This is a genomic window from Agathobacter ruminis (assembly GCF_002735305.1).
GTDB classification, from domain to species: Bacteria; Bacillota; Clostridia; order Lachnospirales; family Lachnospiraceae; genus Roseburia; species Roseburia ruminis.
The window spans coordinates 1-57,671 of record NZ_PDYG01000003.1 but is presented as its reverse complement, the minus strand read 5'-3'; the positions used below and the strand labels follow the sequence as shown (position 1 = coordinate 57,671).

Genomic DNA, 57,671 nt, shown 5'->3' with positions numbered 1-57,671 from the left:
GACGGTAAAGCAACCCAAAAAACGGATGTGTCCGAAATTGTTTTGGACCTGCATCGCATTGATACCTATTATTCCGACAATGATCCAAATGCAAATCGCGATCTGATCATTGCTCAGAATATCAAAATACAGCCGGATGCAAATGGCTATTGGCATTATGTATTCGACAACCTGAATCGTTACTGTTACCACGAAGTGGATGGGGTGCAGAAAGCATTCCCGTGCAAGTATTATGTGGAAGAGCGATCGGTACAGGGGTATGAATGGGTAACCTACGGATTCGACGGAATCAGTCCTGAGACTGCGATTGTGACCGGTAAGATTACGCTGGTCAACAAAGCAATCCAGTACGAACTTCCGGAGACCGGAGGAATGGGAGCGGCAAAATGGCCAATCCCGCTTGGTATTGTTTTTGTTCTGATCGCATCGATCGGAATTGGGTACAAAGTTGGTAACAAAAAAGGATAAAGAAAAGGAGAATCAGACATGAAAAAGTTTACCAAAGTTCTTGCCTTTGCACTTGCAATGGTACTTACGTTGGCAATGACATCTATGGTCTTTGCTGACACCACAACAAACGGTAATTATTCAATTACCATCAAGAATGATGCAGAAGGACACACCTATGAGGCATATCAAATCCTTGCCGGTGATCTTTCGCAGGACGGAACCACACTTTCAAATGTAAAATGGGGAAATGGCGTAGACCAGACAAAAGTAAAAACATTAATCAATTCCGGATCAGCAGATGATTTTGCAAAAGCACTTGGCGAAATTACATCAAAGTCAGCAGAAGCTGATGCAGCTGCAGCTAAAATCGGAAAGATTCTCAATGCATCCAATGCATATAAGTCAGGAGATTACAACAAAGGCACTTATACCATTTCAGGTCTTCCATCAGGATACTATCTTGTAAAAGATATGGACGGAAGTCTCGATCAGAAAGATGGTGATGCATATACTTTATACATCATGGAAGTTGTCGGAAATGTAACTGTGAATGCAAAGTCTGACACTGTTACCGTTGAAAAGAAGATTAAAGATGTCAATGATACTACCGGAGAAACCTCTGACTGGCAGGATTCCGCTGACTATGACATCGGCGACAGTATCCCATTCCAGTTAACAGGAACCTTGCCATCAAATTATGCCAACTTTGATACTTACTACTATGCATTCCACGATACCGAATCAAACGGACTTACCTTCAACAATGATGCAGTGGTATATGCAGTAGAAGGCAAAACCGAAACCGTAATTGATGCAAGCTCTTATACAGTAACAACCAGAAATGACGGATTTGATATTGTATTTGCAGATTTAAAGAAGATTACTTCAGTTAACAAGAATACCAAGATTGTTGTTCGTTACACTTCTACACTGAATGAAAATGCTGTAATCGGCGCACTTGGAAATCCAAACGAAGTATATCTTGAGTACTCAAACAATCCAAATAACGATGGACATGGAAAGACCAACAAAGATGTAGTTATCGCATTTACCTACAAGGTAGTTGTAAACAAGGTTGACCAGGACAATGAGCCACTTGCAGGTGCAGAATTCACATTAAAGAAAATTCTTGCAGACGGCACTGAAAAAGTGATTGATGTAATCACAACAGAAGAAGGTACCGTATTTACATTTAACGGCCTTGATGATGGTCAGTATGTATTGAGCGAGACCGTGACTCCGGACGGATTCAATACCATCGATGATATTACATTTACCGTTACCGCAGATCATGAAATTTTATCAGATGATCCACAGCTCACAGATCTTGCTGCAGTTGCAGACGGTGGAGTTGTAGAATTCACCGTTACCAAGACTGACGGTATGATCGACGGTGGTCTTGTAACAGATATCGTAAACCAGAAGGGTTCTATCCTTCCTTCAACCGGTGGTGCAGGACGCGTTGCAATCTATCTGATTGGTGCAATCCTTGTACTGGGTGTTGGAGTAGTTGCTGTATCAAAGCTTCGTGCTAGACAGTAATTTTTAAAAGTTTTAAAATGATTATTGTGTTCTGCGGTTCATTCCGCAGAACACAATAATAAATACAGCCGTAAGGAGAATTCTATGAAAAAAAACTGGTCCATAATAGTATTAATTGTATTGGGCGTTCTAGGATTGTCCTTATTGCTGTATCCGACTTTCTCTGATTGGTGGAATTCCTTTCATCAATCCAAAGCAATTGCAGCATATACGGATGCGGTCGACGAATTGTCAAATGAAGAAGCCACCCGGATGTATGAAGAGGCAAAAGCATATAATGAAGCTTTGCTTTCCAAGACAGACCGTTGGGAAATGACAGACGAAGAATATCAAAAATATGAATCCATTCTGGATGTGACCGGAACCGGAATCATGGGATATGTTGAAATACCAAGTGTCGACATCTCATTGCCGATTTATCATGGACTGTCGGAAGAGGTCTTGCAGATTGGAGTCGGTCATATCGAAGGCTCCTCCTTTCCGATTGGCGGTCGCAGCACACATTGTGTGCTTTCGAGCCATAGAGGATTGCCATCCGCAAAATTGTTTACCGATATTGATCAGATGGTGGAAGGAGATATCTTTTTCCTCCATACACTCGGGAACACACTGACCTATCAGGTGGATCAGATCAGAATTGTGCTTCCGGAAGAATTGAATGAATTAAAAATCGAATCGGATAAAGACTACTGTACATTGGTTACCTGTACACCATATGGAATCAACTCGCATCGTTTGCTTGTACGGGGACACAGAATCCCGACTTCGAAGGCAAATGCCGTAATCGTTTCGGAAGCAAATCAAATCAATCCGCTTCTTGTATCGGTTTTTGTAGGAGTCATATTATTGATTATTTATAGCGTGATTGCAGTCATTGTAAAGCGCAAGATTATAAATCGTTTTCGATGAATGTTTAGTGAGAAGGGAGCGTTTACATGAAACACTCATGGAATTGCCGAAAGGGGAAAATAGCATCTATCTGCCTGGTGACAATGCTTATCATGTTGTTTGGCTCATCATCTGCCCTGGCAACATATGATTTGTCGCCAAAGAAATTTACTGTAAAATTTGCGGAGTCGGAGGAGAGTAATTATACAGATTTGTATATGGCCGGTGCCGATTACGAAGTTTATCTGATTGCGCAGATGGATGAAGAGGGGGACTATCAGGTAAAGGATGCCTACAAAGACACCGGCGTACAGGACATTGTCGACAAAGCCAATCAGTCTGCTGATGTGACAGCCGATGAACTACTTGCGGTATCGGACGAGATAGAGGCTTTGATTGCCGATGAACAACCGGATGAAACCGGAACGGTCGGTGAAAGTGTCTACATCGTTCCGGGACTGTATTTCATCCATCTTGATGAAGTCAGGACGGGATATCATACCTATCAATTCCTTCCTTCTATGGCATTTGTCCCGAACCAGGATTCGGTAAGCGTCAAAGTGGAACAAAAGCCTTTGACGGCTGAACTTACAATTACAAAGACTTTGAGTGCTTATGACAATCTGACGGGTGCCCCGATGTTTGTATTTGATATCACAGCGGTGGATGACCAAAACAAGGTGGTTTATTCGGATGTGGTAGGCATGCGCTTCGAAAAAGCCGGCACACAGAGCATTACCATCAAAGATATTCCTGCAGGAAGTACAGTGACCGTCAAAGAACTGGATGCAGCCGCTTCCTACAGTATTTCGTCATCGGCTGAAATTGTATTAAACAAGATTACGGAAAAAGAGAGTAATATTGCAGAGTTTGTAAATGATTACAACCACAGACTGGTATATGGTACCGGAGTGGTAAATCATTATACGATACATGAAGATCAACAGGCAAACGGTGATACAATTTACAGTTGGGAGTGGACGCAAGAATGAGAAAATTTAGAGCAAAAATGATTCTGCCTTGTCTGCTTTTATTATTGGCGACAGGATTTGCTGCAGAAAGGATATATGCATATTTTACAACTTATGTCACAGCAAAAGGTACCGTTCCGATTCGATTGGGTCATGAGACTGAATTGCATGAGGAATATCGTGACTGGAAAAAGACCATCTCTGTTGAAAACGTGGGAGAAGTTCCGGTATTTGTGCGTGTCAAGGTGATCTGCGGCAGCCAGTTCCAAGTAAAAGTCACAGGTGATAAGTGGACGGAAAAAGACGGCTATTATTACTACAAGGATGTCGTTGCGGTTGGCGAGACAACGGATTCCATTGTCGCTGCAATCGAAAAATCCAAGGATGTAATCAGCGATTTTAATATTATCGTCATCCAGGAATGTGTTCCTGCGATGTGCGATGAAGACGGCAATATGTATGTGCCGGAATATGCTGACTGGTCGATGCAGGCCGAATATACAGTAGATGAGGAGGCAGACCATGAATAAGAAGAAGCTTCCAAAATGGCTAGTAATCAGCGGTATGATTATGCTGGGCGCTTCATTGTCCGGTACAGCAGCCGCAGCATTGAATTATTACAGCCAGAATTATATCGCCCAGATGGATGTCAAATCGATTGGTGTGACATTAAATGAAAATGATAAAGCAATCAGCTGGCGTGATTATACACACAGCAATGATACATGGAAAGAGCATAACGGAGATCTTTTGACCAGTATGCTTTCCGATGCGGGCGATGATCAATTGATTTTGAACAAGCATTACAAAGAAGAATTGTCCGTGACAAACAGCGGCACAATCGATGAATATGTTCGAGTTCAGCTGTATCATTACTGGGTTACCCCGACCGAAGACGGGGAGCTGCAAAAGCGCACAGACCTGGATCCGCAGGATATTCTGATTGGCTATACCGGCAACGAAGAGTGGGTTGAGGATACCGATTCCCGTACTTCGGAAAAGAGCGATTGGTATTATACAAAGATACTCACACCGGGGAAGACAACCTCATTATTGTGTGACTATATTGCAATCAACGGTAAGATTGCATATAAAGTACATGAAACCTCGACAACGGAAGAGTCGACAGATGAAAACGGTGTGACACATAAATATACCAATATCATTTCCACCTATGATTATGATGGAACATCTTTTGTTCTCAGAGCGGATGTCGATGCAGTGCAGACTCATAATGCGAAAGATGCGATTCTTTCTGCATGGGGTGTGAATATGGATGTCAAAGCAGATGGCACTCTTTATCTGTTGAATAAGTAAGGAGCAGTGAAGTGATGAAAAAAATCAAATACTATTTTTTGACGATGTTGCTCCTGCTTCATATGGGAAGCGTGGCAATATATGCAAATGATACGACCACAGAGGCCGGTGATTGTGAGTTCACAGGCAAAGAAATGAAAAGTACGTTTGACTCGACTACCGTAGCTGCATCAGTGGCTGAGATGGAGCCGGGTGATACGGTGGCATTTGCAATCAATATTCATAATAACAGTGATGTTGCAACAGACTGGTACATGTCCAATTCCGTACTTCAGTCACTCGAAGATGCACAGGCAGTGGCTGAAAATGGTGGATATACTTACATCCTTACTTTCGAGCCGAAAAACGGAAAAGTTGAAACCTTGTACAGTAGTGATACTGTTGGCGGAGATTCCAACTCATGGTTCTCAAAGACAAACGGTGGCCTGTACGAAGCGACAAACTCATTGGACCATTTCTTTTTCATTACATCATTAAAAGAAAACGAGAGCGGAGTTGTAAAGCTTCAGGTTGGTCTCGACGGAGAGAGCCAGGGCAATATCTATCAGGATACCCTCGCAAAATTGATGATGAATTTTGCTGTTGAGACACCGACCAAGACGGTTTTGCCAAAGCATCCGCATCCGGTGAAGACAGGAGATATTTTCTTCCTTGGTGCGATTGCATTGATGGCAGCCGGTATGATTCTGATTTTGCTTGGTTTTATCAAGCAACGTAAACAAAAGAAAAATCAGACTGCAGTGACGGCCATTCTGTTGATTGCAATGATTGGCATTTCCGGTCTGCTTCGTCCGATGATATTATTTGCAAAGAATTCCAATTATACCTATACCGTTTCTATTTCGGCAGGTAATCATGGAACTTTTGCAGATGGAACCTGCGTATATGTCAACAAAGCAGCCGGCAATCATGCTTCGGTTCATTCCAAACGCGTGAAAGCCGGTAACAGACTTGTCATCACGGGACTGGAGTATGGCGATGTGTTAAGCTGTACCGCGCAGACTGTGGTGACCGTTGATACCAAGAAATATTATGTGCGCGGAATCCGTCTGGCGGGAAGAGACAACAATACCGTATCCAAATCATCTTTTACCGTGGAAGAGGATCAGGATTATGTTGTTGCATATGGAATCCCGGCGGATTTGACAGAATATACGGTTCGATATGTAGATGAAAATAATGTCGAAATTGCAGAAAGCCAGACATTTTACGGTAACATCGGAGATGAGCCTGTAATCGCATATCGTTATATTGAAGGATATGTTCCTCGCGATTACAATCTCTCATTTGTTCTTTCCGCTGATCCGGCAGAGAATCATTTTGATTTTGTATACCGTGCCGTTACAGGGGAGAATCCAGAGAATCCGGAAAATCCGGAGAATCCAAACAATCCGGAGAATCCAAACAATCCGGAGAACCCAAACAATCCGGAGAACCCACAGAATCCGGAAAATCCGGATAACGGAGATGATGTTGTGGTCATCCCTAATGATGATGTACCGAGAGATGACGGACCGGAAGATCCGGGACCGAATGAAAAAACAAATATTGAAGATGAAGATGCTCCGAAATCCGCCAATGATAATGTGGTTACATATTTGAGCGAAAGGGGCCTGCTTTTTCCGTTTATGTTTGGTTTGGTAGTGCTGGTAGCATTGATTACGGTGACCATCGTGGTAGTCAGAAATCAAAAAAAGCAGCAAAAGATTGAAAATCAAGAAAAACAAGAGTGATTTTAGTTGAAAAAATTGCGAACTATGCTATTATATTCTATGTGCGACTTTTTTTATTGAAGTTGTACCTGAAATCTAAATATCAATATTATTTTTAGGAGGAATTGCAAAATGGCAAACAAGTGGGTTTATACCTTCCAAGAAGGTAACATGACCATGCGCAACTTACTTGGTGGTAAGGGTGCTAACCTTGCAGAGATGACTGAAATCGGTCTTCCTGTACCGCAGGGATTTACCATTACTACTGAAGCATGTACTCAGTACTATGAGGACGGACGCAAGATTAACGATGAAATCATGGGCCAGGCTATGGAAGGTGTAGCTTGGATGGAGAAAGTTAACGGAAAGAAGTTTGGAGATCTTAAGAATCCTCTTCTTGTATCTGTTCGTTCAGGAGCTCGTGCTTCAATGCCAGGTATGATGGATACCATCCTTAACCTTGGATTAAATGATGAAGTAGTAGCAGCTATGATCGCTGGTAACCCAGATCCGGCTTTCGAGCGTTTCGTATATGACTCATATCGTCGTTTCATCCAGATGTTCTCTGACGTCGTAATGGAAGTTGGTAAGAAGTACTTCGAGCAGCTCATCGATGAGATGAAAGAGAAGAAGGGCGTTAAGTTTGACGTAGATCTTACCGCTGCTGATTTAAAGGAACTTGCTTCTCAGTTTAAGGCTGAATACAAGAAGCAGTTGGGAGAAGACTTCCCTTCTGATCCTGTAGTACAGTTGAAGCTCGCTATTGAAGCTGTATTTAAGTCATGGGATAACCCACGTGCTAACGTATATCGTCGTGACAACGACATCCCTTATTCATGGGGAACCGCTGTAAACGTAATGCCAATGGTATTCGGTAACTTAAACAACGAGTCCGGTACAGGTGTTGCATTTACTCGTGATCCTGCAACAGGTGAGAACAAGCTTATGGGTGAGTTCCTCATCAATGCACAGGGTGAAGACGTAGTAGCTGGTGTTCGTACTCCAATGCCAATCGCTGAGATGGAGAAGGAATTCCCAGAAGCATATGCTGAATTTATCAAGGTTTGTGAGACTCTTGAGAACCACTACCATGATATGCAGGATATGGAATTCACAGTAGAAAACAAGAAGTTATACATGCTTCAGTGCCGTAACGGTAAGAGAACTGCTCCTGCAGCTCTTAAGATTGCATGTGACCTTGTTGATGAAGGACATAAGACACCTGAAGAAGCAGTAGCAATGATCGATCCTCGTAACCTTGATACACTTCTTCATCCACAGTTCGATGCTGCTTCACTTAAGGCTGCAACTCCACTTGGAAAGGGTCTTGGAGCATCTCCGGGAGCTGCTTGTGGTAAGGTTGTATTTACAGCTGATGATGCAGAAGCATGGGCTGCAAGAGGAGAGAAGGTCGTACTTGTACGTCTTGAGACTTCTCCGGAAGATATCACCGGTATGAAGGCTGCTCAGGGTATCCTGACTGTTCGTGGTGGTATGACTTCACATGCTGCTGTAGTTGCTCGTGGTATGGGAACTTGCTGCGTATCCGGATGTGGCGACATCGCTATGGACGAGGAGAACAAGAAGTTCACTCTTGCCGGAACTACATTTACTGAAGGTTCTGAGATTTCTATCGACGGAACAACAGGTAACATCTACGCTGGATTGATTCCTACCGTTGACGCTAAGATCGCTGGTGAGTTCGGCCGTGTAATGGCTTGGGCTGACGAGTTCAGAAAATTAAAGGTTCGTACCAATGCAGATACTCCTGCAGATGCTAAGAAGGCTCGCGAGCTTGGAGCAGAAGGTATCGGACTTTGCCGTACAGAGCATATGTTCTTCGAGCCGGAAAGAATTGCTGCTTTCCGTGAGATGATCTGCTCTGATACAGAAGAAGAAAGAGAAGAAGCTCTTGAGAAGATTCTTCCTTATCAGCAGGGAGACTTCAAGGCTCTTTATGAAGCTCTTGAAGGATGCCCAGTTACCATCCGTTTCTTGGATCCACCTCTTCATGAGTTCGTTCCTACAGAAGCTGCTGATATCGAGAAGCTTGCAAAGGCTAAGAATAAGTCTGTAGAAGAAATCAAGAACATCATTGATTCACTTCACGAGTTCAACCCAATGATGGGACACAGAGGATGCCGTCTTGCTGTAACTTATCCTTCAATTGCTAAGATGCAGACAAAGGCTGTTATCCGTGCAGCTATCGAAGTACAGAAGGCTCATCCGGATTGGAATGTTAAGCCTGAAATCATGATCCCACTTGTATGTGAGGTTAAGGAACTTAAGTACGTTAAGAATGTAGTAGTTGAGACTGCTGATGCAGAAATCAAGGCTGCTGGCGTAAACCTTGAGTACGAAGTAGGTACCATGATCGAGATTCCTCGTGCAGCTCTTACAGCTGACGAAATCGCTAAGGAAGCTGACTTCTTCTGCTTCGGTACCAACGACTTAACTCAGATGACATTCGGATTCTCTCGTGATGACGCTGGTAAGTTCTTAAATGCTTACTATGATACAAAGATCTTCGAGAACGATCCATTCGCTAAGTTGGATCAGAACGGTGTTGGTAAATTAATGGAGACCGCTATCAAGCTTGGTAAGCCGGTTAATCCTAACCTTCACATCGGAATCTGTGGAGAGCACGGTGGAGATCCTTCATCTGTTGAATTCTGCCACAAGATTGGTCTTGATTATGTATCATGTTCACCATTCCGTGTTCCGATTGCACGTCTTGCAGCGGCACAGGCAGCTATCGCCGAGAAACACTAATTGAAAATGCGTTATTTTTGGGAACATTTGAGATTCCAAAATCTTACATACAGAAAGCTGCAAAGCTCTACTATGGAGAGCACCGCAGATTTCGGTTCCCGGAAAAGCTTGAATTTAAGCTGTTTCTTGTATAGGGAGTCATTTTGACTCCCTATATTTTTACCTAAAAATGAAAAAAGTTTTGGGTATAAGCTTATAGGCAAAAAAATTTTATACAAGATATATTTGATGCGTTCTGGGAATTAGTATAAGGTAATTCCAAGGACGCATTTTTGTATTTGAAAATGAATAGTGCAACATGTTGCACTTTGAGGAGGGTTTGAAAATGAGCGATTTTACAGCAAAAAAGCTAAAAGAAGCAAGGAATGCAGCAAATTTATCTCAGGAACAAGTGGCAAAAGCATTAGGAATAAGTAAAAGAAAAATTATTTCTTTAGAGGCAAATGAGCATCCACTTACTACAGATGATTTACTTGAGTTTGCAAAACTCTATAAGGTAGATGTTCGAGAATTATTATTAGAATCTTACGCCGAGGAAAGTGAAGAGCAGATTCTTTGTAATCGATACATTTCTTTATGTAGGTTATACGACCAGCTTTCTATTAAGGATAAAGAAGATATTTTCTGGGTAATCAAGCAAAGAATTGCAGGATTAATCTAGATTCTGTGTCTCAAGTTAGGTTTTGATTTGATATAATTTAAAACGAAGGAGGCTTAATTTTGGAAAATGGACTTGAAATGTATAAAGCATTTATTGATGGTTTAGTAGAGAGAAAAGATAGTGTACGAGGAAAATGGATTCTTGGCAATGGATATCCCAATACAGATGAAAATAGAGATATAAATGAATTTTTATCAATGTTATCAAATGAACAAAAGAGAATTATAGTTCAGATGGTAATAGAAGCTAGAGAAAGCGGAATCCATGATACTTTGCAATATATGAATGAAATGATGGATTGTAGGGATTTGGTATTAAGTCAAAAAGGAGAGCCATATCCATACGACCATTTTGATAGTATGTATTATGATTTTATTGCTAGATGTGCAGGAGACGAGTGGCCCGAATAAATAATTGAATATTGAACGTTACATAGCAGTTATCTCAAATCGAGATAGCTGCTTTTTTTGCGCTCATTTTGCGCAGTAACTATTCACTATTCAAAGGAGGTAGACAATGGACTACGAGAAATTCAAACAGGACATGGAGCAGGATGTACGAAAGAATCTTGCAAACAGGGGAATCGAAGCAGAGACAGCTGTTCAGCACATTGATAAGTTGAACGATGGGTACGATGCTTTGACTGTGAAAGCACCGGGAAGTGTGATTGGTGTAAATATCAATCTCAGCAGTGCTTTTGAAGCGTACGAGGATGGAAGAGATTATATCGATATCGTGGAGAGAGCTTCTGATCAGGCTGCCAAGGGAATCACAGAATCGAAGAGCTTTGATATCGATAAGGTCAATGATTATGACCAGATGAAACAGACGCTTTCCATGGAAGTGGTTTCAGCAGAGAGAAATGCTGACATGCTTGAGAAGGTACCACACAAGAACATCGAAGACATGGCAGTGGTATATCGCTTTGTTTTGGATGCTTCAGATGAGGGCAGAGCCAGCATTCTGGTGACAAATCAGCTTCTTGATTCCTATGGCATCACAGCAGATCAGCTTCATGAAGATGCTATGACGATTGCTCCGGAACTTCGCCCGGCAGTGATTAAGACTATGTCTGAGACATTGCAGGAAATGATGGGCGATGAGGCCTTTATGATGATGGGCATGCCGATTGCACCACCAGAGAATGAGCCACTTTTTGTAGCCACAGTTCCAGATAAGGTGCAGGGCGCCAGCGTACTTGCTTACCAGGATTTCATGGAGCAGGCGGCTGAGAGAGTTGGCGGTGATTTCTATGTATTGCCTTCATCGATCCATGAAATTCTCTTGGTAAGAGATGATGGAAGTATGAATCGTGCTGATTTGGAAGACATGGTTCGTACGGTAAATGCTACCGAGGTTCAGCCGGAAGATATCCTTACAGATAGTGTTTATCACTATGATTCTAAGGATAAAGTCTTCGAGCTGGCTGAGAAGTTCGAGGAGCGTACCGCCGCAAAGCAGCGTGAATCAGCTCTTGATAAGCTTGCTGATAAGAAGCGTGAAGCTCCAATTCATGAAAGTGTCACTCGTCCTCATGACCGTGGTGGCGAGGCGTTGTAATGAATAAAAAGACAGGCAAGAAGCCCTCTGCCTGTAGAGGATGTCCTTACGGGAAGCATCAGCCATGCATCGGCTGGTGCACCCGTAAAATCCTAGAAGAGATGAGATTGTTAAAGGAGAAGAAAAAATGACGTTTGATTATTTCTATGGCCGCGAAAGCGACCTTTTTTCATTTGTACGAATTCCAAAGCTTCTGTTCAAGGAAGAACGTCTAAAGCGTCTGTCGTCGGACTCCAAGATTCTCTATGGTCTTCTCCTGGACCGTATGAGCTTATCCGCAAAAAACGGTTGGCAGGATGATGATGGCAGAGTGTATATCATCTACACCATCGATGAAGTGCAGGATGAACTAGGATGTGCCAATAAGAAGGCTGTAAATATCCTTGCAGAGCTTGAAGATATCGGGCTTATCGAAAAGAAACGTCAGGGCTTAACCAAGCCAAATCTCATCTATGTAAAGAACTTTTCATCTGAAGTGTTAAAGGAACATTTCCAGAAATGTCAAAATGACACTTCAGGAAATGTGGAATTGACAGGTCAAGAAGTGTCAAAAGGACGAACAAATAATACTGATAATAACAATACTGATTTTAGTAATACTGATTCTATTCCATTCCATTCTGACAGAATACGGCTCTATCGTGAGTCGCCACAGGAAAATGGAATGGAAGGGAATGGAAATGATGCATTACAGATTCGTAAAAAATATCAGGATTATGTGGCTGAGAACATCAGCCTTGAGATTTTAAAAGAGCGATATCCATATCAACGAGAGCTGATATATCAATTAGCAGAGCTGATGGTGGATGTCCTTTGTTCGACCAAGGATCACATCTGTGTTGGAAAAGAGGACAAACCGGCACCGATTGTGAAGGCACAGTTTATGAAGATTAATTCCATGCATATTGAGTACGTGTTAGAAGGGCTTCAGAAGAACACGACTCTGGTTCGTAATACAAGGCAGTATCTGATCACGACGCTTTATAATGCGCCGCTGACGATAGATGCCCATTACGACACGCTTTTTAACCATGACAGAGCAAATGGATTGATTTAGGAGGAGAAAATGAGTAAGTCACAGGTGATTGCACTTGTTAATCAAAAAGGAGGTACCGGGAAGACCCAGAGCACAGAAAACTTAGGTGTTGGGCTAGCTTCTAAAGGGAAAAAGGTTTTGCTTGTGGATATGGATCCGCAGGGTTCACTTACCATCAGCCTTGGACATCCAAAAGCAGATGAGCTTCCTGTTACCGTGGCGGACATTATGGCGAAGGTTCTTCGGGAAGAGCCAATCGCACCGGGGGAAGGGATTCTTCATCATCCGGAAGGTGTGGATTTGATGCCAGCCAACATTTCTTTATCAGGAATGGAGGTATCCCTGGTAAATGTCATGAGCCGCGAACAAGTGCTAAAGGAATATATTGATTCCGTAAAAGGCAATTACGATTATGTGCTGATTGACTGCATGCCATCTCTTGGGATGCTTACCGTAAATGCGTTAGCTGCTGCGGACAGATTAGTGATTCCGGTTCAGGCTCAGTACCTTTCAGCCAAAGGTTTGGAGCAGTTGCTTCAGACAGTAAACAAGGTTAGGCGACAGATAAATCCGAAGCTAAAGATTGATGGCATCCTGTTAACCATGGTGGATGGCAGAACAAATTATGCGAAGGATATCAGCAACCTGATTCGTGATACCTACGGTAGCAAGCTGAAGGTTTATAAGACAGAGATTCCACATTCTGTTAGAGCTGCAGAAATCAGTGCAGAAGGGAAAAGTATCTTTGCGCATGATCCAAAAGGGAAGGTGGCAGAAGCCTATCAGAATTTAACAAAGGAGGTGCTGAAGAATGAAGAAAGAGCGCTCAAACATTCAGCTGAGCAGTTACGATGATATTTTTGGAAATGATGCATCGGCTGATAAGGCAGGTGCCGTGAATGGTGATACGGTGGTAGACATTCCACTGGATGAATTGCATCCCTTTCGGAACCATCCCTTTAAGGTTCGTGATGATGCTGATATGGAAAAAACAGTGGAGTCCATTCAAGAGTTTGGTGTATTGCAACCAGCTATTGTTCGACCAGACCGCGATGGAGGCTATGAAATCCTGTCAGGACATCGAAGACATCATGCCTGCCAAATAGCAGGGATTGAGGCACTTCCTTGTATTGTAAGAGATTTGGATGATGATGCAGCTACGATTTTGATGGTGGATTCGAATCTGCAAAGGGAAGAGATACTGCCAAGTGAGAGAGCATGGGCTTTTAAGATGAAGTTGGATGCGATGAAAAGGCAGGCAGGAAGACCTTCAAAAGAAAATTGTGGTCAAGTTGACCACAATTTAAATGGTGTGAGATCAAGGGATATTTTAGCTGAGCAAGTAGGAGATAGTGCCAAGCAAATTCAGCGCTATATCCGCCTCACCAACCTAGATCCAGAGCTTCTTCAATTAGTAGATGATAAGCAAATGGGCTTTAATCCAGCCTACGAGCTTTCATTCTTAAATCCAGAACAGCAGAAAGACCTTCTTTCAGCTATTGATTATGCCCAGGCGATTCCTTCTTTATCTCAGGCACAGCGAATTAAGAAGCTGGCGTTGAATGGTGAGATTACCCAGGAAGGAATGAACATCATTCTTTCTGAAGAGAAGAAACAGGACTTGGATCGAGTCACTTTGAAGCATGACACTTTAAAGAAGTACTTCCCAAAGTCTTATACGCCAAAGCAGATGGAAGATACTATTATCAAGCTACTTGACCAGTGGCAGAAGAAACGTAATAGAGATATGGAACGTTAGGAGGTGATTCTATGCAGGAAGAGATTGAAGAGAAAACTGTCCGACTTGTGATTACTACCACAAAGCTTTCTGTTAGTTCATTCATTGCTGGAGTGAAAGCTTACTTGAGACATCGGCAGAAAAAGCAGCTGGCAGCTATTGATGAGCATATCCAGGGCAAGCAATCCATCGATGAACTGATTAAGCAGAATCAAGGAGTAACCAGCATGGTAGTCGGCGATGAAGGGCTTCGTACTTTTGAGCGTATTGCAAAGAAGTACGGTGTAGACTTCGCTGTTATGAAGGACACTTCTGAGAAGCCACCGGTGTTTACGGCTTTTTTCAAAGCCAGAGATACCGATGCCATGGAAGCTGTGGTGAACGAATACAGCAAGAAGATGGTAAAGAAGCAGGAGCGACCAAGTGTGCTTGCGAAGCTTCATAAGTTTATTGAGATTGCAAAGAAACAACCAAACAAGGCAAAGAACAGAACACAGGAGATGACGCGATGACCAAAAAGCAGAAACGACTGATCCTGTTAAATATTCCTTATGTGCTTATTGGATTATTTGCGACAAATCTGGGAGAGGCTTGGAGAATATCGCAGACGATAGATGCGGTAAATGAAGTGGGAGCTCTAGCGCAGGCATTTCCAATAGCGCTTCAGAATTTCCTTCCAAGCCTGCATACCTTTGATTTGATGGTCGGTATTGCTTTTGGTATTGGAATGAAGGTTGTTGTTTATGTAAGAGGTAAAAATGCTAAGAAATACCGTCATGGTGCAGAATATGGAACGGCACGATGGAGTGCATAATTTTAAGTGTAAAGGAAGCCTATATGGACGCACAGGAGGTTATGCACATGACTGATTATAGTAAAATTACAGCCCTTTACTCCCGCCTTTCCGTGGGCGACGAGGACAGGGACGGCGGTGAGAGTAACTCGATACAGAACCAAAAAATCTTTTTGGAGAACTACGCCAGAGGGCAGCACTTAACCAATATCCGGCACTACATTGACGATGACGAAAGCGGCAGATTTTTTGACCGTTCTGCCTACTCCCGCATGATGGACGATGTAGAGAACGGGAAAATCGGTGTCTGCATTATGAAAGACCTGACACGCTGGGGGCGTGACTATCTCCAAGTCGGCAATGCGATGGAGATATTCAGACGGAACAATGTGCGCTTTATCGCAGTCAACAACGGGATAGACAGCGAAAAGCCCGATACATTGGAGTTTGCGCCCTTTATCAACATCATGTCGGAGTGGTACGCAAAGGACATCAGCAAGAAAGTAAAGACCGGCATTAAGACGAAGGGCATGAGTGGAAAGCCGATTGCCACCGAAGCCCCCTATGGCTATGTCAAATCCCCGGACAACAAGGATTTTTGGATTATCGACGAGGAAGCCGCCGGAGTTGTTCGTTTGATTTTTCGCCTGTTTCTGGACGGAAAAAACCGAAACCAAATTGCCGTATATCTCACGCAGGCGCAAATCCCAACGCCCACATTCTACATGAAAGAGCGCGGGCGGGGAACCTGTAAAAACAGGGCGCTCAATGAGGCCAACCGCTATAAGTGGAACAAAGCCACCCTGACCCATATCCTCACACGGCAGGAGTATTGCGGTGATGTTGTCAACTTCAAGACCACAAAGCACTTCCGCGACAAGCGGAACCACTATGTAGACCGGAGCCAATGGCAGATAACCGAAAATGTGCATGAGCCGATTATTGACCGCACCGACTTTGAAACCGTACAGCGGATTTTGGAAAATGCGCCCGTCAAACGCCCCAACGGGGACGGGGAAATCCACCCTTTGTCGGGCTTGCTTTTCTGTAAGGATTGCGGTGCGAAAATGCACATTCGCATAGATTATCGGAATGGCGGCAAGCGTCATGTTGCCTATTGCAGCGAGTACCACAAGGGAAAAGCCAAAAACCCCAAATGCAATTCCCCGCACATCATTGACGCGGATTTGCTCATGCAGACCATCGCGGAAGTGCTGAAGAAAATCGAGGACTATTCTATCAGCAACTGGGCGGAATTTGAAGCCTTAGTGAAAAAGAACCTTGCCATGCAGCAGACCGACAAGACCAAGAAACAGCAGAAGCGTATCCCGCAAATCACGACGCGCCTTGAACAGATTGACAAGGTGCTGAACAAGCTCTATGAGGACAACGCCCTCGGCACGATCCCGCAAGACCGCTATGAGCAAATGTCGCAGAAGTATTCAGAAGAATACTATGCGCTGAAAGCGGAGCTTGCCGAGCTGCAAGAGCAGCTATCCGCTTTTGAGAACGCGGGCGGACGGGCGCAGAAGTTTTTGAAGCTGACGGAACGCTACGCTGCCTTTACCGACCTGACCCCCGCCATTCTCAACGAGTTTATCAGCCGGATTGAAGTGCATGAGCGCGACAAGAAAAGGGCAAAACAAGCCATTCAGCACATCGGGATATATTTCAACTATATCGGCAAATTTGAGAACGAAGTGACACAGCTTACAGAGCCAACGGAGCAGGAAATCCGGCAAATGCGGGAGAAAATCGAGGAAGCCCAAAAGGAAAAGAGCCGCGCCTACCACCGGCAGTATTCAAGGGAGTACCGGGCGCGTAACCTTGAAAAGCGACGGGAGTATGACCGCATGAAAGCACGGGAATACCGGGCAAAGAAAAAGGCACAGGAAGCCGCCGCAGCACCCGCACAGTAAAACCGAATACTGACAACCAAGAGGGATTTTCCGGGCTACGGGAAATCCCTCTTTTGCACCCAGAGAAAGGAGCCGCCTATGGCAGAACAGAACGGGACACCTCAATCCCCCGACAGTGTTATCACGACACAGAGGGACGGACAGACCATCGTTGCGGAGTTGTTTTTCAACCACAGCGGCACAGAAACATTCCGCGACAAGCTGCTCAAAGTGATACTTGCCGACAGCTTGCAGGACGGTCAAGAGCCGGAAAAAACGAAAATCACGCGATAGGAACCGCCCGGACGAAGAATGGTTCGCCGGGGCGGTTTCTATTTGAAAATCCCCATTTTCCCCAAGTCAAGAGCCGGGAAAATTCCCTCAAAAATGCCCCTCTCTCCAAACGAGGGCGCAGAAAGGAGAGTTTATGCGAACAGGGCTTCCCAAGCAAAAAAAGATCACAGACATCTGGTTTGATGAGAAAGACCCGTTGATCCATATCCGTACCCACAACACCGACTTGAAGAAGCGGCTTGCCGCCTATGCCGAGCAGCACCCCGATGTGTGCCGCCAGACCGACGCAGACCCGGAAACGGGCTGCATGGAGTTTGACATTGAGAAAGGCCGCTTCTCTTTCCGTCTGACCGCCCCATACAGCGAGGAACGGCGGGAAGCGGCGCGGCGGTATGCCAGAGAGAGCAACGTCGCCGACAGGCTGAAATAGAGTTGAAATGTTCATAAGGTCAGTTTACAAGGAACTACACGCAGACCGTGAAACGGGCTGCTGACAACAAACGGCGCTATGCTCCCGGCTGGGTGCATAGCACCTGTTTGTTGCGGGGGTTTCCAAAGGGGGCAGCGCCCCATTTGGCACACGACTTTGCGGAGCAAAGTGTAGTGTGTTATACGCTCTGTCGGCGTTGCCCTGAAAATACCGTTGCCGCCGGGGAGGGCAAGGGCATTTGACGCGGCAGGAAAGCAGGGCTTTGTTTGGGGCTGGTAAGCCGGAAACAAAGGGCTGATTTCAGCAGCAGACAGGGCGTATTATGAAAGCCCCCGTCCCTCGTCCTCCGCCCCCGGCCTATGGGACAAAAAGTCCCAAAGCTCTGGACACCGTGACCAGATGTGTGGCCACACTCCGGGAAAAGTAGCAGGACGGCAGGAAACCGTCAAGGCTGAAATGAATGGGCTGACGCCCGGCCTTGACCGTTCCCCGCCGCCCCGCTGGATGGGTGGACAAGGTGGCCAATCCCTAAAAGTGTTTGGCCGCACTCGTTCATTTTGGGGCCTTTCTTCTCCCAAAATTGAAATGGGCGGGAAAGCCCTAAAATGGCTTTCCCGCCTTGATTACCCATTAGCAAAGACGGGCGAGACTGTCAACGGCGGCGCTGAAAGCGCCGTTCATCTTGACCGTTGACTGGCTCGCCTGGCTTTGCTACTGCCCGTAAGAGATGGAAAAACAAGATGGAAAACAAGGTTAAAAATGGTTGACAAGTCTATCGGATGTGTGTTATACTGTGCGACAGTTTGAGATTGGAAGGAGGCTTACGTGTGTTAATTTGTGTACGCTAATAAGCAATAAAAAGTAGAAGTACCTTTCCACATGATGGTGGGCTTTTTTTGCGTGCGTATGCAAAGGAACACGTAGGTTTGACACGAGCAGTCTTTGAACTGTATCGTGGTGTTTTTTCGTGCTTTGTTGTTATGCAGGCGTCTGCCCTCTCTGTGGGACAACGCCTGCTTTTTATTGCAGAAACAAAGGAACAATGCAATAAAAAAGGAGGTTCGCATTATGACCCAAAACAACAATTCATGGAGAAAAACTTATTTTACACTTCTTGCCGGACAAGCAATATCCTTTATTAGCAGCGGTATTTTGCAAATGGCCATTATCTTTTATTTGGTTGCGAAAACTAATTCTGCAATCATATTGACGGCGGCAACACTGATTGGATTTTTGCCGCAAGCCTGTTTAGGCCCGTTTGCAGGTGCTTTTGTTGACCGGCACAGCCGTAAAAGCGTAATGATTGGTGCGGATTTGATAATTGCCGCCGCTGGCGGTATTCTGGCGCTGGTGGCGTTTTACATGGAATTGCCCGTATGGTCTATTATGGTTGTCCTGTTAATCCGAAGTGCGGGAACTGCTTTTCATTCTCCAGCATTCAGCGCAGCAACACCTATGATTGTGCCAAAAGAGGAACTTACAAAATGCGCTGGTTACACGCAGACCATGCAAGCAGTAAGTGCGATTATCAGTCCAGCTGCCGCAGCGTTTTTATATGCTGTTTGGCCTCTTAATGCAATTATATTGTTAGATATTGTGGGTGCAATCCTTGCCTGTGTGACTGTTGCGATTTCGTCCATACCAACGCCTGAACTATGTCCAGAAACGAAAAGACAACAGTTTTTACAGGATATGAAAGAGGGGTATGTGGTATTAAAGCAAAACAGGGGCCTCTTTGCTCTGCTCTGGATTGGTGTAATTTATATGTTCTTTTATATGCCAATCAGTACGCTTTTTCCTCTCATCTGTATGTCATACTTCAAAGGAACACCGGCCCATGCCTCTGCCGCTGAAATTGCTTTTGCGGTTGGTATGCTGCTTGGCGGAGTCATTCTGAGCATTTGGGGCGGTTTTAAGAAACGGCGGTACACCATCGGTCTTTCCGTTCTCCTGATGGGCGTTAGCAATATGCTCTCCGGGCTTTTGCCGCCAGACGCATTTCTTGTCTTTGTTGTGTGCTGTACTGTTATGGGAATTTCCGCTCCATTTTACGGTGTGCAAAATGCGATTTTTCAAGAAACGGTCAAACCAGAATATCTGGGGAGAGTTTTTTCTCTACTGACAAGCGCCGCTTCCCTCGCCATGCCGTTTGGCCTTGTCATTTCCGGGCCTCTGGCGGAGCGGCTGGGAGTTGAGAAATGGTTTGTCATTTGCGGAATTGGCATTATCATCGTTGCGCTTGCCGTATTTTTACTACCCGGTTTGAGAGAGATTGACAATACGCAATAATCAACTGCACCTTGTTTTGTGCTATACTTTTTCTAAAAGCAGAGTAATACTGCGGAATTGATTGGAGGACAACACAATGGTTACATTTATGAGATTAAGATAAAACCGCGAGTTATGTTGCGGTTATCCGTATTGCATAACTCGCTTATTGAAGCAGAGATGTAATTACGGAGGAAAAACAAATGAATAATAATTTATCACGCTTTGCAGACAGCAAGGTTTATTTTCAATGCCCAATTTGCACAAAATCAATGGATATACAAGGCAATAGCCTAATTTGTAGACATGGACATTGCTTTGATATTTCAAGATATGGGTATGTAAATTTGTTGTTAAAATCATCGCCCAAAACCAACTACAGCAAGCGGTCTTTTGACAACCGGCACCAAATTTTGGAGTATGGCATGTATGATGTTGTGTTGGAGAAAATCATACAGTTTATTTCTGATACGCCATCTATAAGAAACATTTTAGATGTTGGTTGCGGCGAGGGTTTCTATGCAAGGCAGATACAGCAAAGAACAGAACGAAACATCTTTGCCTTTGACTTGTCAAGGGAGGCAATACAGATTGCATCAAAAAAAGACAAGCGCAAAGCAGTGAAGTGGTTTGTTACTGACTTATCAAAAATCCCTTTGAAAGACGGAAGTATGGATTGTATTTTAGACATATTTTCGCCTGCACACTACAAAGAATTTCAGCGATTGCTATCTCCTAACGGATATGTTGTGAAAGTAATTCCTACGAAAAATCATTTGAGGGAAATCAGGACTAAAGTGCAAGCACACTTGAAAAATCCAGATTATTCAAATGAGTCTGTCGTTGAATATTTTGAGAAATATCTTAAAACCATTTCAAGAGAAACGGTTTCAGCCACCGTACAGTTGTCATCAGAACAAAGAATGTCGTTTATTGAAATGACGCCGCTTCTCTTTTGCGTTGAAAAAGATTGCGTTGATTGGCGTACTCTCACACATTTGACAATCGAAGCTGATGTTTTAATAGGAATGTATTAAAGGGCGTATTGATATTTAATATTCCCATTTATTGAGCAGAACGGAGTAAACCAAACACCCTAATCAAAAGGACAGCCGAGGAAATCGACTGTCCTTTTTCTATGCCGACAGGTAGAAAGGAGTGACCACCCATGACGAAACCGAGAGAAAAAAAACGCGAGGAATTGCAAGCCGAGATTGAGGACGGGAAGAAGAAAATCCGGCAGCTTGAAAATCGGGAAAAGGTGTTGCGGCAAAAGTTATCCCAAGAGGAACGCAGGACGCGCAGCCATCGGCTGATCGTCCGGGGTGCGGTCTTTGAGAGCATTGTGCCAGAAGCAAAGACCATGACCGACGAAGAAGCCGCCGCCTTTCTCCGGCTTGCCCTGACGAGCGAGGAAGCGCGGGGCTATCTGAAAAAACGCACCGAGGGCGGGAAAAGCGAATAATCCCTTTGGTACAAAGGGCGCACTTATACACCCTTACGGGTGCGTGCGCTCTGCCGAGGGCTTGTCGGCACAGAGAGAAAGCCGCTTGCTTCCCTCTCTGACCGACATTGGCGGCTTTGCCGCAACAAGGGGCTGCACCCCTTGCGCCGCTTACGCGGCTATCCCTGCACACCCACAAAAACAGTATACCAGCCTTTGGCGTCTGTACCATTTTTGCGGGTTTTCATTTTATCCGGGAGGTGATACCCATAGCCATCTATCATTGTAATATCAGCATTGTCAGCCGGGGCAAGGGCAAATCAGCCGTTGCCGCAGCCGCCTACCGAAGCGGCGAAAAGCTGACAAATGAGTGGGACGGAATGACACACGACTACACCCGCAAAGGCGGTGTTGTCCATACGGAAATTATGCTGCCACCCCACGCCCCGCCCTCTTTCTCTGACCGTTCAACCTTGTGGAACAGCGTGGAGCTTTACGAGAAAGCCGGGAACGCCCAGCTTGCCAGAGAGATTGACGCGGCGCTCCCCATAGAGTTATCCAGAGAGGAACAAATCCGGCTTGTCCGGGAATACTGTTCCTCTCAATTTGTTTCCAGAGGAATGTGCGTTGATTATGCCATTCACGACACCGGCAAGGGCAATCCCCATTGTCACATCATGCTTACCATGCGCCCCCTTGACGAGCGCGGCGCATGGGCGGCAAAGTCCCAAAAGGAATATGACCTTGATGAAAACGGCGAGCGTATCCGCTTGCCAAGCGGCAGATACAAGACGCACAAAGTTGACCTGACCGGCTGGAACGACAAGGGCAACGCCCTCTTGTGGCGTAAGGCATGGGCGGATATTTCAAACGCCTACCTTGAACGAGCCGGAAGCCCGGAGCGTATCGACCACCGCAGCAACGCCGAGCGCGGCATTGGCGAGATACCCACCGTCCACATGGGCGTGGCGGCTTGCCAGATGGAGAAGAAAGGTATTGCCACCGAGAAAGGCGAACTGAACCGGAATATCCAAAAGGCAAACCGCCTTATACGGGAAATCCGAGCGCAGATTGGAAAGCTCAAAGAATGGATTGCCGACCTGTTCAAAGCGTGGGAAACCGCCCCGGAACAGCCGCAACAATCCCCCGGCCTTGCAAATCTGCTGATGAAGTATTTGAGCGTTCAGAGAGAAAAGAGCCGGAAGTATTCGCAGCGTTGGCAACAACAGCACACAGCCGATGAACTGAAAACCATAGCGGCAGCGGTCAACTATCTGACCGAGCATGGTATCTCTACCCTTGATGAGCTGGACGCAGCCCTTTCCTCTGTCAGCGAACAGGCCGACACTATCCGGGCAGGAATGAAAACCGCCGAGGAACGCATGAAGAAGCTGCAAAAGCTGATTGAATACGGGAAGAACTACACCGAGTACAAGCCCGTTCACGATGAGCTGAAAAAGCTGCAAAACGGCTGGACAAACAAGCGCGACAAGTACGAGGAAGCCCACCGCGCCGAGTTGACCCTATGGAACGCAGCAAGCCGCTATCTCCATGCAAATCTGCCGAAAGGAACAAAGACCTTGCCTATTGCGGAATGGGAACAGGAATATGCCGACCTCAAAACACAGAGGGACAGCGATTATGCCAAACTGAAAGATACCCGCGCCGATGTTTCCGAACTTCAAAAAATCCGCAAATGCGTGGATATTGCACTCCGCGCCGACCAGCCGGAGCAGACACAGACCCGCACAAAGCGGCACGACATAGACCGATGAAAGGAGTGAGTTTTTTGTACTACACCCAAGAACAGATAGACCGGGCGAACCAAGCCGACCTTGTTTTGTTCCTGCAATCGCAGGGGGAACCGCTGGAACGCGCCGGACAGGAATACCGATGGAAACGGCACGACAGCTTGACCGTCCGGGGCAACAAGTGGTATCGCCACAGCCAGAGCAAGGGCGGCGGCCCCATTGATTTTGTCATGGAGTTTTTTGGCAAGAGTTTTACCGAAGCCGTTGAACTTCTCACAGGAGAAAAGGGAGCCGCACCGCCGCCGGATAGACCAAGCTCCGCGCCCCTCTCCGACTTCCGGCTACCGCCCCGCAGCCCCGACAACCGAACAGCGAGGAACTACCTCACAGCCGCCCGCCGCATTGATGAAGATGTGACGGGCTTTTTCTTTGCCAGCGGCGATATTTACGAGGACGCAGCCCACCACAACGCCGTATTTGTGGGGCGGGACGAGGACGGAATACCGCGCTACGCCCACAGCAAGGGAACGGCGGGAAACTTCCGCCTTGATGTGAAAGGCAGCGACAAAGCCTTTAACTTCTGCTACCGGGGCGAGGGCGAAAGAGTGTTTGTCTTTGAAGCCCCCGTTGACCTGCTTTCTTTCCTCTGCCTGTTCAAAAAGGATTGGCAGAAGCAAAGCTACCTGTCATTGGGCGGCGTGGGAGAAAAAGCCCTGCTCCGCTTTCTCTCTGACCGTCCGAACATCAAGACCGTTTATCTCTGCCTTGACAGCGACGAAGCCGGAAACGACGCTTGCAGCCGCCTTGTGAAGCTCATGCCGGAGGGCTACACCGTCCACCGGCTTATCCCTCTTTTCAAGGATTGGAACGAGGTATTGCAGCACCGGGCAGAAATCACAGACGGGAAGTATTTGCGAGAAGCGGTCTACGGCTTGAAAGGGCCGCCGCAGGAAGAAACCGTTGAGATTATCCGCATGAGCGAGGTGGACACGCAGACCGTCGAATGGTTATGGGAGCCGTATATCCCCTTTGGGAAAGTAACCATTGTGCAGGGCAACCCCGGCGAGGGCAAGACCACCTTTGCCCTACGCCTTGCCGCCGCTTGTACCAACCGCAAGCCGTTCCCCCACATGGCAGTGCATGAGCCGTTCAATGTGATTTACCAGACTGCCGAGGACGGTTTGGGCGACACCATCAAGCCCCGCCTTATGGAAGCCGAAGCAGACCTTGACCGCATTCTTGTCATTGACGAGAGCAAGCAGGGGCTTTCCCTGTCCGATGAGCGCATAGAGAGAGCTATCCGACAGACCGGGGCGCGGCTGATTATCCTTGACCCCATACAGGCGTATGTGGGCGAGAAAACCGACATGAACAAGGCCAACGAGATACGCCCCATGTTCCGCCGCCTTGCCGAGATTGCCGAGCGTACCGGGTGCGCCGTTATCCTAATCGGACACCTCAACAAAGCCGCCGGAGGACAGAGCGCCTACCGGGGTTTAGGCTCCATCGACTTCCGCGCCGCAGCAAGGAGCGTCCTGCTGATCGGGCGCGTGAAACGGGAACCGAATGTGCGCGTTATCGTCCATGACAAATCTTCTCTTGCGGCGGAGGGTAAGCCCATAGCCTTTTGCCTTGACCCGGAAACGGGCTTTTCGTGGATAGGCGAGTATGACATTACCGCCGACGAGCTGCTGTCCGGCGCGGGCGGCAACACCGCCACCAAGACCGAACAGGCGGAACGGCTGATACTTGACCTGCTTGCAGACGGGAAAGAGCTTGCCAGCGAGGACCTTGTAAAGGCCGCAGCCGAAGCCGGAATATCCGAGAGGACGGTACAGAACGCCAAGCGCAACATGGGCGGTGTTTTGGGCGCAAGGCGCGTCGGCGGTCAATGGTACAACTTCATCAAGAAGAAGCAGCCGCCCGAACCCGCAAGCTGAAAACGCAAAGTGCAGACCCTTTGCGCTTTGCACTTTCGCGCTTTCGCCTTGATTGTGCGTCAATAACTCCAAATAACACTTGACAAAACGCTTCATGGGGTACAGCGCAGGATATCGAGCCGTATATGGCTCCAAACTTTAAGGATAATATCATCCTTACCCAAACCGAGCGACTAATGATGAATAGCCGCCCGAAGAAACCAAAATATGCAAGAAATAAGAATGTACTTGTAACTGGTGGTTCTGGATCAGGTAAGACCAGGTTTTTCCTGCTTCCGAATCTGTTGCAGATGCATTCAAGTTATGTTGTCACAGATCCAAAAGGTGATGTGGTGATTAAAGCTGGTAAGACTCTTTTGAAGCATGGCTACAAGTTGAAAATCTTTAATACCATCAACTTCAAAAAGAGTATGCACTACAACCCATTTGCCTACATTCACTCAGAAAAGGACATCCTAAAACTGGTGAATACCCTTATCGCAAATACGAAAGGGGATGGCAAAGCCGGAGACGAGTTTTGGACGAAGGCCGAGACTCTTCTTTATTGTGCGCTGTTTGGATATATCCATTATGAGGCGCCAGAGGAAGAGCAGAACTTTAATACGCTACTAGAATTTCTGAATGCTTCAGAGGTTCGCGAGGATGATGAGGATTATGAAAATCCAGTAGATATGATGTTTCATGATCTGGAAAAGAAGAGTCCAAATCACTTTGCAGTAAGGCAATATAAGAAGTACAAGCTGGCGGCGGGCAAGACAGCAAAATCGATTCTTGTGAGCTGCGGTGCAAGACTAGCTCCATTTGATATTGCAGAACTTAGAGAAATCACAAGCTATGATGAATTGGAACTGGACACCTTGGGAGATAGAAAAACAGCATTATTTCTCATTATGAGTGATACAGATGCTACCTTTAATTTCTTGATTTCCATGGTCTACAGTCAGCTTTTCAATCTGCTATGTGAGAAGGCTGATGATGTGTATGGCGGCAGACTTCCAGTGCACGTCAGATGCCTAATTGATGAGACAGCCAATATCGGACAGATTCCGAACCTGGAGAAGCTGGTAGCAACCATCCGAAGTCGTGAGATTAGTGCATGCCTGTTCCTACAGGCAAAGTCACAGCTGAAAGCCATCTATAAGGACAACACAGATACCATCATTGGAAATATGGATTCTCAGTTATTCCTTGGTGGCACTGAGCCAACCACGCTGAAGGATTTATCCCAATTCCTTGGAAAAGAGACCATCGACATGTATAACACCGGTGAAAGCAGAGGAAACAATCCTTCCTACTCCATGAACTATCAGAAGAGTGGCAAGGACCTCATGACTGTGGATGAAATCGCAGTCATGGATGGTGACAAGTGCATCCTGCAGCTTCGAGGTGTACGTCCATTTTTGTCGGACAAATATGATGTCACTCAGCATCCACTGTATAAAGAGACCGGTGAGTATGATGAGAGAAATAAGTTGGATATACAACGGTTTCTTCATCAAGGGATTAAAGTGAAAAGTGGGGAAATGTTTGATGTGGTGAGGGCTTGATTAATTTAGTCACCTCATGCATTCGCAAATACGTTATAATAAAATGCGTCGTGTGAGGTGACAATTACATATGATTATACTTACGGGGGCATATAAGATGAAGCACGAAAAGTATAATGCAATATGATTTAAAATTTCAATTCTGGTGAAAGAAGTATCTACATGATTTTGAAACTATTATCGTGTGCAATAGTTTATAAGCCTAGTGGTAGAGAATACATAAAAAACAATTATAATGACTGGATTCTCGATATAGGAGATAATGAATAAGGAGTAGAGGGTAAAATGGGAGATAACAGAAATAAGAAGCATAAGGAAAATAAAGCTAAAGGAGAGTTAAATCTATTTAATAATAAGGCTGCATATGTTGCAGCATGGTTGATGGGCATTTCAATGATTAAAGATATTATTGAAATATTCTATGACTTGTCTAAGATTTGGATGGCAATAATTGTAATCATTGGCCTGCTTTTATATGCTGCTATTATGTGTTCTAAAAAGTTTGATACTTTAGTGAGCGATAAAAATCATCAAAATTTTGCAAATGTGATGACTATATTTTCGATAATTACATTTATTTTTGAAAACACACTTTTAAAATATAGAGCGCTATTAGGAGTTATTGAAATTGTAGTAGTCATAATAGTGTATTTTATAGTTCTAGTTGGATCATTGTATTTACTTTGGAGTAAGTATTAAAAATAGGGCTCTAAGCAAAGAATTCTCTGTAACTCGTAAAGAAATATACATTGACATCTACGAATACTATGCTAAAATTATTTTTAATAAAACACATTTTAATAAAATCGGTTTTAGTAAAGAATATTATTAGCGGGAGAAATAACTATGTTTATAGGTAGAGAACATGAAATGAGTGTGCTGGAGGAAACATATAATCAGCCAGGTTTCCAAATGACTGTTATTTATGGTCGCAGACGTATAGGTAAATCTACCCTTATCACAGAATTTATTAAGGATAAGAGAGCATCATATTATATAGCAGCAAAATCTAGCTTAGAAGATAATGTTAAAAAGTGGAGTGCACAATTCATTTCTGATATCGTACCGGAGATGGAAGGTGTAGAGTTTTCGGATTTGGAAGGCTTCTTTAAGTTTGTAGGTAATAGTTGTAAGGATGAAAAAACTGTAATTGCTTTGGATGAAATACCATATATTGCCGAAGTGGACGAGTCTTTTCTATCAAGATTTCAAGGTGCGATTGATTCAATTCTTAGTAAGAAAAATATATATCTTATTATTAGTGGTTCTGCAATTAGTTTTATGGAAAAAAAGATCTTGAGTGAAAAGAGCCCACTGTTTGGCAGACGTGATAATCAAATTTTTTTAAAACCATTTGATTATCTAGATTCTGCTAAATTCGTGCCTAAATACAATAATGAGGAAAAGGCTGTTGTATTTGGTGTAACTGGAGGAGTCGCAAAATACTTATCACTTTTTGATGACTCTGTTTCGTTAGATGATAATCTAATTAATAATTTTTTTAAACCATCTGGTTACCTCTATGAAGAACCATACAATTTGCTTATGCAAGAGTTTCGAACGGTTAACACATATAATACAGTGATTGAGGCATGCTCAGGTGGAGCAAATAAAGTAAATGAAATTGCTGACAAAGTACATGAGTCGACCGCTGCGGTTTCATATACTATAAAGAATCTTACTACAGTTGGAGTTTTGGCAAAAGTTTCCGCCATAACAGATGAAAAGAACAAAAAGAAGGTTAACTATAAAATCGTTGATGGCATGTATCGGTTTTGGTATAAATTCATACCTAAGGGGCGTGCGGCCATCGAGATGAATCGCGGAGAAGTTTACTATAATACGTACGTGAAGAACAATTTGCATGATTTCATGGGTGAGATTTTTGAAGATATGTGTAGATATTACGTTCTTTCACACGGGCTAGATGGAAAGCTGAAATGCATGACTACAAATGTAGGAAAATGGTGGGGTATGGGACATGATCGTATTCCAACGGATATTGATGTTGTTGGAATTGATGAAATTGGAAAGAAGGCAATTCTTGGAGAGTGCAAGTTCAAAAATGAACAGATAGATAAGCCAGTTTATGAAAACCTGATGAACAGAAAGGGGCTCATTGATAGAAAATACGAGGAAGTTCAGTATATTTATTTTTCGTTGTCAGGCTTTTCTAAGTGGGTTGTTGAGAATGCTGATGCAGAGAAGGTATCATTGCTAACATTAGATGATTTGTATAGCTGAATGCGAAAAACCCAATAGGTGATAGAGCCTTTTAAGGAATTGCAAAAAGTGTCGTAGGATAGCACACCAGCACAGGCAGCTATCGCCAACAAATAATTTGTGATTATTTGTAGAACTAACATAATTTTATTTTTTAATCCAGGTTTTCCGGTATAGGAAGACCTGGATTTTTTTGTAGGGCTGCATTACAGCTGAAAAACTGCTTCTAGCGCTGCTTGAAAAGATGCTGTGTGGAGGTTTTTGAATCCTGGATAGTATATACTGTAAGATAGAAAAATTGCAACAGGGCTGCTTAAATATCAGGAATACTGATTTGGTATTCCATGATAATTCAGGATTCTGTATAATTGTAGATAGTGAATTATAACAATCGAGATTTGAGGATACAACTATGAAAATCGAAATGGAACCAATTGGTTATGTTAGAAATAAAGTAAAGGACAGAAAAGATGTTTCTTGGGGAGAAGACACTTCTTCTATAATATTGGATGAAGAGTATAACTTTGGGTTGAAAGGACTTGAAGATTTTTCTCATGTGATTATCATTTATCATCTTGATAAAGCAAAGTATGAAAAGGAAAAGCATCTTCAAAGAAGGCCCCAGAATAGGGATGACATGCCACTGGTTGGCATTTTTTCACAACGTGGAAAAGATAGACCTAACCGTATCGGAATGACATCTGTTAAAGTGGTTTCTGTTTCTGAAGACAAGATTGTTGTTGAAGGACTTGATGCAGTAGATGGAACTCCTGTTTTAGATATAAAGCCATATTATCCTGTATATGATAGGAAAGATGCATTGGTTCCGGAATGGGTTGATCGTTTAATGGAGCATTATTTTTGATAAACAAATCGCAGTTTGTAGGGAAAACAAAATTCCGATTTTCTATATAATCTCAAGATGAAATAAAACTAGACAAACGTGTCTACCAAGATGTATACGGCATTTTCTCACTTTATGTCCTGTTGTTAGTTGGTAGATTGATATATTCTTCAAGTGGAAGGAGAAAACGACATGGACCAGAAAAAAATAGGTTTGTTTCTTAAAATGTTAAGAAACGAAAAAGGATTGACACAGGAACAGCTTGCAGAAAAGCTGAACGTATCTAATCGTTCTGTTTCACGCTGGGAAACAGGAAGTACATTGCCGGATATTAGTCTGATAATAGAACTGGCGGATTACTATGAAGTAGACATTAAGGAATTAGTCGAAGGTGAAAGGAAAAGTGAGATTATGAATAAAGAATTAACAGAAACATTTGACAAGATTGCAGAGTATTCAATAGAAAGAAAGAAATCACAATTACAAAAAGATGGGATTTTTACAGAGATATTAATTGTTATAGGCATTATTATTTCATTTACCCTTGCTAAATTTGTTGCAGATAATACTGCTCAACTTATCGTGACTTTAATATGCGGATGGTTTGTATGGGGATATGGTATAGTGCTTAGAGTTAAAATAAGAAAAGAGTTAAACGAACTAACCAAGAGATAGAATTTTGAAACAGCTAAACGGCGAGTGACTTCAAATTCAAGTTTGCTGAGCTCTTAATTAAATATCGAACCGATTAACCTTACAGAGGACAGTTATTTCGAAAGAGATAGCTGTCCTTTTTGGTAATTATTTTGAATTGTATATTCCTTACTGGATGAGGATTCTGTATAATTGAAGACAGTGAAATTAACAATTCGCAGTTTGTTGAGCGGTGACTGCATTCGCATTCCGCTACGCTTCATGCTCATGTCGCGCTGTCGCACTATAAGTCTGCACACGAATATGCCTGTCCGTGAGCAAGCTCCCGACAGCCAATTCGGTACATCCTTGCACCGCTCGTAGAAACGCGCAAATTCAGATTTGTAGGGGAGTTTAAAGTTAAATGAACAACATTAATATTAGAATTACAAATGATGGAAATGAACAAGATATAAACGATACTATTTCACAAAAGAGTTGTAAGGATGGATAAACATGACACGATTAGAAGAGAGAAATCAGAAAATTATAGATGCAATAGTAAAAAAAGCGAAAAGGGTATGCCCGGAATCATTGGCATTGATAGGCATTTATGGTTCATTTTTGACCGGAGACATATATTCTAAGTCTGACCTGGATTTGCTTATTTTGATTAATGATGATAGTGGTTGGCAATTAGGTTGTACATTTATTCAAGAAGATGAAATGGTGGGACACGATCTTTATTGTACCACTTGGGATAATTTAAAGGATGATGCACAATATAATCATCCGAATATCTCTAAGTTAATGGATTCAAAAATCGTTTATTGTGCTGATAAAAAATATCTCGAAAAGTTGGAAAAATTAAGAAATACAGTTAAGGATAAGCTGGCTGTTCCACTTACAACACAAGATTATGATAAGTCGTTAAATTACTTGGAAGAGGCATATCGTTATATAAACATTGCAAAGCACTCCGCAAACAAAACTAAGATGTTAGAAGGTATAGGTGCGGCCATATACTATTTGGAGAATGCTGTTGCAATGCTGAATAAGAGATATTTTCGATTGGGAGTAAAACGAGCATATGATGAATTGAACGGTATGGAAAAGAAGCCGGATATGTTTTGTGAATTGATAGAAAAAGTGATTTCTGCACCTACTGTTGCTGAAGCGAAAGAAAATCTGATGTATCTTATAAAAGAGACTACAGAGATATTTGTTAAAGAAGGCTTAAGTCTTGGAAAAACGATTTGTGTACAAGATATATTGGAAGAGAAGAACGAAACGATTTTTGAGGATAATGAATCTCAAAATGACAGTAATAGAAAGGCTGTAACTGCTCATGCACTTGAAAAAACTTATGAGGAAATGTTTTCTAATTGGCGCAACAAAATGTACTTTGCGGCTGAAACAGAAAATAGACATTTAGCGTTTATGAGTTTGCTTTCTTTTAACGCTATGTTATCCGAGATTAGCAGTGAATGGCGTATCGGAGATTACAATCCACTATCAGGTTATAATCCGGCAGATTTATACGCTACAGCACAGGCTTTTGACAGTACTTTAAAGGAATACCTTGAAGAATATAAAAAAATAGGTTTAGAGATAAATCGCTATGCAAATATCGATGATTTTGTATGTGATTATCTGTATAGTTAAATCGCAATTTGTCGTACTCTTGTGAAGATAAATGAGGAGATATGGAAATGGATATCTTCTCACTGTGGACGGAAAACCTCATTGCATTGCATATTGGGATGCAGCAAGAGACTCCGAACTTGTCGGGAAAGCAGAACTTATTTGTATTCACAGTTTATCTGACAATTGGCGTAAGGGCTATGGTAGTCAGATGATGGATAGAGTTTTGATGTGTAGTATTGAGACCATGATTGAAATATAAGAAAGGTGGAAATTATGCCTCATGTTGAAATCAAATGTTTTGAAGGAAGAACTGACAAACAAAAAACAGAATGCGCTGAGAGGATTACGCAGGTAATAGCAGAGACATTAGGCTGTAAGACCTCAAGCGTTTCTGTTGCTATTAAAGATATACCGGAGAAAGACTGGAAAACAGAAGTCTGGGATAAAAACATTGCTCCGGATGAAAAATATTTATATAAACGTCCTGGCTATTCGTGCGATGGGGAAATGTGATGAAATTGGATATTAATGGAGGATATGAAAAATGGCAAAACAGAATATTTTTGATAATGAGACCTTCTTTGAGGGGTATAAGTCTATAAGGGACAGGGAAGGCAATGCAAATGATCTCTTTGAGATACCTGCTCTTTTTTCATTACTTCCTAATCTCAAGGGGAGGAGCGTATTAGACCTTGGATGTGGCTTTGGTGAGCACTGCGTGGAGTTTGTAAACAAAGGTGCCTCTAAGGTTGTTGGTATAGATATATCTGAGAAGATGCTAGAGGTTGCTAAGAAGGAGCACTCCAATCCAGCGATTACTTATATGCTTCTTCCAATTGAAGACATTGAAGAGGTGGAAGGTAAGTTTGATGTGGTAATAAGCTCGCTCGCATTTCATTATGTTGAGGATTTTGAGGGAGTGGTTAAAAAAATTTATGACAAGCTCAATATGGGTGGGAGCTTTATCTTTTCACAGGAAAATCCCATCAATACTACCTATAGCGGTGAAATCCCACGTTGGACCAGGGATGAGAATGGAAAGAAAATCAATGTTAATCTAGCCAATTATGCTAGGGAGGGAGAACGTGAGTCTGAGTGGTTTGTTGAAGGAATAAAGAAATATCATCGCATGTTCTCAACCATCATCAATACCCTAACTGAAAATGGGTTCATTATAGAAAAAATGATAGAGCCTATCCCTACTGACGAGATATTAGAGAGATTTCCTGACCAGGAAGATCTTTTTCATAAGCCAGATTTCCTTTTGATTAAGGCGAAAAAGTGGATTTCGGGATAATAAAATTATTTCGGATTTGTTGGTATATGTCGATAATGAGTTATATCGGAAAAAGGAGATTATTAATGATTACAGGAATTCATCACATTTCATTAAAATGCAAAACTGCTGCAGAGTATGAGCAAACAAAGCATTTCTATACAGAATTACTTGGGCTTTCGGTTGCGAGAGAATGGGCAGAAGGCATCATGATAGACGCCGGAAATGCTCTTATCGAAATATTCAATAATGGTGAAGGAGTGAAATCTGTAGGAGCCATTCGTCATATGGCTTTTGCAACAGATAATGTAGACGAAATTGTTTCTATTGTTAAGTCTGCCGGTTATGAGATTTTTAAAGAGCCACAAAATATCGTGATTCCATCTACGCCTGAATATCCGGCGAGAATGGCTTTCTGCTATGGCCCGCTTGGAGAAGAAATAGAATTTTTTCAAGAAAGATAACAGCATTTTAGAGAGGACAAAATAGCATGGATCATTTTTATTTTATTAGACATGGAGAAACCGTGTGGAATGTTGAGAATAAGATTTGTGGAGCAACCGATATTGAGCTTACGCAAAGAGGACATGAGCAGGCAAAAGAGGCCGGAGAAAAGATTATACAGCAGAAGATTACAGCGGATGTTATTTTGACATCGCCCCTTATCAGAGCGAAGGAAACAGCGAGACACATCTCCGAAATTACTGGGATTCCAATGAAAGTGGAGCCGAGACTGAAAGAGCAGAACTTTGGACGATTTGAGTCTACCAAAAGAAATGGGGATGAGTTCCATGAAGCGAAAAAGGAAATGGCAAGCAGATACGGTAGTGGCGAATCGATGCTTCACCTTGCGCAGAGAATCTATAATCTTTTGGATGATATAAAGGCAGGAGACCAAGAAGTGATTCTGGTGGCGCATAACGGAATCGCCAGAATGGTGGAAACATACTTCAGAGAGATGGATAACGAAGCGTTTTCTTCTTGTGGAGTAAAGAACTGCGAAATTATAAAATACAATTTTGATTCGTAAATCATAAACAAAAACCGGAGAAATTAATATGAAATATTTGGTTAAGCAAATCCAGGAAGCTGATTTCGGTTGTGAAGAAAGGCCCGAAGACTATCAGCCGCAGGTACTCTTGCGGCTTTGCGATGAAGCGGGAGAGGAAAGTATATTTGAAATTGCCGATGCGGTGTTGCGGGAGAAGAATATCGATGAAGGCGATTGGGTAGTATTTGATAGTTTGGGGGAAATTATTGCTAATAACTAATTGGTTAATGAGATAAATCGCATGAATGAAGTGAATAAAACACTGTATATTCCGTTATATGGTAAATCAAAGGTGAGCCAACAGGGGATTATCCTGAACGATCCATCGGCTGAAAAAATATGGAAAGAAGAAGCCTTCCCAATTCGAGGCAAGTCCAGATCAAAATGGCTTGCTTACAATATGGCTATGAGAACCCGTGTGTTCGATGACTGGACAGACAGTATGCTGCAACGATGCCGCGATGCGTTGGTACTTCATATTGGGTGCGGACTTGACAGTAGGCATATGAGGGTAAAAACTCCCTGTACTGAATGGGTGGACTGCGATCTTCCGGATGTCATAGAGATTCGTAAGAAGTATTTTCAGGAAAATGAAACGTACCATATGACGGTATTGGATGCGTCCAGACCTGAACAGATTGGAACGCTACCGGATTGTAATACGGCCATCGTTATCCTTGAGGGACTGAGCATGTATCTGACCAACAGCCAGGTACGGGGGGTATTGCAAGCGCTTGATAAAAAGTATCGGGAAATTCATATTCTGATGGATGTTTATACCGAATTTGGTGTCAAAGCGTCGAAATATAAAAACCCTGTCAACGATGTTGGCGTAACTAAGCTGTATGGGATAGATGCGATCGGGAACATCATCGATGGCCTTCGAATCAGATTTGTAAAAGAGCACAGCTTTACTCCCGCTGCGCTGGTCAAAGAGCTTACACCAATCGAAAGAATGTTCTTCAAGCTGCTATTTACAGGCAAGCTGTACCGAAAGATATATCGTATGTACGAACTTAAGGCATAAATTCAAATATATTGGAGAAATACTTATGTTTATTCTTTTCGAGTTATTTATCACCTTTGCTAAGATAGGAATGTTCACCTTTGGCGGAGGATATGCAATGATTTCTCTTATCGAGAATACATGCGTAGAAAATAAAAAATGGATTACTCACGATGAAATGATGACAATTACAGTTATAGCTGAGTCTACGCCGGGACCAATCGCAATCAATTGTGCAACATATGTTGGGTATAAGAGAGGGAAACTTCTGGGAGCAATTGCTGCGACAATTGGAATGGTGGTTCCTTCATTTTTTATAATCTTTTTTATATCAAGGATTTTTGATCATTTTCTTGAAAACATCTATGTTGTGAATGCATTAAAGGGAATTAAGATTGCTGTGGGAATCCTCATTGTAGATGCTGCAATCAAAATGATTCAGAAAATGAAAAAGACAGCATTGCAGATTGGCATGGTTTCACTTGCGGTTATTTCTATGATTCTAATCAAATATTTTGCATTTAATATTTCATCTATGGTATTATTGATGGTGTTTGCAATCATTGGATTATCGGTCTTTGCAATCGAAAATAGAATTTATGGAGAGGATACAAAGGAATGATTTATTTGAATCTCTTTATAGGTTTTATGGAAGTGGGCTTATTGTCATTTGGAGGAGCATATGCTGCCATTCCCTTGATTAAGGAAGTGGTCATGGCCTATGGTTGGATGGATGATGAAATGTTAGCCTACATGATTGCAATCAGCGAAAGCACACCCGGACCAATTATGGTAAATATGCCCACCTATGTTGGAAGCGAAAAAGCAGGAATGTTAGGGGCTCTTATCGCCACTGCTGCAGTCGTGTTACCGGCTTTTATAATTATCTTGTTAATCATGGTAGTCTTGAACAAGTTTATACAAAATCGATTCGTCAAAGCAGCACTAGGTGGACTAAAGGCCTGTATCATTGGAATTATTCTTGTGACTGGTTTGTCTATGATGATTAAAAACTGCGGACTGGCATTTAATGATAGACCGGATATTATTTCATTGGGACTGACATGTGTTTTTTCACTTGTATATTTCGGCTCTCGAATCATCGTGAAAAAAAGAATGCATCCAATTTTGCTGATTTGTCTATCAGCTTTTGCAGGAATTGTCGTTTATAGTTTATAGATAGTCTTATAATTCAAAACAAAGCTGACAGGGGAGGAATACGATATGAAAAAAGCAGCGAAAATCGTAGGAATCATTTTGGCAATATTGGTGGCAATACCACTCACATTTCTTGTGGATATGCGGTCATCGAGATGTTCTCTGCGTGGAATGGCGAAAATGTGACTGAAGATAGTCTCTTCGATGAATATGGAAAGGTTGTGACTTCCACCGGCAGGGATTTTTGTAAAGAAATGAATAAGCAATTCCCGGAATATACCACAACGATGCACAAATATCTGAAGAATACTGAGTTTATCGATATCATGTATGATACCTTAGCTTCCGGCAAGCCGGTTCCGTTTGAGTGGGCCGCATTACATGAGGATGAATGGACCCTGCATTATTCGATGATTGTGGGCGCCGACATTGCGAATGATCAGATTACGGTTGCCAATCCGTACGGATATTACGAGGTGGTGACGTTGGAGGAACTGTTGGAGCGCACCAGCTTTCGGGCGTATGAGCATATGCCATTATTCATGCGAATGGGATTCGCAATCGGTCTGTTTGAGAAAAACACACTCTATTCGGTGGAATAGTTGCCGGGAAATTTAGTTAAGCCAATCTGAGGAGATTACATCATGTCTCAAAGTTCAAAAATGAATGCAGCATTAAAAAAGTATGTGTTTCAGCCGCTTTTGGATAATGGATTCACAGGAAAATATCCTCATTATCGTAAAGTTTATGACAACAGAATTGAGCTTCTTGCAGTGCAAAAAAATAAATATGGGAACTCATTTACGATAGAGATATCAACGATTTTTCCGCAGCAAAAAGACAGGAAAAAGAACTATAATGATCATGGAAAATGTCTTGATGATATAAATGTCTGGGACACAAATTTGCGTTACAGACTTCCTGGTACAATAGACGGATGGTTTTATTATACAGATGTTTACACCTGTACATTTAAAATTAAAGGGCGTAAATTTGTTGATTATTTGGCGGTGAGCGAAGAGAAAAAAAAGAATTTTCAACCACCGGAGTCTTATAAACAAATACAGATGGCTGATGAATCGATTTATGAAAAGGTTTGCGTTGATGTAAACAGTCAAATGCAAAAGGCATTTGTCTGGTGGGAAAAAATGAACAAAAAATATTCATGAGCCAAAGAAGCTTGATGGTTTGTAGAAAGCAAGGCAACACATTTATGAAATATGTAATAGATTTTATTAAAAAAGAAACAATTTTGACAAGCGCATGGGTATTGGCTTTGATATCCATGTTTTTTGTGCATCCGAATGCGTCCTATATCGACTATATTGATCTGCGTACGCTTGGAATTTTGTGGTCACTGATGGTGATTATGGAGGGATTGAATCGTGAAGGGCTGTTTGAAGCACTGGGAAGTCGTATGATCGAAAAGACGGGAAATGTTCTGCAGCTGTCACTGGCGCTCGTATTTCTTTGCTTTTTCTCGGCAATGTTTATCACAAATGATGTTGCATTGCTTACGTTTGTACCATTTTCCATATTTATTCTTGAAGCATGCGGACGGGACGAATTGCTGATTCCTGTTATTGCATTTCAAACGATCGCAGCAAATATGGGGAGCATGCTGACACCAGTCGGTAATCCGCAGAATATCTATCTGTATTCGTTATCCGGTATGGGAATCGCAGACTTTTTGCTTTTGATGTTGCCTTATACAGCGATGACCGGACTGCTGCTTTTGATCTGCATTTTATTTTTGCCGGGCAAAAAGGATCACGTCGAGATGAAGCGACATCGTCTGAAAGGAAGTAAGAAGCGATGCGCGGTTTATGGAATCCTTTTTATTCTTTCGCTGTTTACCGTCTCAAAAATCCTGCCGTATTATATTCTTTTTGCAATCGTTTTGCTTACCTGTTTTGTGATGGACAAGTTTGCAATTGTGCAGATTGATTACGCATTGTTGTTTACTTTTGTAGGATTCTTTATATTCACGGGAAATCTGGGCGCACTTGATTCTGTGCGAAATGCATTATATGGCATTGTCAGTGGGCATGAACTGTCAACCGGTATTCTTGCTTCCCAGTTTATTTCGAATGTTCCGGCAGCGCTTTTGCTATCGGATTTTGCATCAGATCTGAAAGGTCTGTTGGTAGGTGTCAATATAGGAGGCCTCGGAACGCTGATTGCATCGATGGCCAGTCTGATTTCCTTTAAGCTTCTTGCACATCACAGAAATGAGCTAAAAGCGAAATATTTTTTCGTATTCACTGCATTGAATATCATATATCTGGCGATATTGAGCGGACTCTATATCGTGATATCATAATAAAAACCATTATGTACAAGATGTTGGGAAATATAAAAGATGAATTAATAGAGGTTATTGCATGAGAATATATGTTGATTTTGATGATTGTCTGTGCGAGACTGCACAGGCGTTTACAAAGATAGCTTTTCGACTCTTTGGAAAGCGTGTTCCATATGAAGAGGTTCGCTTCTTTAATCTCAAAGAATCATTTGATTTGAATGAAGAAGAGTATGAACAAATGATGGAGGAGGGGCATAAGCCTGAAATCCTTCTTTCTTATCGGGAGACGCCGGGCGCGTCGGAAGTAATAAATGCATTGTTGGATGAGGGACATGAGGTTTGCATTATCACAGGACGTCCGGTGATGACCTATGAACCATCCCGAAAATGGCTGGACGAACACGGGCTGAATCGTGTAGAACTGTTTTTCCTGGATAAATATGGAAGAGATACATTTTATCAAAAGGGCAGCTATAATCTGGAACTGGAAGATTTTTACGGGATGCATTTCGATTATGCGGTGGAAGATTCGCCGCTGGCGTTCCAATATCTGGATCATTTTCCGGATATGAAGGTGATGGTTTTTGACAGACCATGGAATCGGGAATGTCAGCTGGCAGACCGGTATCTTCGCTGTGCGGACTGGAATGCGATTCGCCGGGCAATCAAGTAACTTTTCTAAATTAAAAGTATAAGCAGGTGTTGTGCAACACCTGCTTTTTTTTAAAATGCATATTCGAGTTCGTATGAAATCATCAGATGAAGTCTGGTTGGGTAATCAGACAAATCCACATTGGTTAATTGCTGTATCTGTGCCAGCTTGCGAAGCAATGTGCTGCGATGCATATGCAGACTGTTTGCCGTCTCGGTCTGGTTACATTGATTTTGCAGGAAAACATACAGGATATGCATATAATCTGTTTTGTGCTTTTCATCATATTCCTGTAACTGTAGCAATGCAGGATGGGTTAGACTCATGCGTGCGTGCGTCTTCAACAGGTGAAATGTATATGGCAGGATATGTTCCTGACACGGGGAAACCACACCGATGTTGACGGAATCAGACCAAAAAGGAAGCATCGCTTGAAGCAGGAAATGCGGCGCTTCGGACAGATTGGTAAAGATATTGCTGCTGCCTCCGTAATATCCGCTGTTGATGATGATTGGGCGAATATTATGTAATTGCTGTTCCAATGGGAGACGGTCAATATTGCAAAGCAAAACCAGTTTGTCCTGATATTCGTTTGCATAGAGATAATCCCATTTGTTGTTAAGCAATTTTGCAATATGGGCATTCATGTTCAGATGGTTAGATACGCAGCCAAGCACAATAATCTGTTTGTTACAATTTTCTTTCCAGCCAAAAGTTGACAGAATTCCTTTGAAATAATTCAGATTGTCAAAATTACCGGACATGACTTCTTCAAATACGGAACTTCGCATCAGCAAATCATTTTGGCCGATATGGAGCTGAATCCAGTTGCTGACACATTCCCATGCGATATAATACCAGCCGCGATGTGCTTCCGTAAGAGAATCATTTAGCAAAATCAAAGACAAAAATCCCATGAAGTCCCCATTGACATAGATATTTCGGTTATAGCTCGGATAGGGGAACGGATTTGCAGGAACATAATAAAAGTCCTTGGTATAGATGGAATCTTTGTAAAGCTCGTTATACAAAGAGATGCTTTCGAATCCCAAACTGCCGGTTTCAATCATTTGATCCCAGTTTTGATCGATAGTTCCTTTGCCGTAATTTTCGGATATGGCAAGCGCTGTCTGGCTGACATCCAGTACCATAAGCGGAAAGGGCAATTTGTCCTTGAATTCGGACAAAACGTCAGATAGCAGACAGTTGTTGGCAATCATGATGTTGATTCGGTTGATCCAGTTCTGCGTTTCATTGATATGACAGATAATCGTGTTAAATACTTCATTTACATTCGATGATTCGATAATAAAATAATTTGATTTATGCTTGCAGTAAACTCTGGGATCATCATTGTTTAACATAACAGATCCCTGTTCTACATATAATGTATTTCCATCATCTGCAAATGACTGATCATAGAGGCGCACATTCTTAAGGTCTTGTGTTGCCTGTTCTTTTAAGACCATTTCACATTCGTAATGATTCGATAATGCTTCGTATAGCATCCAAATATGATAATCCATATCGACCTCCTAAAAAACTATTACTATAATAGCACAAAGTGTATCAGATTGCATTTAAATTTGTGCCAAAACAACACAAAGTGTACCTTGTATACAAGACAGTTCTACTCTAAAATATGAAACATAGATATTTTCTTAACAATATGTTGAACGAGAAGGAGAGAGACATGGGTTTTAAAGTTATGGGCGTTACAGCCGGACGCAAGGACAGCAACTGTGAAATTTTGCTGAAAGAGGCGCTTGTTGCATGCCAGGAACAGGGTGCAGAAGTAACAATGATTAATTTGAAGGACTATGAAATTATTGATTGTAACGGATGTACTTCCTGCACAATTGGAATGTCAATGGGTAAGCATACCGGATGTTCTTTGGATGACAAGGATGACAAAAAGAAGATTATGGAAGTGATGTTGGATCAGGACGCTGTTATTTTCTCGGCTCCGACCTATGATTTGATGCCATCCTCATTATTCCTGAAATTCATGCATCGCAATTTGGCGTATGAATCTGCATTTTTGACCAAGATCGGTGCAATCGCTCCGCGTGATCGTGTTGGTGCTTTGATTGCAGTTGGCGGTTCTACCAGATCATGGCAGTCAATGGCATTGGAGTGCATGCAGGCAACAACATTTACCAATAGCTTTAAGATTGTTGATATGTTTATGGCAACACAGGTTCCGGCTCCGGCACAGGTATTATTGTATGATGAAAAGATTGCCCGTGCGAGAGAAATCGGACAGAATATTATGAAAGCATTAAATACTCCTGTTGCAGAACGCAAATGGCTTGGAAATCCGGAAGCAGGCTGGTGTCCAAACTGCCACAGCAATGCATTATGTCTCGGAGAACCACAGTGGAAAGGTTTACAGTATCCAATCGAATGTGTTGTATGCGGCGCCGGCGGAGATTTGGTTAAGACAGACGATGGCAAATGGAAATTTGTTATTGCCGAAAACGGTCTTGAGCGCGATCGTACCACAGAAGAAGGACGTGGAATCCATTGCGATGAGATTGCGGAAACACAGGGGGGATTCTTTATGGATCCTAAGAAACGCGAGGAAGTGGCACAGAAATTGCCAAAGTATAAGGCAATTACTTTCCCTGGTGTATAACAATGAGTGAAAAAATGATTTTCAATGGCGGACAGCGCCGGATTTATAAAGAGGGAGAAATCCCCCCGGTATATGAGAGATTACCATATGACCGGTGTGAAGTATTGACAGATATTGCTCCGCTGGAGTTTCATCAGAAATTTAAAGAGGCCGATTTGGTTACGACGGTTGATGTGACCGAACTGGTTTTGGGAGTAAATGCCGAGATGATAGACTGGTGGTGGGGAAACCTTGAAAAAGGCTATCATCTGTGGGCGCCGGGTGAACATTATGGGTTTGAATGGATTGTTCCTCCGTGTGAAGTGGGGTACGAAGGATCAGTTGAAGCATCCTATGAGTTTGATCCGGTTCATCCGATGGTAATTACCAGAGTGGGCATGGAGAAATATCCTTATACGACTTGCTATGAACATTGTTGGATTGCACAAGGGCACCTAGGACCGGCGCAAACAACACTGGTACACATGTATGAGGACACAGAGGGCGGAATCTTATGGCGAACGGTTCAGATTATGGAGGAAAAAGATTTACGTACTCTGAAGGAACAAAATATCTGTATGCCGGATACCACGTCGCATTTGCAATATGAGTCCGGCAGGCTTCGGTATTTCCTTCCACAATTATACGAATTGTGGAAGGACCATCCGGATCCTTATCAGAATGTACACTTTGATTTAAGAGTGACCAAAACAGAAGATGGAACATTTCGACATATCTCAGATAATATTATAAAAAATCATTAGGAGGTTAGGATTATGACGAATTTGACAACAGATGTAGTAGTTGTTGCTGCAGGCCTTTCCGGCTTGGCAGCATGCGTTGCTGCAGCAGAAGAAGGAAAGGAAGTAATTGCTGTTGAGAAGAGCAATATTACAGGTGGAGCTGCCAATATGGGTATGTCACCACTTGCAATCGGTACCAAGTATCAGAGAGCAGCAAACTTCAATATGACTCCTGCAGAAGCATGGAGAAAGCATATGAACTTCATCCACTGGAACGGTGATGCACGCCTGATCAAAAAGTATTATGAGAAGACTGCTTCTACCATTGAATGGCTGGAAGATATGGGCGTAGAGTTTTGCGGACTGATTACAGCATATGCGGTAAATGAGAATGAGCGTGCATATGCAACTGCATATCCGACTGCACATTGTGTAAAACCTGAGGGTGGCGGAGCTCCGGGACCACGCTGTGCCGGTGCAATGATCAAGAAATTGACAGAACGCGCGAACGAATTGGGCGTAAAATTCATGTTTGAAACAGCCGGCGAGTCCATTATTATGGAAGACGGAAAAGCTGTCGGTGTACGCGCAAAAGGCAAGGATGATGAATATGAAATCCGTGCAAAGGCTGTCATCATTGCAACAGGTGGATTCGGAGACAACCCTGAACTGATCAAGGAGCGCTTCGGATATGAATGGGGCAAGGATTTATTCTCATTCCGTATCCCTGGTATGAAGGGTGATGGTATCCGCATGGCATGGGAAGCAGGTGCAGGTCATTCAAAGATGATGATGGAACTTATGTATCAGTGTCCTGATAATATGTCCGTATTCTCGTTGGATGGTGCATTCCGTCAGCCTGGTCTTTGGGTCAATAAAAGCGGTGAGCGTTTCATGAACGAAGATATGGCACCAAACTCAACCTTTACCGGTAATGCAATTGTAAGTCAGCCTCAGAATGTTGGTATTTCTATTATGGATACCAAGATGATTAAGAAATACAAGAAGAACGGCCCTGATCTTTTGGACCATGTACATGGAGACCGTGTATTTGAAGACTGGGATGAAGTGACTGAGGAAGCACTTGCAAGAGGATATCAGTATCTGCACAAGGCTGATACCCTGGAAGAACTTGCAGAGAGCATTGGTGTTCCGGTAGACAAATTCCTTGACACCGTTGAAGAATACAATGATATGTGTGAAGCCGGCTGGGATGATTTGTTTGAAAAGGATCGTCGCTTCCTGTATCCGATTGCAAAAGGACCGTTCTATGCATTGGAATTCTATGCAGGTGCTTACGGTACTTTAGGTGGTATCAAGATCAATCATATGTGTGAAGTTGTTACACAGGAATCTGAGACCATTCCGGGATTATATGCAGTTGGTACTGATGCATGTGCAATTTATGGAGATTGCTATCCATTTACATTTGCAGGTAATACAATGGGATTCTGCCTGAACTCAGGAAGAATGGCCGGAGAGAATGCATCGGAATATATTGATAGCTTATAATTGCTAGCTGACTAATTTCCATATACAAAGAAAGGAGATGCCGTTTGAGGCGTCTCTTTTCTTTTGTGTGGGTTTTCTATTTATGCAAAAGATAAAATATGATATCATATAAAAGAGTTTGGTAAGGAGAAAGGGTATATGATGTTTTTTATGAATGTAAAATTACAGATTTCCTGTCTTGTAATTATCTTATATATCATTTTAAATTATTTCCTGACAAAGCGGGTGAAATCATATGTTCATCGCATTTTTTCGGCAACAATCATCACTGCATTGATCTATCTTTTGTTTGATTTGATTACCGTATATACAGTCAATCATCGTGAAATGATTTCTCCGATTTTGAATCGTATTTTGCATAATATTTATCTGACCAGTATGACATTTTTCTTACTGCTTATTTTTGTATACTCGTATAGCGTTGTAATAGATATGAAACCTTCGGCACACAGGGTGCGCTTTCTTTGGGGAATTCCATGGATTGCGATGGCAATCGCTATTTGGTGTCTGCCTCTTCATTATGTGCATGGAGAGCATACGGACTATTCCATGGGCGCGGCGGCTTATGTGGCATATGTCTGCGTGGTATTTTATTTCCTCTGCGCTTTATTTGTATTATTGAGAAACCGAAAAAAGGTGAATGTTCAGGTAAAGCGATTGCTGTTTATTGCTTATGGAACACAATTTATCATTTTGATTATTCAGGCATTGTATCCGGAGACACTGGTCTCAAGTATGGCCATTGCCATCAATTCGATTGCTATCTACATGACTTTGGAAAGCCCGGATATTCATTTGATCGAGCAGTTGAAGATTGAAAAACAGTCTGCAATCAGTGCAAACAAGGCAAAATCGGAATTCCTTGCCAAGATGAGTCACGAGATTCGTACTCCAATCAATGGAGTGATGGGACTTTCCGAACTGATTATGCGCGAATCCAGCCAGGATGAAGTATGTCAATATGGTCAGGATATCAAAGAATCGGCAGAACTGCTTTTGAATATTATCAATGAAATCCTGGATGCGTCTAAGATTGAATCGGGCAAATTGCAAATCGTTCCGGCGGTTTATGAGATGAATCATATGATTCGTGAACTGCATTCGATCATCGTTGAAGAAGCGCGCAAAAAAGAACTTCGTATTTCTTTTCAGATGGATTCCGATATTCCGGGCAGATTATACGGCGATGATTTGCGCATCAAGCAGGTGTTGTTGAATCTGTTGAACAATGCTGTGAAATATACCTTAGAGGGAGAAGTCTCGCTCAAGATTGAATGTGTAAAGAAAAGCAAAGATGAAGTGGAATTACATTTTGCAGTTTCGGATACCGGTATTGGAATTAAACCGGAGCATATCTCAAAATTATTTGACAGCTTTGAACGAATTGAAGATGAACAGACACGTTATGAACCCGGAACCGGTCTCGGTTTGACGATTGCCTCTTCATATTTGAAACTGATGAATAGTGAATTGAAAGTGAAGAGCACCTATGGTGTCGGCTCCACATTTTCGTTTACTTTGAAACAGCAGATTGTCAATGATCAATATCAGCAGGAAAAGCCGGAGACGTATGATTACAAGAAATGGTATAAAGCTGTTTCAGCGAGAATTCTGGTGGTAGATGACAATCACCTGAATTTAAAAGTGTTTACAGGATTGCTGAAGCAGGCACAAATGAATGTGACTGCAGTTGATAATGCAAAAGAAGGTTTGGACTATTTCAAAAAAGAATCGTTTGATTTAATTTTCCTGGATCATATGATGCCGGACATGAATGGAATTGAAATGTTGCATGAGATGAAACGATACGGACCGGGGCCGAATGAGTCCACTCCGGTGATTATGCTTTCCGCAAATGCGGTCAATGGTGCAAAAGAAAAATATCTGGAAGAGGGCTTTACGGATTATTTGTCAAAACCGATTTTGCCGGATAAGCTTGATGAAATGATATTAAAACATTTGCCAAAGGATTTGATTGAATATCAGGAATGATAAGGGGAGACAAATATGGGTTTTCACATTAGCAAAATTAATGGTTTGATTTCCGCAAATGCAACAAGACAGTCGATTGTGGCTCAGATCGCAAATGATTTGCGATTTAAAGAACTGGGGATTTATTATCTGCCTGAAACGGCAGATGATGATAACGAATTGAGCCATCGCATTGATGGAATTATTGCATCGCTTTCTGCGGATGACACAATCGTATTGCAATATCCGACCAGCAACGGAAAACGTTTTGAAGAAATGTTGATGAATAAGATGCAGGCGTATCGCAATCTTCGTGTGATTATTATGGTGAATCAAATGCAGCCGAATCAATTGGAGGAATCGGTTCGTTTTTTGAATCGCGCGAGTGCTATCATATTGCCATCAAAAGAAATGCATCATTCTCTGGTAGAATATGGTTTGATTGTAAATCGTGTTGTCATACGGACAATTGAGGATTATCCGACGGACAGCCTTGTCACAGATCATGTAAATACAAAAGAGATTCATTCGATTGACTGTTCAAAAAAGCCATCCCATTTGATTACCGCTTTATCATTGGGTGGGTTCGGGAAAGTCTGGTCGGATGATACCATGAATCAGCCCCTTGAACTTGGTATATGCATTTCGGCAGGAATTCCTGTTGTTGTAAAAGAACATATGTGTATTGCCAAATTTGTAAAGGAAAACGGAATCGGAATTGTTGCTTCTGATTGGGAAGATGCACAAAGACAGGTGCAGGAGACCGATGACGAGAAGTATCGCAAATATTGCCAGAATGTGCGGGATTTACAACCGGTTTGCGCCGGTGGATGTTTTACCAAACAGGATTTGCTGCGGGCACTGACGATTTCCAGACAAAAGCAGTCTGCGGTAGATTTTGAAGTGAAAGACATCGATGATTCGCTGGATTATATTTTGAAACATCACTGTTCTGTTGCACGTTTTGGAGACGGTGAGATGGATTTGATTCGCGGACGCTCGATCACTTATCAGGATTATTCTGTGCAGCTGGGAGATGATTTAAAGCATATTCTTCAGCAAAAGAGCAATGAAAACTGTCTGATTTGTGTGTCGGATGTATTTAACAATCGAGAACGATATAACAGCAACTGTCGCCATTTCTGGGAATTGAATCTGCAAAAAGATCTAAATTTTTATCGCGAAATCTGCACAGCACCGTGGTATGGTTCAACATTTATTTCACGGCCGTATATTGATTTGGAAGATAAATCCAAATCAGCAGGCTATTTCGCGAAACTGAAACAAATTTGGGAAGGACGAGATATCCTGATTGTGGAGGGGGCAACATCTCGTTCCGGCTGCGGCAATGATCTGTTTGCCAATGCGAAATCCATTGCACGCATCATCGGGCCATCAAGAAATGCGTATGATATGAAAGACCGTATCATGGAAGCAATCACTCAGTATGGTAAGGAAAAACTGATTCTTTTGATGCTTGGACCGGCTGCAAAAGTGCTGGCTTATCAATTGAGCCAAAAAGGTTATTGGGCGATTGATCTCGGACATATTGATTCCGAGTATGAATGGTTTAAGATGGGCGCATATGAGAAAGTGAAACTTTCCAATAAGCATACCGCAGAACATAATACGGACGAAAATATAGAATTTGTATCTGATCCGGAATATGAAAATCAGATTCTTGTCAAATTGTAATTCGGATAGTATAATATTTTCACAGACCACGGAAGGTAATGCAGTGCATGCCTTCCTTTTTTTGTAAAATAATGGGTGATGGATATGACGATTGATGAGGCTTATTTGATTCTTGGAATTGAAAATCGAAATATTAGTATGGATGAGCTTCGGCGTATCTATTATCAGGCTGCGCATCTTTCACATCCTGATAACAATCCGCAGAATCATTATGCACAATCAAAATTCGCAATGATTCAGGAGGCTTATCTGATTTTAAAAGGTGAGATCAAAGCCGGAAAAATTATAAAAGAAGAATACAGACAACAGACAAACAAACAACAGACAAACAAACAATCAACAGGGAAGAAAGACCGCTGGGATTATTATAATGATGCAGATCGTAAATATCGCCAGATGCGCAATGAAGAATCTAAACGAAATCTTCATGAGGCTTTTGAAGCGCATCGCAGAGCGGCACAGACTGTGCATCCAAAACAAAAAGAACCGGCAGCAACAACTGCGTCACAGCTTCAATCATTTGACTCGGTGGCCACGAATGTCTCTAATTACTGGCGATTGTTTCTGGGTACAAATGTAATTTTTGATTGTATGCTGATTTGTTCGGTGGCAATGCTTTTGATGACGGAATTGTTTGCGTCTCAATTTGGAATGCGGGGGATGGTCCGCGTATTATTCGTGTCAATGATTTGGATTTTTTCTGTTCTTTCCTCCCGCAAACTTGCCGCATTTGTCAATCGCTTCGTGAATATGCCTTTGTGGACGGTTGTGATATTTCTGACAGGAATCGAAATACAGGTTGAATTGTTTAAATTATTTTTGTTATAGTCAGATATTGTGTTTTAGATGTAAAATCGCTATAATAAAACTATGATAACTAGTTTCATTCAAACAAGTAATCAAATAAACGAAGACTTAAATAAAAGGGTAAATTTTGCCTTGTAAACCTGATGCGTTTATGCATCAGGCTTTTTTATTTAAGCAGGAGGGTTCTTATGAAGAAAATCTATGTACTTGACACAAACATCTTAATGCAATCTCCAAAAGCATTGTTCGGTTTTGACGACAATATTGTTGCAATTACAGGAACAACACTGCAGGAGCTTGACAAGCATAAGAACGATCCCGGTGAACGAGGATATAATACGAGAGAAACGGTGCGCATGATTGACGATTTGCGTACGAAAGGAAATTTGAGAGAAGGAGTTGAATTACCAAACAAAGGAAGATTACTGATTGTCAGTGATTTGGACTGTGACAAAATGCCAAAAGAATATTCCAATAATATCCCGGATAACCGCATCATCAGTACCGTGCTCGAGCTTGGGGAAAAGAAAGACGTACCTGTGGCATTGATCACAAATGACTTGTCAATGCGTGTGAATGCAACTTTGTGCGGTGTGGAAGTGCAAAGTTATATGAATGAATCCATTGAGGAAAAGGTGCAGACTTATACCGGCAAGAGTGAGCGATTCGTTTCATCTGAAATCATTGATGAGTTATACAGCAAAAGAACAGTGGATTCCCCGTTTGAGGATATCGTTGAGAACGAATATACGATTTTAAAAGCGGAAGATGATTCACAAAAATCCGCATTGGCAATTTATCAAAACGGTTGTCTGCATCTGATCAAAGATAAAGATTTGCGGGGATTCAACAATGTGCGAGGAAGAAATTTATCTCAAAAACTGTTGATGCATGCTCTGCTTGCTCCGGCCGAAGAAATTCCGCTGGTAATTGCAAAAGGACCTGCAGGCACAGGAAAGACAATGTTGGCGATTGCCTGTGGTCTGACGGATACCTATTGTGGTTATGATGAACGTCGTTATGATCAGGTACTGATCACCAGAACAAATGTATTATCTGATAATGATCTGGGATTTTTGCCGGGAACATTAGAAGAGAAGATGGATCCACTTGTTGCACCATTTATGGACAATTTGCAACAAATCTTTGCCGGACAGGGAAAAGACCGAGACCTCGAAGTGGCAAAGCAGCAGATGGATTATGTATTGCAAAAAGAAATTGTTCAGATTGCATCTGTGGGATATATGAGAGGCAGATCCATTGCAAACAGTTATTTGATTGTCGACGAAGCACAGAATATGACCGTACAACAGGCTCTTGAAATCGTTTCCCGCGCAGGAATGGGAACCAAGGTGGTATTGCTTGGAGATCCGGACCAGATTGATGCGAGATATCTGGACAAGCGCAATAACGGTTTGGTATTTACGGCAGACCGCATGAAAGACAGTCCGTTATGTGCGCAGATTACATTCGATCAGGAAGAATCTGTCAGAAGTCCATTGGCGATGGAAGCAGCAAAAAAGATGACTATTTAAAGTATATTGAACGAATCAAAAAACGCCGGAGCTTTTGCTCCGGCGTTGATCTTATAAGTTGGCAAGTACCTGCTCAGCGATGCCTTCTGCATCGAGTTTGTATTTATGAAGCAAATCAACGGCCGGGCCGGATTCACCAAATACATCATTTACACCAATCTTGGTAAGCTTGGTTGGGCATTTCTCTGAGAGAACGGAAGCAACCGCATCACCGAGACCGCCGATTACGGAATGTTCTTCAACCGTAAATACGCGTCCGGTCTTTGTTGCTGCTTTTACAATCAAATCTTCATCGATTGGTTTGATGGTATGGATATTGATAATCTGTGCATCAATCCCTTTTGCTTTTAATAAATCATAAGCTTTTAATGACTCGGATACACATAAACCGGTTGCAATGATGGTGCAATCCTTACCGTCTTTCAATTCGATACCTTTACCGATTTCAAATTTATAGGTGTTCTCATCGTTGAATACAGGAACAGCCAGACGGCCAAAACGCAAATAGCATGGTCCTTCATATTCGAATGCGGCATGAACTGCTGCACGTGCTTCTACATCGTCGGCTGGATTGATGACTACCATTCCCGGGATTGCTCGCATCAAAGCGATATCTTCATTGCATTGATGGGTTGCACCGTCTTCACCGACTGAAATTCCGGCATGTGTGGCACCAATCTTAACATTTAAATGAGGATATCCGATGGAGTTGCGAACCTGTTCAAAGGAACGACCGGCTGCAAACATCGCAAATGTTGACATGAATGGGACAAATCCACAGGTTGACATTCCGGCTGCGATACCGGTCATATTTGCTTCCGCAATACCGCAATCGATATGACGATCCGGGAATTCTTTCTTAAATACACCAGTCTGGGTAGCAGCAGCAAGGTCTGCGTCCAAAACGATTAATTTATCACTTTGTTTGCCGATTTCTACCAGGGCAGCGCCGTAGCTGGCTCTGGTTGCAATTTTCTTTACTTCTGACACAGTGCCTCACCTGCCTTTCTTAAATCTTCGATTGCGATTGCATATTCCTCGTCATTTGGAGCTTTTCCATGCCAGCCAACCTGATTCTCCATGAAGGATACGCCTTTTCCTTTTGTAGTATGCGCGATAATTGCAGTAGGCTGATCCTTTGTAGCTTTTGCCTCGTCAAATGCTGCACGCAATTCATCAAAATCATTTCCGTTTACATTGATTACATGGAAATTGAATGCTTCAAATTTTTTGTCAATTGGATAAGGAGAGCAGACATCTTCGATGGTTCCGTCAATCTGAAGGTTGTTATTGTCGACAATGACACAAAGATTATCCAGATTTCTTGATCCGGCAAACATAGCTGCTTCCCAAATCTGACCTTCCTGAATTTCTCCGTCACCGGTTAAACAGTAGGTACGATAATCTGCATTCTTTAATTTTGCGGACAAAGCCATACCTACAGCGGCAGATAATCCCTGTCCCAATGATCCGGAACTCATATCAACACCCGGGATATGTTTCATATCCGGATGACCCTGCAGATAAGATCCGATATGACGAAGGGTAAGCAAATCCTCAACAGGGAAATAACCCTTATGAGCAAGTGCTGAATATAAACCAGGAGCGGTATGTCCCTTGGAGAGAACAAAGCGATCGCGATTAGGATCCTTTGGATTCTTTGGGTCTATATTCATTTCTTCAAAATATAGATAAGTAAAGATGTCGGCTGCGGAAAGAGATCCACCCGGATGTCCTGCTTTGGCAGAATGTACTCCGTCGATAATCCCTTTGCGAACTTCAACAGCCATTTTTTGAAGTTCTAAAGTGTTCATTTGCTTTCTCCTTTTATATATGTTTTATGCTAATTATTTGCCAAATACGGCAATATAATCCTTTTGGAATTTTTCGATTCCCTGATCGGTGAGTGGATGATGTGTCATTTGCTCGATTACCTTATAAGGAATGGTTGCAATGTGAGCACCTGCCAATGCACAGTCAGTTACATGAATCGGATTACGGACAGAAGCTGCAATGATTTCGCAATTATATCCGTAGATGTCAAAGATTTCAGCGATGGTACGAATCAATTCGATTCCGGCCTGAGAAATGTCATCAAGTCTGCCGAGGAACGGAGATACATAAGTTGCACCGGCGTTTGCGGCAAGGATAGCCTGATTTGCGGTAAAAATCAAGGTGACATTTGTCTTGATTCCTTCTGATGAAAGTACTTTTACAGCCTTTAAGCCTTCTGCGGTCATTGGAATTTTGACAACCATGTTTGGATGAAGAGCGGCAATTTCACGGCCTTCTTTAATCATGCCTTCGGCATCAACCGTAGTAGCTTTTACCTCTCCGGAAATCGGACCGTCAACAATGGATGCGATTTCTTTTAAGATTTCTTCCTGAGGACGACCGCCTTCTTTGGCAATCAGAGATGGATTTGTGGTAACACCACAGATGACACCCATATCGTTTGCCTTTTTGATTTCCTCAATTTTTCCTGTGTCTACAAAAATTTTCATATTGTTTTCCCCCTTATATGAAAAAATATTTATTTGAGCTTATCGCTCTGTGACGCATATTATTATAGCGCAAAAGGCGAAAATATACGATAGGAAAATGGACTTTTTTCATTGTTTGATAATAACCGGAATGATATAATAATTATTGGTTGGTATTTTTCTAAAAGGAGTGGTGAATTTTATATTATGTCAAATTATATCAAAGCCCAGATGTTCGGCAATTTTAGTATGCTATACAACGGGGAACCGTTAGTCGCCGAAAAGATGCATCGGGACAGTCAGTTTAACCGACTGATGCAGGTCTTGATTCATTATTCTGGAGCAGGTGTTCCAAAGGATAAGCTGGAGGAGATGATCATCGGTGACCGCGACATGGATGAAAGTCATACTTCATTGCGCATTATTGTCTATAAAGCAAAGCAAAAGCTGCAAAAGCTTGGCGTGAATGTAGATAATATGATTCAATTGGAAAAGGGAATTTATAGTTTGAATCCCGAAATTCAGGTTGTGGAAGATGCCAAAGAGTTTCTGATCGCATATGAATCCGCAGAATTGTATGATCCAATTAATCATAAGGAGGCGATTGACGCCTGTCTGGAACAGTATCTGGAAGCCTGCTACCTGTACAAAGGAGAATTTCTGGCCAATTACGCAGGCGAACAGTGGGTGGCACATGAAGCAAAAAGATATCGTAAAATCTTTAAATTGTGTGTGGAAGCTGCTGCCGGACTTTTAAGAGAAAAACAGGATTGGAAAGAACTCGAACACCTTGGAAATCATGCCTCACGCGTGGAACCGTTTTGCGATTGGGAAGTGCTTACGATGGAGGCGTTGGTTTATTCGAATCAATATGATCGTGCTACAACATTTTATGCGGATACGATTGATTCCTATTTACGCGATTGCGGTATTTATCCATCAACAAAGATGATTGATATTATGGATTCGCTTGGCAATCAGATGGATCATCCTATTGGAATTCTGGATGACATTCAGGAATATCTGACGGAACATTCCGGCAATTTTGTGGGTGGATACCAGTGCAGCTTTCCCGTATTCCGCGGAATCTACCAAATGACGCTTCGTGGTATGGAACGAACCGGACAAAATGCATTTTTGATGTTATGCACACTGGTCGATGGAAATGGTAAACTCATGCCTGATTCGAAACTATATGATTATGTAGAAAGATTTGTAGAGAGCATTCGTGTGTCACTTCGACACGGAGATGTGTATACCGCATACGGCAATGCGCAATGCCTTGTATTGCTGACCAATACCACACGCGAAAATTGTGAAGTGATTCAGGAACGAATCAACAATCGTTTTATCATTGGCAGACAAAAGGTATTTATTAAATATCATGTCAATAGCGTGATTTGCGACAGTTAGAGAGGTATGAAATGGAAAATCAAATTTATTTAGGATGCCAGAATGGGATGGTCTTTTGTGTCGATTCGTATGATACGATTTCGGTGCAGGGGCGCGCTTACCATCTTTATGATGAAGATCCGATTATCATCAACAGTTACAAAGATTTCTTTTTGAAAGGAGAACAATTTTTTGATGAGATTGCATGTCCAAGAGCAAGTTTCAGCAATCATGACTTTGATGATAAAAATATTTCAACCAGTATGAGGGAGGGCCTTACAAAAATGAAAAAAGATGAGGAAATCTTGGAAGAACACGGTGAACAGGGAACCTTCATTGTTCGCGTACAACATAGACAACATTCCAGCTGGCAGGGCAGAGTGACATGGGTTGATGAAAACAAAACCGTATATTTCCGCTCTGAATTGGAATTGATGAAATTGATTGACGGAGCATTAAACGAGAAGGTGTTTGAGGAGAAAGAGGACACAGAATGAATGTTCATGTGACAAATTTATATAACATCGGTGGAACTGCAACTTTAGCGCAACACGGGGTAATGGATGTAGCAAAACGTCTTGGATACCATGAAATGGCTTTCTCGTGGTATCCCTTCAATATTGATAACTGGACGGAATTGTCACATCGACAGGATGGAATTATTGCGCCATTACATTTTGGTGATGTTGTAATCCTGCAATATCCAAACTGGATCAGCCTGAATTATGACGGTGCTTTTGTAGATCGAGTCAAAGCTTATCATGATACGAAACTGATTATCTTTTTGGAAGACCTACAATATTTATTGTTTCAATCGGAACCTTTCATATTAGAATGGGAGATTGGAATATTAAATCATGCGGATGTTTTGATTCTGCCTTCGGAAAAAATGTATCAGTTTCTGCTTGAGCATGGTTTGAAATCGGAAATCAAAATCGTATATCAGACGATTTGGGAAATGCCGGGAGAAACATGTTATAGGAATCATGAACCAAGAAGACATATGATATTTACCGGGGCATTTGATCGTTTTCCGTTTTTACATGATTATCATGGGAAAACAAGAATAACATTATTTACCAATGATCAGCCTGCGCGAGAGAATGATGAGAGCTTTGTCTGGGTTGGCGGAAGAAGTCCCAAAGATTTAATGGGAGAAATCTCTGAAGGCGGATTTGGACTGGTTTGGGCGGAAGAACAATATTTTGAGAGTTACTATTCGCTTAATCAGCCTCATAAAATAGGATTTTGTCTGGCATCGGGCATTCCGGTCATCATCAGAAAAGGTTCTGTGCATGAATCTTTTGTGCGAGAGAACGGATTGGGATTCGTCGTAGATTCACTCGAAGAAGCTGACGAGAAAGTGCAGTCCATAACAGATGATGAGTTTCGTCAGTTATATCAGAATGTTGCTAATATTCAACAATTGTTATTGCAGGGGGCATATACGACGCGGACATTACAGGAAGCGGTGATTGCTGCCTTGGAAAAATAGGAAGAAGGAATGTATGAGAATTTTTTGTACAAAGATTAACAATTATTCCGGAATAAATGAGAGAAAGCAGGAAATCATCAATCATGCTGCACAAAATCTTGGCTATCAAACCATTTCCTTATTTAAATTTCCGGATCAGGTGGATTCTGACCAGGAATTAATGTATCGTATGTTTGGTATTTTTGCAGCATTTGATCAGGATGATGTATTATTCTTTCAATATCCGAGTATGGTAAGTCTCAGATATGATACAGCGGTTATGAATCAGGTGGCACGATATCAAAATGCAACCAAAATTGTGATTGTGGAAGATTTTGGTAGCCGAATCGATCCTGAACATTATCCAAGTTTGGATGATGAAGTGAATTTGCTGAATCAGGCTGATTTGTTGATTCTTCAGGGAAATGAAATGCTTGAGGAATTAAAACAGCATGGTTTAAACGGTGTACATGTTATTTTACAAAAAGTTTGGGATTATCCATTAAATGAAGAACCTAACGAAAATGATGTGAAAGTCAAAGACGGGTTTGGCATTCTGACGGGACCAAACAATCTGAATCCATTATATATGGGCTATTATATCAGAAACAATCTTCCGGTAATCGCATTGCAGGGAACGCCGGGAGCGGAATTTGTCGAAAAGTTTCAAGTGGGACTTTGTGTGACCAATGAACAAATGCAACAACTGGATATTCAATCACTTGTGATGTCCACACCGAGGGAACAATTGGAACGAATCCTGAAAAAGACTGCTGCGATGGCGCCTTTGATGGAGGAAGGGGCATATTCCAAAACGCTTTTGATGCATGCCCTGGTAGCTGCTCAAGAGCTGAAAATCAAAAAAATCAAATAAATTTTAAAAAATGTATCCATTTTGTTTGAAAAGAAACAATTTTGGATACATTTTTTTTGGTATAGTGATTACGAAGGATGAAGAAAATGCTTTTTGATGTGTGACCGACATGTGACCTATGGCCCTTATAATAAAGTCAAACAACATGAAGAAGTATGAGTCAGTGTAGATTAAAAAAGGAGAAAAGTTTATGAGCAAGAAAAAGATCGATAGCGTATTAAAAGGAGTTGCTGCTACCGGTATTGCCATTGGCGGGGCAAGTGCAATTCAGGGTGCTGATGTTGTAATGGCTGCAGTCCTTGAAGAGGAAGTCAAGGATGAAGAAGAAGACGAATATGCTTCGAGCACATCTGACAGTGTTAGTGATGAACTGAGCGAAAGCGAAGTTGAAACTGCTTCAGAATCAGTAATCGAAGTTGCATCTGTTGATGAAACAAAGGTGAGTGCTGCTGATCGTGCTGAGGTTGCTTCTGTTTCAGAAGTTAAGTCAGAAACCAAGACTGAGACCAAGACTGAAACCAAGAAAGAAACCAAGACAGAAGAGCGTACCATCACAATCAAGGCCAATACAGTCACTGATTATGAATATGAAGAGGAAGAAACTGATGTTTCTCATGTTGGCTGTATCAAAAATGCACACCATGTAACATTACAGGGTGAGGGTGAGTATGAAGTTAACGGTGTTTCTTATTGGGTAAACGCAAACGGCCAAATTACCCATTACTGGAAGTCAAGCTGGGGTGGAGGATCCTGGAGAACCC

General features: G+C 42.4%; 58 protein-coding genes and 1 pseudogene (1 of these 59 running past the window's edge). 55 read left to right on the top strand and 4 right to left on the bottom strand.

Annotation, left to right across the window (positions count from 1 at the left end):
- The 43 genes and pseudogenes from CSX02_RS01070 to CSX02_RS00845 form a co-directional block, all read left to right on the top strand.
- Positions 1-468, top strand: the 3' portion of a protein-coding gene (locus CSX02_RS01070) for a SpaA isopeptide-forming pilin-related protein (protein WP_099385304.1). Its footprint begins 3,414 nt before the window's first position; the window shows 468 of its 3,882 coding nt (coding positions 3,415-3,882); its start codon lies beyond the left edge, outside the window; its stop codon occupies positions 466-468.
- An 18-nt stretch (positions 469-486) separates the two neighbouring features.
- A complete protein-coding gene (locus tag CSX02_RS01065; protein ID WP_099385303.1) occupies positions 487-1,992 on the top strand; it encodes an isopeptide-forming domain-containing fimbrial protein in 1,506 nt (501 codons plus the stop codon).
- Positions 1,993-2,076: 84 nt separating this feature from the next.
- On the top strand, positions 2,077-2,901 hold the full coding sequence (locus tag CSX02_RS01060; RefSeq protein WP_099385302.1) for a class C sortase: 825 nt from the start codon (positions 2,077-2,079) through the stop codon (positions 2,899-2,901).
- 83 nt (positions 2,902-2,984) lie between these two features.
- The gene (locus tag CSX02_RS01055) at positions 2,985-3,872 is read left to right on the top strand and encodes a DUF5979 domain-containing protein (RefSeq protein WP_099385301.1); all 888 of its coding nucleotides are present in this window, start codon (positions 2,985-2,987) and stop codon (positions 3,870-3,872) included.
- Positions 3,869-4,381: a hypothetical protein gene (locus tag CSX02_RS01050; protein ID WP_099385300.1), complete on the top strand. Its 513-nt coding sequence runs from the start codon at positions 3,869-3,871 to the stop codon at positions 4,379-4,381. Before CSX02_RS01055 ends, CSX02_RS01050 begins: the two co-directional genes overlap by 4 nt.
- Positions 4,374-5,168 (top strand): hypothetical protein, encoded by a 795-nt coding sequence (locus CSX02_RS01045; RefSeq protein ID WP_099385299.1) that lies wholly within the window; start codon positions 4,374-4,376, stop codon positions 5,166-5,168. The genes CSX02_RS01050 and CSX02_RS01045 overlap by 8 nt, the downstream gene beginning before the upstream one ends.
- A gap of 14 nt (positions 5,169-5,182) precedes the next feature.
- Positions 5,183-6,901 (top strand): MucBP domain-containing protein, encoded by a 1,719-nt coding sequence (locus CSX02_RS13465; protein ID WP_189281267.1) that lies wholly within the window; start codon positions 5,183-5,185, stop codon positions 6,899-6,901.
- A 111-nt stretch (positions 6,902-7,012) separates the two neighbouring features.
- On the top strand, positions 7,013-9,652 hold the full coding sequence (ppdK, locus tag CSX02_RS01030) for a pyruvate, phosphate dikinase (RefSeq protein WP_099385298.1): 2,640 nt from the start codon (positions 7,013-7,015) through the stop codon (positions 9,650-9,652).
- A gap of 325 nt (positions 9,653-9,977) precedes the next feature.
- Positions 9,978-10,313, top strand: coding sequence for a helix-turn-helix transcriptional regulator (locus CSX02_RS01025; RefSeq protein WP_189281265.1), 336 nt, complete (start codon positions 9,978-9,980; stop codon positions 10,311-10,313).
- Between the two features lie 59 nt (positions 10,314-10,372).
- Positions 10,373-10,723 carry a DUF6547 family protein gene (locus tag CSX02_RS01020; protein ID WP_099385296.1) on the top strand — a complete coding sequence of 117 codons (351 nt, stop codon included), beginning with the start codon at positions 10,373-10,375 and terminating at the stop codon, positions 10,721-10,723.
- A gap of 106 nt (positions 10,724-10,829) precedes the next feature.
- Complete coding sequence (locus CSX02_RS01015; protein WP_189281263.1) at positions 10,830-11,873, top strand: DUF5688 family protein; 1,044 nt, start codon at positions 10,830-10,832, stop codon at positions 11,871-11,873.
- Positions 11,874-12,000: 127 nt separating this feature from the next.
- Positions 12,001-12,930, top strand: coding sequence for a DUF6017 domain-containing protein (locus CSX02_RS01010; RefSeq protein WP_099385295.1), 930 nt, complete (start codon positions 12,001-12,003; stop codon positions 12,928-12,930).
- Between the two features lie 9 nt (positions 12,931-12,939).
- Complete coding sequence (locus CSX02_RS01005) at positions 12,940-13,764, top strand: ParA family protein (protein WP_099385294.1); 825 nt, start codon at positions 12,940-12,942, stop codon at positions 13,762-13,764.
- Positions 13,721-14,668 (top strand): ParB/RepB/Spo0J family partition protein, encoded by a 948-nt coding sequence (locus CSX02_RS01000; RefSeq protein ID WP_099385293.1) that lies wholly within the window; start codon positions 13,721-13,723, stop codon positions 14,666-14,668. The genes CSX02_RS01005 and CSX02_RS01000 overlap by 44 nt, the downstream gene beginning before the upstream one ends.
- An 11-nt stretch (positions 14,669-14,679) precedes the next feature.
- On the top strand, positions 14,680-15,159 hold the full coding sequence (locus tag CSX02_RS00995; RefSeq protein ID WP_099385292.1) for a PcfB family protein: 480 nt from the start codon (positions 14,680-14,682) through the stop codon (positions 15,157-15,159).
- Positions 15,156-15,461, top strand: coding sequence for a conjugal transfer protein TraG (locus CSX02_RS00990; RefSeq protein WP_099385291.1), 306 nt, complete (start codon positions 15,156-15,158; stop codon positions 15,459-15,461). The genes CSX02_RS00995 and CSX02_RS00990 overlap by 4 nt, the downstream gene beginning before the upstream one ends.
- Positions 15,462-15,508: 47 nt before the next feature.
- Positions 15,509-17,359, top strand: coding sequence for a recombinase family protein (locus CSX02_RS00985; RefSeq protein ID WP_206538840.1), 1,851 nt, complete (start codon positions 15,509-15,511; stop codon positions 17,357-17,359).
- Between the two features lie 78 nt (positions 17,360-17,437).
- Complete coding sequence (locus tag CSX02_RS00980; RefSeq protein WP_022030172.1) at positions 17,438-17,632, top strand: transposon-encoded TnpW family protein; 195 nt, start codon at positions 17,438-17,440, stop codon at positions 17,630-17,632.
- A gap of 133 nt (positions 17,633-17,765) precedes the next feature.
- Positions 17,766-18,062, top strand: coding sequence for a P-loop NTPase family protein (locus CSX02_RS00975; protein ID WP_022030173.1), 297 nt, complete (start codon positions 17,766-17,768; stop codon positions 18,060-18,062).
- Positions 18,063-18,518: 456 nt separating this feature from the next.
- Positions 18,519-18,755: a hypothetical protein gene (locus tag CSX02_RS00960; RefSeq protein WP_014080336.1), complete on the top strand. Its 237-nt coding sequence runs from the start codon at positions 18,519-18,521 to the stop codon at positions 18,753-18,755.
- A gap of 375 nt (positions 18,756-19,130) precedes the next feature.
- Entirely contained in the window at positions 19,131-20,351 is a 1,221-nt protein-coding gene (locus CSX02_RS00955; protein ID WP_002584949.1) for an MFS transporter, read from the top strand.
- Positions 20,352-20,533: 182 nt separating this feature from the next.
- Positions 20,534-21,367: a methyltransferase domain-containing protein gene (locus CSX02_RS00950; RefSeq protein WP_002584969.1), complete on the top strand. Its 834-nt coding sequence runs from the start codon at positions 20,534-20,536 to the stop codon at positions 21,365-21,367.
- Positions 21,368-21,498: 131 nt separating this feature from the next.
- Entirely contained in the window at positions 21,499-21,795 is a 297-nt protein-coding gene (locus CSX02_RS00945; protein WP_022030174.1) for a DUF3847 domain-containing protein, read from the top strand.
- A gap of 107 nt (positions 21,796-21,902) precedes the next feature.
- Positions 21,903-23,549: a MobQ family relaxase gene (gene mobQ / locus CSX02_RS00940; protein ID WP_254175637.1), complete on the top strand. Its 1,647-nt coding sequence runs from the start codon at positions 21,903-21,905 to the stop codon at positions 23,547-23,549.
- A 14-nt stretch (positions 23,550-23,563) separates the two neighbouring features.
- A complete protein-coding gene (locus tag CSX02_RS00935; RefSeq protein WP_058351587.1) occupies positions 23,564-25,465 on the top strand; it encodes an AAA family ATPase in 1,902 nt (633 codons plus the stop codon).
- A gap of 86 nt (positions 25,466-25,551) precedes the next feature.
- A pseudogene (locus tag CSX02_RS00930) lies at positions 25,552-27,012 on the top strand (VirD4-like conjugal transfer protein, CD1115 family); the annotation flags it as partial.
- Positions 27,013-27,297: 285 nt separating this feature from the next.
- A complete protein-coding gene (locus CSX02_RS00925; protein ID WP_099385290.1) occupies positions 27,298-27,711 on the top strand; it encodes a hypothetical protein in 414 nt (137 codons plus the stop codon).
- A 147-nt stretch (positions 27,712-27,858) separates the two neighbouring features.
- On the top strand, positions 27,859-29,256 hold the full coding sequence (locus tag CSX02_RS00920; RefSeq protein WP_099385289.1) for an ATP-binding protein: 1,398 nt from the start codon (positions 27,859-27,861) through the stop codon (positions 29,254-29,256).
- A 391-nt stretch (positions 29,257-29,647) separates the two neighbouring features.
- Positions 29,648-30,100 (top strand): tRNA (N6-threonylcarbamoyladenosine(37)-N6)-methyltransferase TrmO, encoded by a 453-nt coding sequence (gene tsaA, locus CSX02_RS00915; protein WP_099385288.1) that lies wholly within the window; start codon positions 29,648-29,650, stop codon positions 30,098-30,100.
- Between the two features lie 171 nt (positions 30,101-30,271).
- Entirely contained in the window at positions 30,272-30,754 is a 483-nt protein-coding gene (locus CSX02_RS00910; RefSeq protein WP_099385287.1) for a helix-turn-helix domain-containing protein, read from the top strand.
- 474 nt (positions 30,755-31,228) lie between these two features.
- Entirely contained in the window at positions 31,229-32,377 is a 1,149-nt protein-coding gene (locus CSX02_RS00905) for a nucleotidyltransferase domain-containing protein (protein WP_099385286.1), read from the top strand.
- Positions 32,378-32,632: 255 nt separating this feature from the next.
- Positions 32,633-32,872, top strand: coding sequence for a tautomerase family protein (locus CSX02_RS00900; RefSeq protein ID WP_099385285.1), 240 nt, complete (start codon positions 32,633-32,635; stop codon positions 32,870-32,872).
- Positions 32,873-32,903: 31 nt separating this feature from the next.
- On the top strand, positions 32,904-33,656 hold the full coding sequence (locus tag CSX02_RS00895; RefSeq protein WP_099385284.1) for a class I SAM-dependent methyltransferase: 753 nt from the start codon (positions 32,904-32,906) through the stop codon (positions 33,654-33,656).
- Positions 33,657-33,721: 65 nt separating this feature from the next.
- Positions 33,722-34,099 (top strand): VOC family protein, encoded by a 378-nt coding sequence (locus CSX02_RS00890; protein ID WP_099385283.1) that lies wholly within the window; start codon positions 33,722-33,724, stop codon positions 34,097-34,099.
- Between the two features lie 26 nt (positions 34,100-34,125).
- Positions 34,126-34,665, top strand: coding sequence for a histidine phosphatase family protein (locus CSX02_RS00885; protein ID WP_099385282.1), 540 nt, complete (start codon positions 34,126-34,128; stop codon positions 34,663-34,665).
- A gap of 28 nt (positions 34,666-34,693) precedes the next feature.
- Positions 34,694-34,906 (top strand): hypothetical protein, encoded by a 213-nt coding sequence (locus tag CSX02_RS00880; RefSeq protein ID WP_099385281.1) that lies wholly within the window; start codon positions 34,694-34,696, stop codon positions 34,904-34,906.
- A gap of 21 nt (positions 34,907-34,927) precedes the next feature.
- Positions 34,928-35,713 carry a class I SAM-dependent methyltransferase gene (locus tag CSX02_RS00875; protein ID WP_099385280.1) on the top strand — a complete coding sequence of 262 codons (786 nt, stop codon included), beginning with the start codon at positions 34,928-34,930 and terminating at the stop codon, positions 35,711-35,713.
- Between the two features lie 25 nt (positions 35,714-35,738).
- Positions 35,739-36,314 (top strand): chromate transporter, encoded by a 576-nt coding sequence (locus CSX02_RS00870; protein WP_099385279.1) that lies wholly within the window; start codon positions 35,739-35,741, stop codon positions 36,312-36,314.
- Positions 36,311-36,871: a chromate transporter gene (locus CSX02_RS00865; protein ID WP_099385278.1), complete on the top strand. Its 561-nt coding sequence runs from the start codon at positions 36,311-36,313 to the stop codon at positions 36,869-36,871. The genes CSX02_RS00870 and CSX02_RS00865 overlap by 4 nt, the downstream gene beginning before the upstream one ends.
- Positions 36,868-37,452 (top strand): C39 family peptidase, encoded by a 585-nt coding sequence (locus CSX02_RS00860; RefSeq protein WP_143248111.1) that lies wholly within the window; start codon positions 36,868-36,870, stop codon positions 37,450-37,452. Before CSX02_RS00865 ends, CSX02_RS00860 begins: the two co-directional genes overlap by 4 nt.
- A 42-nt stretch (positions 37,453-37,494) precedes the next feature.
- Positions 37,495-38,019, top strand: coding sequence for a DUF4304 domain-containing protein (locus tag CSX02_RS00855; RefSeq protein ID WP_099385277.1), 525 nt, complete (start codon positions 37,495-37,497; stop codon positions 38,017-38,019).
- Between the two features lie 44 nt (positions 38,020-38,063).
- Positions 38,064-39,173, top strand: a complete 1,110-nt coding sequence (locus CSX02_RS00850) for an SLC13 family permease (protein ID WP_099385349.1) — start codon at positions 38,064-38,066, stop codon at positions 39,171-39,173.
- A 61-nt stretch (positions 39,174-39,234) separates the two neighbouring features.
- Positions 39,235-39,828 carry a 5' nucleotidase, NT5C type gene (locus CSX02_RS00845; RefSeq protein WP_099385276.1) on the top strand — a complete coding sequence of 198 codons (594 nt, stop codon included), beginning with the start codon at positions 39,235-39,237 and terminating at the stop codon, positions 39,826-39,828.
- A gap of 50 nt (positions 39,829-39,878) precedes the next feature.
- On the opposite strand, the gene CSX02_RS00840 is transcribed toward CSX02_RS00845, so the two are convergent.
- On the bottom strand, positions 39,879-41,333 hold the full coding sequence (locus tag CSX02_RS00840; RefSeq protein WP_099385275.1) for a helix-turn-helix domain-containing protein: 1,455 nt from the start codon (positions 41,331-41,333) through the stop codon (positions 39,879-39,881).
- 167 nt (positions 41,334-41,500) lie between these two features.
- On the opposite strand from CSX02_RS00840, the gene CSX02_RS00835 reads away from it, so the two are divergent.
- The 7 genes from CSX02_RS00835 (at position 41,501) to CSX02_RS00805 (ending at position 50,687) form a co-directional block, all read left to right on the top strand.
- The gene (locus tag CSX02_RS00835) at positions 41,501-42,445 is read left to right on the top strand and encodes a flavodoxin family protein (RefSeq protein ID WP_099385274.1); all 945 of its coding nucleotides are present in this window, start codon (positions 41,501-41,503) and stop codon (positions 42,443-42,445) included.
- 2 nt (positions 42,446-42,447) lie between these two features.
- Positions 42,448-43,188 carry a hypothetical protein gene (locus CSX02_RS00830; RefSeq protein WP_099385273.1) on the top strand — a complete coding sequence of 247 codons (741 nt, stop codon included), beginning with the start codon at positions 42,448-42,450 and terminating at the stop codon, positions 43,186-43,188.
- A gap of 12 nt (positions 43,189-43,200) precedes the next feature.
- On the top strand, positions 43,201-44,679 hold the full coding sequence (locus CSX02_RS00825) for an FAD-dependent oxidoreductase (protein ID WP_031545197.1): 1,479 nt from the start codon (positions 43,201-43,203) through the stop codon (positions 44,677-44,679).
- Between the two features lie 138 nt (positions 44,680-44,817).
- On the top strand, positions 44,818-46,671 hold the full coding sequence (locus CSX02_RS00820; protein WP_099385272.1) for a response regulator: 1,854 nt from the start codon (positions 44,818-44,820) through the stop codon (positions 46,669-46,671).
- Positions 46,672-46,686: 15 nt separating this feature from the next.
- Entirely contained in the window at positions 46,687-48,345 is a 1,659-nt protein-coding gene (locus CSX02_RS13460) for an SP_1767 family glycosyltransferase (RefSeq protein ID WP_189281259.1), read from the top strand.
- Positions 48,346-48,429: 84 nt separating this feature from the next.
- The gene (locus tag CSX02_RS00810; RefSeq protein ID WP_189281257.1) at positions 48,430-49,173 is read left to right on the top strand and encodes a J domain-containing protein; all 744 of its coding nucleotides are present in this window, start codon (positions 48,430-48,432) and stop codon (positions 49,171-49,173) included.
- Positions 49,174-49,340: 167 nt separating this feature from the next.
- Entirely contained in the window at positions 49,341-50,687 is a 1,347-nt protein-coding gene (locus CSX02_RS00805) for a PhoH family protein (RefSeq protein ID WP_189281255.1), read from the top strand.
- 51 nt (positions 50,688-50,738) lie between these two features.
- On the opposite strand, the gene CSX02_RS00800 is transcribed toward CSX02_RS00805, so the two are convergent.
- From CSX02_RS00800 to fsa, 3 genes are read right to left on the bottom strand one after another with little or no spacing between them, the layout of a single operon-like run.
- Positions 50,739-51,677 carry a transketolase family protein gene (locus CSX02_RS00800; protein ID WP_099385269.1) on the bottom strand — a complete coding sequence of 313 codons (939 nt, stop codon included), beginning with the start codon at positions 51,675-51,677 and terminating at the stop codon, positions 50,739-50,741.
- Entirely contained in the window at positions 51,665-52,501 is an 837-nt protein-coding gene (locus CSX02_RS00795) for a transketolase (RefSeq protein WP_099385268.1), read from the bottom strand. Before CSX02_RS00795 ends, CSX02_RS00800 begins: the two co-directional genes overlap by 13 nt.
- 33 nt (positions 52,502-52,534) lie before the next feature.
- Positions 52,535-53,191, bottom strand: a complete 657-nt coding sequence (gene fsa / locus CSX02_RS00790) for a fructose-6-phosphate aldolase (protein ID WP_031545210.1) — start codon at positions 53,189-53,191, stop codon at positions 52,535-52,537.
- 186 nt (positions 53,192-53,377) lie between these two features.
- Here fsa and CSX02_RS00785 point away from each other — a divergent pair, with 186 nt between their 5' ends.
- The 5 genes from CSX02_RS00785 to CSX02_RS00765 all read left to right on the top strand — a co-directional run.
- On the top strand, positions 53,378-54,583 hold the full coding sequence (locus CSX02_RS00785) for a bacterial transcriptional activator domain-containing protein (protein ID WP_099385267.1): 1,206 nt from the start codon (positions 53,378-53,380) through the stop codon (positions 54,581-54,583).
- Positions 54,584-54,594: 11 nt separating this feature from the next.
- Complete coding sequence (locus tag CSX02_RS13830; RefSeq protein ID WP_242970386.1) at positions 54,595-55,059, top strand: hypothetical protein; 465 nt, start codon at positions 54,595-54,597, stop codon at positions 55,057-55,059.
- A 62-nt stretch (positions 55,060-55,121) separates the two neighbouring features.
- Positions 55,122-56,057: a hypothetical protein gene (locus CSX02_RS00775; RefSeq protein ID WP_242970385.1), complete on the top strand. Its 936-nt coding sequence runs from the start codon at positions 55,122-55,124 to the stop codon at positions 56,055-56,057.
- Positions 56,058-56,070: 13 nt separating this feature from the next.
- Entirely contained in the window at positions 56,071-56,910 is an 840-nt protein-coding gene (locus tag CSX02_RS00770; RefSeq protein ID WP_099385266.1) for a hypothetical protein, read from the top strand.
- A 190-nt stretch (positions 56,911-57,100) separates the two neighbouring features.
- Positions 57,101-57,671 (top strand): hypothetical protein (locus CSX02_RS00765; RefSeq protein WP_143248110.1); only part of this gene is annotated, 571 nt, incomplete at its 3' end.

What these genes read in the sequence shown, in the direction of transcription:
- CSX02_RS01065 (WP_099385303.1), top strand. Translation starts at nt 487, where the DNA reads ATGAAAAAGTTTACCAAAGTTCTTGCCTTTGCACTTGCAATGGTACTT.
- CSX02_RS01060 (WP_099385302.1), top strand. Translation starts at nt 2,077, where the DNA reads ATGAAAAAAAACTGGTCCATAATAGTATTAATTGTATTGGGCGTTCTA.
- CSX02_RS01055 (WP_099385301.1), top strand. Translation starts at nt 2,985, where the DNA reads ATGCTTATCATGTTGTTTGGCTCATCATCTGCCCTGGCAACATATGAT.
- CSX02_RS01050 (WP_099385300.1), top strand. Translation starts at nt 3,869, where the DNA reads ATGAGAAAATTTAGAGCAAAAATGATTCTGCCTTGTCTGCTTTTATTA.
- CSX02_RS01045 (WP_099385299.1), top strand. Translation starts at nt 4,374, where the DNA reads ATGAATAAGAAGAAGCTTCCAAAATGGCTAGTAATCAGCGGTATGATT.
- CSX02_RS13465 (WP_189281267.1), top strand. Translation starts at nt 5,183, where the DNA reads ATGAAAAAAATCAAATACTATTTTTTGACGATGTTGCTCCTGCTTCAT.
- ppdK (WP_099385298.1), top strand. Translation starts at nt 7,013, where the DNA reads ATGGCAAACAAGTGGGTTTATACCTTCCAAGAAGGTAACATGACCATG.
- CSX02_RS01025 (WP_189281265.1), top strand. Translation starts at nt 9,978, where the DNA reads ATGAGCGATTTTACAGCAAAAAAGCTAAAAGAAGCAAGGAATGCAGCA.
- CSX02_RS01015 (WP_189281263.1), top strand. Translation starts at nt 10,830, where the DNA reads ATGGACTACGAGAAATTCAAACAGGACATGGAGCAGGATGTACGAAAG.
- CSX02_RS01010 (WP_099385295.1), top strand. Translation starts at nt 12,001, where the DNA reads ATGACGTTTGATTATTTCTATGGCCGCGAAAGCGACCTTTTTTCATTT.
- CSX02_RS01005 (WP_099385294.1), top strand. Translation starts at nt 12,940, where the DNA reads ATGAGTAAGTCACAGGTGATTGCACTTGTTAATCAAAAAGGAGGTACC.
- CSX02_RS01000 (WP_099385293.1), top strand. Translation starts at nt 13,721, where the DNA reads ATGAAGAAAGAGCGCTCAAACATTCAGCTGAGCAGTTACGATGATATT.
- CSX02_RS00995 (WP_099385292.1), top strand. Translation starts at nt 14,680, where the DNA reads ATGCAGGAAGAGATTGAAGAGAAAACTGTCCGACTTGTGATTACTACC.
- CSX02_RS00990 (WP_099385291.1), top strand. Translation starts at nt 15,156, where the DNA reads ATGACCAAAAAGCAGAAACGACTGATCCTGTTAAATATTCCTTATGTG.
- CSX02_RS00985 (WP_206538840.1), top strand. Translation starts at nt 15,509, where the DNA reads ATGACTGATTATAGTAAAATTACAGCCCTTTACTCCCGCCTTTCCGTG.
- CSX02_RS00980 (WP_022030172.1), top strand. Translation starts at nt 17,438, where the DNA reads ATGGCAGAACAGAACGGGACACCTCAATCCCCCGACAGTGTTATCACG.
- CSX02_RS00975 (WP_022030173.1), top strand. Translation starts at nt 17,766, where the DNA reads ATGCGAACAGGGCTTCCCAAGCAAAAAAAGATCACAGACATCTGGTTT.
- CSX02_RS00960 (WP_014080336.1), top strand. Translation starts at nt 18,519, where the DNA reads ATGAATGGGCTGACGCCCGGCCTTGACCGTTCCCCGCCGCCCCGCTGG.
- CSX02_RS00955 (WP_002584949.1), top strand. Translation starts at nt 19,131, where the DNA reads ATGACCCAAAACAACAATTCATGGAGAAAAACTTATTTTACACTTCTT.
- CSX02_RS00950 (WP_002584969.1), top strand. Translation starts at nt 20,534, where the DNA reads ATGAATAATAATTTATCACGCTTTGCAGACAGCAAGGTTTATTTTCAA.
- CSX02_RS00945 (WP_022030174.1), top strand. Translation starts at nt 21,499, where the DNA reads ATGACGAAACCGAGAGAAAAAAAACGCGAGGAATTGCAAGCCGAGATT.
- CSX02_RS00925 (WP_099385290.1), top strand. Translation starts at nt 27,298, where the DNA reads ATGGGAGATAACAGAAATAAGAAGCATAAGGAAAATAAAGCTAAAGGA.
- CSX02_RS00920 (WP_099385289.1), top strand. Translation starts at nt 27,859, where the DNA reads ATGTTTATAGGTAGAGAACATGAAATGAGTGTGCTGGAGGAAACATAT.
- tsaA (WP_099385288.1), top strand. Translation starts at nt 29,648, where the DNA reads ATGAAAATCGAAATGGAACCAATTGGTTATGTTAGAAATAAAGTAAAG.
- CSX02_RS00910 (WP_099385287.1), top strand. Translation starts at nt 30,272, where the DNA reads ATGGACCAGAAAAAAATAGGTTTGTTTCTTAAAATGTTAAGAAACGAA.
- CSX02_RS00905 (WP_099385286.1), top strand. Translation starts at nt 31,229, where the DNA reads ATGACACGATTAGAAGAGAGAAATCAGAAAATTATAGATGCAATAGTA.
- CSX02_RS00900 (WP_099385285.1), top strand. Translation starts at nt 32,633, where the DNA reads ATGCCTCATGTTGAAATCAAATGTTTTGAAGGAAGAACTGACAAACAA.
- CSX02_RS00895 (WP_099385284.1), top strand. Translation starts at nt 32,904, where the DNA reads ATGGCAAAACAGAATATTTTTGATAATGAGACCTTCTTTGAGGGGTAT.
- CSX02_RS00890 (WP_099385283.1), top strand. Translation starts at nt 33,722, where the DNA reads ATGATTACAGGAATTCATCACATTTCATTAAAATGCAAAACTGCTGCA.
- CSX02_RS00885 (WP_099385282.1), top strand. Translation starts at nt 34,126, where the DNA reads ATGGATCATTTTTATTTTATTAGACATGGAGAAACCGTGTGGAATGTT.
- CSX02_RS00880 (WP_099385281.1), top strand. Translation starts at nt 34,694, where the DNA reads ATGAAATATTTGGTTAAGCAAATCCAGGAAGCTGATTTCGGTTGTGAA.
- CSX02_RS00875 (WP_099385280.1), top strand. Translation starts at nt 34,928, where the DNA reads ATGAATGAAGTGAATAAAACACTGTATATTCCGTTATATGGTAAATCA.
- CSX02_RS00870 (WP_099385279.1), top strand. Translation starts at nt 35,739, where the DNA reads ATGTTTATTCTTTTCGAGTTATTTATCACCTTTGCTAAGATAGGAATG.
- CSX02_RS00865 (WP_099385278.1), top strand. Translation starts at nt 36,311, where the DNA reads ATGATTTATTTGAATCTCTTTATAGGTTTTATGGAAGTGGGCTTATTG.
- CSX02_RS00855 (WP_099385277.1), top strand. Translation starts at nt 37,495, where the DNA reads ATGTCTCAAAGTTCAAAAATGAATGCAGCATTAAAAAAGTATGTGTTT.
- CSX02_RS00850 (WP_099385349.1), top strand. Translation starts at nt 38,064, where the DNA reads ATGAAATATGTAATAGATTTTATTAAAAAAGAAACAATTTTGACAAGC.
- CSX02_RS00845 (WP_099385276.1), top strand. Translation starts at nt 39,235, where the DNA reads ATGAGAATATATGTTGATTTTGATGATTGTCTGTGCGAGACTGCACAG.
- CSX02_RS00840 (WP_099385275.1), bottom strand. Translation starts at nt 41,333, where the DNA reads ATGGATTATCATATTTGGATGCTATACGAAGCATTATCGAATCATTAC.
- CSX02_RS00835 (WP_099385274.1), top strand. Translation starts at nt 41,501, where the DNA reads ATGGGTTTTAAAGTTATGGGCGTTACAGCCGGACGCAAGGACAGCAAC.
- CSX02_RS00830 (WP_099385273.1), top strand. Translation starts at nt 42,448, where the DNA reads ATGAGTGAAAAAATGATTTTCAATGGCGGACAGCGCCGGATTTATAAA.
- CSX02_RS00825 (WP_031545197.1), top strand. Translation starts at nt 43,201, where the DNA reads ATGACGAATTTGACAACAGATGTAGTAGTTGTTGCTGCAGGCCTTTCC.
- CSX02_RS00820 (WP_099385272.1), top strand. Translation starts at nt 44,818, where the DNA reads ATGATGTTTTTTATGAATGTAAAATTACAGATTTCCTGTCTTGTAATT.
- CSX02_RS13460 (WP_189281259.1), top strand. Translation starts at nt 46,687, where the DNA reads ATGGGTTTTCACATTAGCAAAATTAATGGTTTGATTTCCGCAAATGCA.
- CSX02_RS00810 (WP_189281257.1), top strand. Translation starts at nt 48,430, where the DNA reads ATGACGATTGATGAGGCTTATTTGATTCTTGGAATTGAAAATCGAAAT.
- CSX02_RS00805 (WP_189281255.1), top strand. Translation starts at nt 49,341, where the DNA reads ATGAAGAAAATCTATGTACTTGACACAAACATCTTAATGCAATCTCCA.
- CSX02_RS00795 (WP_099385268.1), bottom strand. Translation starts at nt 52,501, where the DNA reads ATGAACACTTTAGAACTTCAAAAAATGGCTGTTGAAGTTCGCAAAGGG.
- fsa (WP_031545210.1), bottom strand. Translation starts at nt 53,191, where the DNA reads ATGAAAATTTTTGTAGACACAGGAAAAATTGAGGAAATCAAAAAGGCA.
- CSX02_RS00785 (WP_099385267.1), top strand. Translation starts at nt 53,378, where the DNA reads ATGTCAAATTATATCAAAGCCCAGATGTTCGGCAATTTTAGTATGCTA.
- CSX02_RS13830 (WP_242970386.1), top strand. Translation starts at nt 54,595, where the DNA reads ATGGAAAATCAAATTTATTTAGGATGCCAGAATGGGATGGTCTTTTGT.
- CSX02_RS00775 (WP_242970385.1), top strand. Translation starts at nt 55,122, where the DNA reads ATGGATGTAGCAAAACGTCTTGGATACCATGAAATGGCTTTCTCGTGG.
- CSX02_RS00770 (WP_099385266.1), top strand. Translation starts at nt 56,071, where the DNA reads ATGAGAATTTTTTGTACAAAGATTAACAATTATTCCGGAATAAATGAG.